Source organism: Prosthecobacter fusiformis, from assembly GCF_004364345.1.
GTDB lineage: Bacteria > Verrucomicrobiota > Verrucomicrobiia > Verrucomicrobiales > Verrucomicrobiaceae > Prosthecobacter > Prosthecobacter fusiformis.
Map to the genome: position 1 here is coordinate 171,984 of NZ_SOCA01000007.1, position 57,671 is coordinate 229,654.

Sequence of the window (57,671 nt, forward strand, 5' to 3'; positions counted from 1 at the left end):
CAAGAATGACAAGGACCGCAGCCGCAAGGAAAGCCTGGGCAAAAAGAAGGGTGAGGAGAAAGAAGAAGAACTGCCTGAGGGTGAGCTGCAAGCTGCCAACAAGGGAGAACCCAAGGAGGAAGAGGGCGAGCAGGCCCAAGAGGCTGAGGGCTCTGAAAATGAAACGGATGATGCCACCGGCTTCAGCCCCAATGAAGCGCGGGCCTTTCTGCGCACCTATGCGGATGATCAGAAGAAAGCGCAGATCGTGCGCCCGCGGGACCCGGCGGCCAACGGGAAGGACTGGTAACTGGAAATGAACATGATGGGATCCAAGACAAAACTGACATGCCTCCCGGCTCCGCTCCTCTGGCTTCAGGCCATGGCCATGCTGGTCATCGCAGGTGCGGCAGAAGCCGCCACGATCCGTGCCTACGTGCAGCCTGAAAAGGTGCGGCCTAACCAAGTGGTGTCGTATGTCATCACGGTGCAGGACGGGAGTGTGGAGCGCATGTCTGAACTGCGGCTGCCGTTGCAGCTCATCCAGAACACGGCGGTTTCCACCTCCCAGCAGTTCAGCATCACCAATGGCCGGCAGACTTCCTCCGTGCGTTTAACCTGGGGCATCTCCGCCAGTGAGCCGGGGGATTTTGTCATCCCGGCCCAGAGCCTCAAGGTCAACGGCCAGATGATGACGACCAATGAGGTGAAGCTGACCGTGGCCCAAGGCGGCGGAGATGAGGCCGTGGCGGCCGCCGATGATGCGAACAAACCCATCCTGCAACTGGAGCTGGGCAAGACGGAAATTTATCAGGGGGAGGTGATGCCGCTGAACTGCACCCTGTACATTCCACGCCAGACGCCTCTGCGGCGCATCGGGCTCGTTGACATTGAAAAGAGTGATTTTGCCATCGCCCGCTTTCCCCAGCAGAATGACCAGACGACGACAACCATCGACGGCGTGGGCTACGTTGTTTTGACTTTCCGCAGCACGCTCTCCTCCCTGCGGACGGGGGAACTGAAGGTCGGCCCTGCTTCCATGGAGCTTCTGGTGGAAGTGCCGGTGGAAGACAGCCCGCGCCAGAACATGTTTCCGCCCAATTTCCCGCCGGGCTTTTTCCCTCAGATGACGGAGCCGCGCAAGGTGGTGGTCCAAAGCCAGCCGGTGACTTTGCGTGTGCTGCCCATGCCTGCGGAAGGCAAGCCTGCGAACTTTAGCGGAGCGGTGGGAGATTTCATCCTCAGCGCCAGCGCCAGCCCTACAGAGCTGACGGTGGGAGATCCGGTGGCCGTGGAACTGATGGTGGAAGGGACGGGCAATTTCGATGCGTTGAACGCTCCTGCATTAACGGAGGAAAGCGGTTGGAAATCCTATCCGGCGAAGCGGTACAACATCGAAGGTCAGCTTGATCAAAACCAGGTGCCGACCTTGGATCGCAAGGTGGGCTACTCGCAGGTCTTCATCCCGGAAGCGGTGCATAAGGAGCTGCCGCCCTTTGAAATCAATTTCTTTAGCCCGACCAAAAAGCAGTATGTGACGCTGAAGACGGAGGCCATCCCGCTGAACATGAAACCTGCCCCGGTGACTGCGGCCAGTGAGTCGGCAGCCGGTGCAGCCGGGGAGGCTGTGCCACTGCCGCCGCTGCTGGTGCCGGACCCGCAGCCGGACATTACGGATATTTTGATCAATCCACCTGCCACCTCGCGCTGGCTGGTGCCCACGGGGAATCTGCTGCTGCGCAGCCCGACTTTCTGGACGGTGCAGGCAGTGCCTGTGGGGCTGCTTTTCCTGGCCAGTTTCCTGGCGATGGCGCGCAGGCGTCGTGAGGCCCTCATGGCTGGCCGTGCGGGTCAGCTGCGTGCAGCCTGGGCAGGGCTGGATCAAGGGTCTGTGGCGGACGGTGAATTCCTGCGTCGTGCGGCCCAGTTCATTCACACGGCCAAGGCGGGTGAGCCTGTGCAGGAGCCGGAACTGAAGACCATCCTGGACCGGTATGAGGGCAGCAACTTTGCGGCGGTGGCATCTGCCCCAGTGACGCCGGAGGAGCGCCGCCAGATCACCCAGACACTGAGCGGACTGTTTAACAAGGCTCTTTCAAAAGTAACCGCGCTAGTGATGCTGGGACTGCTCTGCTGTGGCACCCTGGGTGCGCAGGAGGCTAAGCCGGAAGTGGCGACGGCGGATGCTGTTTATCAGGAAGCGCTGGAGGAAATGACCAAGGGCAACTATGCCCGTGCTCAGTATCTGGCTGAATCTCTGACGAAAAAGAAACCGCCGCAGCTCAGCTCTGAGGTGTTTCAGCTCATCGGCCATGCGCGTTATCGGCAGGAAGATCCAGGCCGTGCGGTGCTGTGGTATCAGCGGGCGCAGCTCTTTGATCCCCGTGCACCGGAGCTGAGGCAGAACCTGCGGCATCTGTATGAAAAACTACGTTTTGTTTCCTATCCCTTCGAGTCTCCGCTGAGCCAGTGGAGCCTTTGGCTGACGCCGAATGAATGGCTGATCCTTGCCAGTGCGGGTTTTTGGCTAGTGTTGCTTTCTGCTGCCTGGCGCATCCTGGTGGGGCGCAAGGGGCTGCCGTGGGCGGTGGCTATGTCCCTCATTGGGATCTTTATCGCGGTGCCTGCCACGGCCTTTGCCTCCATCCGCCCGCTGGGTGCGGAGAGGGTGCGGGACATCTCCATCGTGACGATGCCAGAGGCGCGTGCCTATACAGGGGCGACGGTGACCTCGGGCACCGTGATGGATCTGCCAGCTGGGTCTCAGGTGCGGATTCTGGAAAAACGCGGTGCGTGGAATTATGTGGAAATCCCCAACCGGCCTGAGAATCTGCGCGGCTGGGTGGAAGGCGCGGCCATTACGCCCCTGTGGATTTGGGATGAGAAAATGGTGCCCTGAGATTTTTCAAAAGGTAAGGAATAACTTTGCGAATTTAGCGTCGTAATGTTGGAGCCGCGCCCCCATTGGGCGTAGCCCGCACCACCCTACCCATACCCACCCGTTCATGAAAGCCCTCCTCATCCTCTCCCTCGCCGCTGTCAGCCTTGGCCTTTCGAGCTGCGCCAACTGCTGCAAATCCAAGTCCGCTGCTTGCTGCAAGCCGGGCGACAGCAAGTGCGCGACCTGCGACAGCAAGAAGAAAATGTAATTTGAAAGCTGGCGCGTGTTTTGCGCCGCCTTGTCTTAGGAAACCGTCGTCGCCTCATGGAGTTCGAGCACCTCGTCCAGGAGCATTACCAGGGGCTTTACCGCTTCGCGCTGAGCCTTGCCCAGCGGGAAGCGGACGCGGCGGACCTGACTCAGCAGACGTTTTTACGCTGGGCGACCCGGGGCTTCCAGCTTCGGGACCGCAGCAAGGCGAAGACCTGGCTCTTCACCACTCTTTACCGTGAATTTTTAACTGGGAACCGACGGGCAGTCCGTTATCCGCATGTGGAACTGGCAGATGCGGAGCCTGAACTGCCGGTGGTGCAGGATCGCATGACGGAGGTGATGGACGGCCAGTCCGCCCTGAATGCCCTGAACCAACTGGATGAAACGTACCGTGTCCCGCTCATGCTTTTTTACCTCCAGCAGCACAGTTACCAGGAGATCGCCAGCATCCTGGATGTGCCCATCGGCACGGTGATGTCTCGCCTCTCGCGAGGGAAAGCCCAGTTACGCGAAAAACTTTCTGACCAGAGCCACGGAGAGACCCTCCCGTCCGAATCCCCCAAAGTGATCCCCTTCGAACCCGCCCAATCCAGCCGCCATGGATGACACCGAACTCCATTTACGACTGAGCGCCTGCCGCCCCAACGGCCAGGACAATGATGACCCGCTGATGCGCGAGGCCATGGAGAAACTGCCCCAGAGACCAGCGGTGATGGAGTGGTTTGCCCAGGAGCAGAGCTTTGACCTGGCCATGTGCAAATGCGTGGCGGAAGTGCCGGTGCCTGAGCATTTGCGCTCAGAGATTTTAGCTGCCTCGAAGATCCATACCCCGGTGCCGCGCTGGCAGCGCATGCCGTGGCTGGCGGCTGCTGCGATGGCAGCCCTGGCCGGGCTTATCGTTATCATTGCGGAGCCTGCGGCAGGCAGTGACCCCACGCTGGCTCAGTTCGAAACAGAAATCGTGGACCTCTTTGATACGATGAAGACTCAGGGTTTCGGCCTGGATCATGTGACGGGGGAGATTTCCAACGTCAGTGCGTGGCTGGGCACCCAGGGCGCACCGAAGCCGTATGTGGTGAAGCCTTGCACGAAAGAAGCGCGTCCTTTTGGCTGCCGCACGGTGACTTGGCGCGGCCAAAAGGTGGCCATGGTGTGCTTTGGCCGTGGGGACCAGGAGGCGCATCTGTTCGTAGTGCTGCGGGAATCCCTGAAGGATTTGCCAGAGGAAACTCCGAAGAAGGTGGAATGGGTGGACGGCTACCCGGTGGCCTCTTGGTCCTGCCGGAAGTATGTTTATGTGATGATGGGGGACTCCCCGGAGACCAATTTGGACGAGTTTCTGGTGGCCAGTTCAAATCTCGAATGACATGAGCTGGCGGGCTTTTTCCCGCTCCAGCACATCTGCCAGGGTGGTGCGTGTCAGCCAGGCATTGACGTCATCGCGCAGGCCGCCAAAGACCTGCCCCAGGCCGCAGCCGCCGGGGATGCCGCATTCACAGGTGCCGCCTGGGCGGTCCGTCAGGGCAGTGCAGGGCAGGGGTTCAAAAGGGCCATCAATGAGCTGGACGATCTCCCCCAGGCTGATGCGCAGAGGGGCTTTTTGAAACTGGTAGCCGCCGCCCACGCCGCGCTTGCTGCGCAGCATACCGCCATTTTTCAGCACCAGGAGGATCTGCTCCAGGAATTTGAGGGGGATGCGCTCACGGGTGGCGATATCCTGAATGGAAAAGGTGGATGTCTCAGGCGAGCGGGCCATCGCCAGCAAGGCGCGCATGGCATACTCGGCTTTGCGGGAGAGCTTCATGCGGGATGCGTTAGGAGGGCTTTGATTTTCAGGCAACCAGCAATGGCAGCAATTACGAAATTTTTTTTGACAACACGCCGCATTTCTGGCCAAACTCACGCTGTTCCTATGAAATGGATTTTACCCCTCCTCACTCTCGCCGCATTATCCTCCTGCACCACGAAGCCCTACATGGTAGGCAGCGTGAATGAGCAGTTCTATACCCGCTACCGTACGCCAGGTGCCGGGTATAAGAACAAGCGGGATGAACGCCGTGAATACGACTATACCCACCAGCAGCACTTCATCGGCACTGCCCGCCTGCCGATCTTCCCGCGCCGTACGAAGCATGTCGTGGTGCAGGAACAGATCTATGTGCCGCCTGCAGCTCCCTACACCAGCAGCAAGTAAGCTGGGCTGAGTCGATCCTTTTGGAAAACGGTCTCCTAAAATGGGGGCCGTTTTTCTCTTTATGCGCTTGGAGTGAAGATTTGACGGGGTGATTAGGTCGCACCCCCCGTTGCGGAACATGCAAAAACTCAAAAATACATGTTGATTTCCCCGCCACAGCCAGCAAGCTCCACCTCCCGAAAGTCCGAACTTTATATTTGATCTCATGGCAGTAGCAATCCGTCTCCGTCAAGAAGGCTCCAAAGGCCATCTGTTTTATCGTGTCGTCGCCGCTGACCAGCGCTTCAAGCGCGATGGTCGTTTCCTTGAAATCCTGGGCACGTATGACCCACACATGAAAGGTGCCAACACCAACATCGATCTCGACAAGGTGAATTCCTGGATCGCTAAAGGTGCACAGCCTTCTGAGACCGTGCGCAGCCTGATCAAGCGCGCTGGCAAAGCTGCTGCCAAGTAATTGGCTTAACATTTCGTTTCCGTTGTTGATCGGGCTGACGGAAACAGCTAATTGCCTGTCATGGACGCCCCCGAAGCACTTCGCGAATTCCTGACCTATGTGGTGGCCAATCTGATTGACCACCCGCAACAAGCTTCCATCGCCATTGGCCACAACGCCAATGGCGTTTTGGTGTTTCGGGTTCAGCTCGCCCAGGAGGATGTAAAACATGTCCTGGGGAAAAACGGCATGACCGCCAGCTCCATCCGCTCCCTGCTCAATACGGCTGCTGAAAAGCACGGCCTGCGCGTCAGCCTGAAAATCGGCGCAGCGCGGGATCTGGAGGATGAGGAGACGCCGGAGCAGGAGCAGCAGCGGGAAGAAGCCGCTGCGGCGGACTGTTGACCGGGCCGCTGTCCCGGACGGGAATCCCGTTTCCCCGCTCACTGGCGGTTGCAGACTGCGCCGCTTCATCGTATCCCACGCGCCCCCATTCATGCCGCTGACCCTTCACGACACACTTTCCCGCTCGCCGCGCCTCATCACGCCCCTGGATGGCAAGACGCTACGCTTTTACTGCTGCGGCCCCACGGTTTACGGCCCGGCGCACATTGGTAATTTCCGCACCTTTGTGGCCCAGGATGTTTTCCGCCGCGTCATCGAGCAGGGCGGTCTGGCGACGCTGCATGTGCGCAACCTGACGGACGTGGATGACAAGACCATCCGGGATTCCCAGAAGGCGGGGCAGTCGCTGACGGATTTCACCCAGTTTTGGACGGAGAAATTTCATGCCGACTGCGCTGCGCTGAATCTGCTGCCGCCACATGTGGAGCCGAGCGCCGTGGCGCACATCCCACATCAGATCCGGATGATCGAGACGCTCATTGAGCGCGGTCATGCCTATGCCACGCCGGATGGCAGTGTGTATTTCAAGGTGGCCTCCTTTGCAGACTACGGCCGCCTTTCCCACCTGGAAGACCGGGAGCTGAAGCTGGGTGCCTCCTCCGCAGCCACGGCGACGGACAGTGATGAATATACCAAGGATTCACTGGCGGACTTTGCCCTGTGGAAGGGGAAGAAGGCAGAAGACGGCCCCAACTACTGGTCCAGCCCCTGGGGAGATGGGCGGCCTGGCTGGCACCTGGAATGCAGCGCGATGTCGCTGGAATACCTGGGCGAGGATTTCGATGTCCATGGCGGCGGGGTGGACCTGATTTTCCCGCATCATGAAAATGAGATCGCGCAGAGCTGCTGCGCCACGCATGGCCAGTTTGCGCGTCATTGGTTCCATGTCACCCACCTGATGGTGGATGGCGGGAAGATGAGCAAGAGCCTGGGAAATCTCTATACGCTGGAGGATCTGAAGGGCCGTGGGTATACGCCAATGGACGTCCGTTACGTGCTCATCAGCGGGCATTACCGTACGCCGTTGAACTTTACCCTGCATTCATTGGATGCGGCCCGTCAGGCCTTGCAGAAACTGGCCAAGTTTGACAAGGCTGTTCGTGAGGTGGCGGGCGTGGCTGTTGAGGTGGCTGGCACGATGCCTGGGCCTTTCGCTGCGGCGTGGGACACGCTGAATGACGACCTGAATGTACCTGGCGCACTCGGGGATATTTTTGGAACGATCAACAAGACCAAAGCCGCGACTCTTTCCAAGGAGGAGGCCGTGGTGGCCCTGGAGGGGCTTCATTTTCTGCTGCGTGCCCTGGGCCTGCAATTGCCCGCCGGGAGTGATGAAGCGGACACCGAAGTGCCTGCGGACATTGCCGAACTGGCGGAAAAACGCTGGCAGGCGAAGCAGTCCAAGGACTGGGGGACCGCCGATGTCCTGCGCAAGGAACTGGATGCTGCCGGCTGGGTCATCAAAGACAGCAAAGAAGGCTATCAAGTGCTGCGGAAGTGATTTGTGAAGGAGCTTTCTCCTGGCTTCGAGACCTTCCCAAACCCCCACGCCCTGGCGGGCGCAGCTACCTGTGGCTGCTCGCGCCAGCGAGTGGGCGAGCTTTCTCACGGCTTCGACACCTCCCAAACCCCCACGCCCTGGTGGGCGCAGCTACGTGTGGCTGCTCGCGCCAGCGAGTGGGCGGGGGTTCTCGTGGTTTCGAAGCTTCCAATGCATGCTGGGGGCGGACGGGGCTTTATTGGGGCGGACGACGCGGGCAAGAGTGCCCACGGTACTTGGGGCGCTTCAAAAACAACTGATCTGCTCGGGCGTCAGACCACGGGTGGCTTCGGAGGCTTGGTAGGCCTGATACTTCGGTCGTGGGCGGTTATTGAATCCGTTGCTGTTTCCGCTGTAACCACTGCCGTTTCCTGCGTTTCCGTTGCCGCTGTTGCGCGGGGTGCTGGTGCGCTCCCAGACGAGGCTTTGCCAGCCGTTGGCGATGGAGGCGCGGATGGCTTGGGTGGCGAGGGGTTCGCCGTTGCGCTCGCATTCGGCCAAGGTGTTGCGGGCGGCGATGGCGGTCCATTGCTTCTGCGGATTCAACCGGGCCAGGGCGCTGCGATGCTGGCACCACTGGTCCCAGGCTTCGAGAAAGTCCGGGGTGCTCAAGGCGGTGGGAACGGCCACAGAGTCGGCTTCACGGAGGTTTTCCTCGGTGTGCTGACGCCTCGCCGACCTGGGTCGGGCCTCACGCGCGGGAGGAGGCACGGGTGTAAGGGCGGGTGGGGAGGATAGGGGAACGGGGAAAGGAGGGGCGGGAGGGAAAGAGGGGGCTAAATCGGCTGAAACGCGTTTCACTGTTTCATGCGTTACATGCGTTTCATCGGTTGCAGGCAGGATGGGGGAAAGAAGTGCTTCATCAGGTAATGATGTTTTGCATTGTTCGACTTCAGCTGAAGGAGGAGCCTCTGAAGGAGAGGCCTGGCGTTTCGCCTCGCGGTGCTTGCGCACGCGCTCGGTGGAGGAGGATGTGGAGGTGCGACGGTCCAGGAGAGGGCGGACGAGGAAGCCGCCGTTTTTGGAGAGGCGCACCTCGCACCCGTATTCAGCCGCGACCTGGGCGGCGACCTTCAGCAGGGCTGGGAGGTCGAGGGGAAGAGTCAGCATGGGGGAAGCTATTCGCCTCTTTTTTCGGACGCAAGGGAGTGCCACCCCGACTTGGGCTAAGTGGCGAAAAAAGTTTTGGGAGAGATCGGTCGTCATGCGGCCAAGGCAGGACGGAAGCCCGTTGGGGTTAGGTGCCCTGCCCTTTTGCGGATGCATTCCACATTTGGCGGAAAAATCCAGGGGCGGCGGCGTAGATGTCTATTCGTATTCTTCGGCCTCTATTCTCATGCATCGTACTTTTTACATCCTGGCAGCTCTGGCTTTTTCCATTTTTCATTCGCAGGTGGCGGCGGTGCCGGTGCAAGCGGTGGATGTGTGCATTTATGCGGGGACGCCGGCGGGGATCAATGCGGCGATTGCGGCGCGGCAGGAGGGGCGAAGTGTGCTGCTGGTGGAGCCTTCTCGCTGGGTAGGGGGGATCCTGGGGGCGGGTATTAAACCGAAGCAGGATTGCCCGATCATCCGTGCGGTGGGCGGATTGACGCAGAGCAAGGTATTCAATTTTAGCCTGTCGCCGGAGACGCTACGCACGGACTTTCAGCAATGGCTGAAGGATGAGCAGGTGCCGGTGATTTATGGCCACCGGCTGCAGAGTCTTGAGCGGGAGGGGGGCCGCATCGTGCGCCTGCACCTGGAGGATGCGCCGCCGGATGAAACGGGTATCCCGCAGGCGGCGGGCAAGCATGAGGTTTCGCAGATTATTGAGGCGAAGGTTTTCATCGATGCCAGCTATGAGGGGGATGTGATGGCCGCGGCGGGCGTGGCTTATTCGGTGGGGCGGGAGGCGCATGAAACGTATGGTGAAGCACCTGCTGGGGTGGGCCTGCCGACGAACTGGACGCCGCTGGATCCGTATATCCGCCCGGGGGATCCGGCCAGTGGTCTGCTGCCACTGGTGGATGCAGATCATGGCCGCGCCAAGGGGGCGGGGGATGAGTATACGCAGGCTTATAATTACCGCTTTTATGTGACGGATGATCCGGCGAAGCGTGTGCCGCTGACGCCGCCTGCGGACTATGAGGCGGCGCAGTATGAGGTGGTGGGCCGTTTTGTGGAATACCTGGTGAAGACGCACGCGCAGGATGCGAAAAAGCTCCAGGCGAGCCTGAGCATGATTTTCCCGGGCTGGAGAAACCAGGGGGAATACAATTACCAACGCCAGTCTTTGATCACGATGGCTCCGCTGGGCCTGAGCCGGTATTATCAGGATGGGGATTACACGGCACGGGCGCGGGTGTGGAAACAGCATCAGGATTACCTGCGGGGCCTGCATCATTTCATGAGCACGGATGCTCGGGTGCCGGAGAAATTCCGCGCGTACACGGCGTCCCTGGGGCTGGACAAGACGAAGCATGAGGAGACCAACGGTTGGCCTAACCAGCTATACGTCCGCCTGACCCGGCGGATGGACGGGCCCTACAGGCTGACGCATGCGGATGTGCTGAATACGACTCAGGTTTCAGACAGTGTGGGCCTGGCTCTTTATGGGGTGGATATTTATCCGGTGCGCCGGTATGCGGCAAAGAATCCTGAAACGGGAGAGCTAGGCATCGCGACGGAAGGGAATATGTTCATCGGCGGGGCGAAGGGGACGGGCCACCCGTATGCGATCCCGTACCGGGCCATCACGCCGAAGGTGGAGCAATGCAGCAACCTGCTGGTGCCGGTTTGCATCTCGGCCAGCTACATCGCGTATGCCTCGGCCCGGATGGAGCCGGTGTTTTGTATCCTGGGGGAATCGGCTGGGGTGGCGGCTGCGCAGGCGATCGATGCGGGGGAGACGGTGCAGGCGATTGATGTGGCGAAGCTGCAAAAGCGGCTGCTGGAGCGCGGGCAGATCCTGGAGTGGACGGCGGAGAAGTGAGGGTGGAGTGGCTGGAGGGCTTTCGCACACCCGCTGGGGCGGGCGGCCACATGGGGAGGCTCACATGGGGGATGATTGAAAATCCAAATTCGTTTTGCCCATTGGCGGGTTTCGTGGCATGACACTGGAAGCCTCCACTGCATGAACTACGCTGATCTCCACCGCATCTACCACCAGCCCTTCTTTGACCTCATCAAGCAGGCACGTGCCATTCATGAGGAGCATTGGACGAATAATGAGGTGCAGCTTTGCACGCTGCTGAGCATCAAGACGGGCGGTTGCAGTGAGGACTGCGGTTACTGTGCGCAGAGCGCGCGCTATACGACGGGTGTACAGGCGGAAAAGCTGATGGAAAAGGACGAGGTGATGGAGCGTGCACGTGCGGCGCGGGCCAATGGCTCCACCCGGTTTTGCATGGGCGCGGCCTGGAAGGGTGTGCGCGTGGGCACGCAGAAATTTAACCAGGTGGTGGACATCGTGAAGGATGTGTCCACGCTGGGCATGGAGGTGTGTGTGACGCTGGGCCAACTGGGCGCAGAGGAGGCGGCCATCCTGAAGGAAGCGGGCGTGACGGCTTACAATCACAACATTGATACCAGCCCTGAGCATTACCCAAACATCGTCAGCACGCATACGTATGATGACCGCCTGAGCACCATCCGCCACGCGCAGGATGCCGGCATGTCCGTCTGCTGCGGGGGCATCCTGGGCCTCGGTGAGACGATTGAGGATCGCCTAAAGATGCTGGAAGTGCTGAGCAATTTCAATCCGCATCCAGAGAGTGTGCCGATCAATGCGCTGATGCCGATGAAGGGCACGCCGATGAGCGAAAACGTGCAGGTGGATAGCTTCTCGCTGGTGCGCATGATCGCCGTGACCCGCATCGCCATTCCGCGTGCGAAGGTGCGCTTGAGCGCCGGGCGCACGAACCTGAGCCGCGAAGCCCAGGCCCTGGCCTTCTTTGCAGGCGCGAATTCGATTTTCTACGGGGACAAGTTGCTGACGGCGGCGAATCCACGCGCCAATGAAGACCTGGCGCTGCTGGCGGAGCTGGGGCTTTCTGCGCAGCAACCGAATCCGGATATGAGTGCGCCGGTGGCGGATGAAGTCCGCGAGCTGGCTCCTGCGTGCCAGGTGGGCTGCGGGGTGTGATTCTCGAGGAGTGAGCCAGCAAGAGGTTGGCAAAAAGATGGTTGGTGAAAGATGGCTGAAATTTTTTACCAACCATTTTTTTGCCATGAATTTCTGCCAACTAGCTCATACCTCTTAAAGCCCTGTTTGATTGACTTTTAGGTGGGCAAAGATTCGCGTAGACGGAGCTTATGAGGGGCGGACAAGTCGGGGCGGGACGCCCCAACTCCTTGGGTTGGGGCGGCGGGGGTGTGTGCAAGGGGGGAGCTGGCAAGATGCTGGCAAAAAGATGGGTGGTAAAAGATGGCTGAAATCTTTTACCAGACCCTCTTTTGCCAATGGATTTCTGTGGGCGAAGATTCGCGTGGATGGCGCATCTGAGGGGCGACAAGTCGGAGCGGGACGCTCCAACTCCTTGGGTTGGGGCTGCGGGGTGTGCAAGGAGTGGGGGCGTCTCGCCCGCAAATAATGAGGCCAGGAGGGCCTCACTCCTTGGGACTGTGACAGAGGTTTTCGCTTCATAGTGGCCGAAGTCGTTGGAGGGGACTTTGACAAAATCCACAGGGGGGGACGCCTTTGCTCCATGGGTGAAAACCTCTTTTCACGAAACTCTCTTCTGGCCTTTGAGATCAGATTGTGACACATGGCGGGCCGCATGAACATCGCCCTTTCTGAATTGGCTGAACTGTTGGAAGGCCAGCTTCTCTCTGGCAGTCCTGAAACCCGTGTCACTGGCTTTGCATCGCTGAGGGAGGCGCTGGCGGGCGACCTGAGCTTTTATTATGATGCGCGGTATAAGGACCGGCTGATGGAGACCAAGGCGACGGCGGTGCTGGTGCCGGAAGGGCTGGAAAAATGCCCTGACAAAGTGGCGTGCATCGCGGTGAAAAATCCTTCTCACGCTTTTGAAAAGGTGGTGGATACGTATGGCTATCAGGCCACGGCTTTTGAGCCGGTTATTCATCCACGGGCCTGCATCGCGGAGGATGTGAAGGCGGACCTTTCCAAGATCTCAGTCGCGGCTTGTGCGGTGATCGAGAGCGGGGCACAGATCGGCGATGGGACGGAAATCGGGGCGGGATGTTTTGTGGGCCGCAATGCGGTGATCGGGGCGGGGTGCAAGCTCTTCGCGAACGTCACGGTGTATGAGGCCTGTGAGCTGGGAGACCGGGTGATCCTGCATTCAGGTACGGTCATCGGGGCGGACGGGTTTGGGTATGAATTTGATAAAGGCCGTCATCGCAAGGTCCGCCAGGCCGGGATTGTGCAGATCGACAATGATGTGGAGATCGGCGCGGGGACGATGGTGGACCGGGCGCGCTTTGGCCGCACGTGGATCGGTGAAGGGACGAAGATCGATAACTTGGTGCAGATCGGTCACAATGTGATCATCGGGAAGCATTGCATCATCGTGGCGGCGTGTGCCATCGCGGGGAGTGCGGTGATCGGGGATTACGTGGTCATCGCGGCACAGAGCGGGGTGGCGGGGCATGTGAATGTCGGGTCGTTTGTGACGCTGGGGGCGCGCAGCGGGGTGACGAAGGACATCCCTACGGGCAAGGCAACTTACATGGGCTTCCCTGCGATGCCGGTGATGGATGAGCGCCGCCGCTGGGCGAGCATCAACCGTCTTCCGCATCTGTCTGCACGGGTGAAGGCTCTGGAAAAAGGCCAGCCTGCTGCGGAGGATGAGTGATATGAGGGCGGATCATTCGCCCGAACGCTAGGTTGTAATACCCATCGTTGGGCGGATGTGTCTGGCGAAGACGGATGGGCCGCCCAACGATCCGCCTTCTGGGGAAGTGGCGTTGACTCCGTACGTTCAGGAACTAGCCGGATAGTTTTGCGAAGGGAGCAGCAGACGTGGACGAGGCGGTTTGCGCAAAACACATCCAGCCTACGGCCCAGCAGCCAGCGGGTCGTGATGCGCTATCATGCGTCTGATTTTAAGACGGCTGGCCGGGTGGGGCGAAGCTGCAGGTAGAGGCCGAGGAGGAGGAGGGCGGCATCCCGCAGGATCAGGTCGAGATAGTTGGAACTGGCCTGGCTGCTGCCGAAGCAGCCACACTGGATATCGATGCCGCGATGCCAGGAGATGCCGATGGCGATGAGGAAGGCGAGCAGGCTGGTATTGAGGATGAGGAGGCCGCCTTTTCTAAAGAGGCTGGTGATGACGGCGAGGCCGCTGAAGACCTCCAACCAAGGAAGGAACATGGCGACCCAGGCGGCGTAGGGGTCCGGCACGAGGTCAAAGCTGCGGACATCCATGACGAAAGAGGCGGGGTCCCAGGCCTTGAGCAGACCTGCATAAACAAAGACGCCGCCGAAGAGGAGGTGCAGGAAGAGGTGAAAGAGACGGGACATGGCTGCAAGAGGATACGGGGCGGAGTAGGGATCTGCATCTACTCATTGCGGATCAAGAGGGTTGGATGATGGACGGAACCCCGATGGGATGGTGGCTTGACCCAGGCTTGTGTAGCCAGAAAGCTATTGCTCCTTCTTAACGCCGCCCTCAAAAACGACAACATTCCTTTGCTTACACCCACAGTTGCTGGGCTTAATTGCGCAGGCCGGGGGACAGCCAAATGTAGTGCTTGCGCTGGGGGCGACGGCAAAATGCGGGTTCACTCAGGCTGGACCAGGAAGAAACCGTGGAAGGGTTTCAGCAGGTCTTCATCGGTCAGGTCCTGGCCGGAAGGGTCCCCTTCCCGCAGCCATTGGGAGGCAGGAGAGGAGAGGCGCAGATACAGGTTATCGTAACCGGTTTCGTCGGTTCCCTGGTCGACTTTCCAAAGGCGCAGGCGGGTAGCGCTGGCAGGCTCTGCACCGGCGGGGAAACCAGCGGCAGTCGTCAAATTCAGATCCGCAGGTGACCTCTCCAGGACCTGCTGCGAAGCGATGAAACGTGTGCCGGATTGTGGCAGCAGAGGCGCGGTGAATTGGGGCACCTGGCCGGCCTGCAGCACAGTCACTTCCTGCGTGCGCGCCTGCACCAGCACGGCCTGACCCGGGAGAAGGAGCGGCGATTTTTTATCCGTCCCGATCCAGCCGGAGGCACTGAGCCAGGCGGTGACAAAGCCATTGGAGGCGGAGTCATAATAAAGCACGCGGTCTGCCGTCTCCGCAGTGGCTCCGCTCACAAAAAGATCCGCAGGCAGGAGCTGGTCCAGGGTCCAGGCGGAGCGCAGAGCCACGCGCTCACCTGCCAGTTCCGCAGGCAGGGCCTCAGCAGTGGTGACGAGGCTGCCATCCAGGGCGGTCACAGTCAGGCGTTGGCCAGCTTGCTTGCCATCGAGGATCTCAAGGATCATGGGCGCATCCAGGCTGATGCCGGAAAGGCCGGTCAAACTCAGTGACTGGTCCCCCTCGCGACGGGCGACGATGCCGACATAAAGTTCAGGTTGCTCCAGGGGCATGGAGAAACTGCGGGTGCCGGGTGGGAAAGCCTCGCGGCTGAACATCCAGGCTGGCGTCACGGCGGTGGCTTCGGGGCTGCCGTTGAGGTCGGCATCCAGGGCCACTTTCAGCCTCACGAGGCCGCGTGCCGCTCCGGCGAAGACGGTGCTGTCCACTCCGGCATAACGTTGAATCGGTTCACCCTGCTTGTCGTAACTGGTCTGGGCGGTGACACGAGAGGTCGTCCACTCTCGCGCATCCAGGCTGGTTTCCAAAGTCACCACAATGTCCGGGCGACCACTCGCTGCAAGGTTCACGACCACATCGGTGGCACCCGTCGCAGGCTGGAGTTCAATGCGGAAACGGCCCGCACCGCTGCTGCCATCCGCAGGGTCTGTGCCCAATGCATATTCGAGCAGGTTCGGATAAAAATCCGCATCTGGATTGTCCAGTGGCGCATTGGCACCGGACAGGTCATTTTCCGACTGCCAGCCTGCAAAAGTGGTGGAAGGCTCCTCCGGCGGTGCAGACATGCTGCGGCCTACCATGGAGAAAGAATTGCCGTCGCTCATCGTGGAGGCAAAGCTGGAGCAGTCCAGACAGACCAGCCCCAGGTCATACGTGAGATCCGTATTGGCATCCACGCCCTCATCATCCGCCATGCCTTCGGAGCCGGACTCCGCCGTGCCTGCGGCGAGCTGGCCTGGGATCAAGGTAAAGACAGCGGTGCTGGCCCCATTGACAATCGGGTTGTCATTGAACAGGAGATTTTGACCCACGTCATCATCGCCCGGCACCACATTGGCCAGAGGCTTGGCCCACTGAAGCACGCCGCCGCTTTCGAACTGGATGGAAGCCAGGTGCAGGAAGTAGGAGCCAGGATTGAGGCCCGTGATGAGGTAGCGGCCATTTTCATCCGTGATGGCAGCGCTCACCGCTTCATCATTGTTCACATCCGCACCGGCATTGAAGATCTGTACAAAGGCGTATTCGATGCCTTCGTTGGGGTTCATCACATCATCCCCATTGATGTCCATGAAGATTCGGTTGCCGACCGCCAGGGGAGCCCAGAGGCCGAAGTCCACGGTCAGGTTGCTGTCTGCATCCGCATCGCCATCGGTGATGGATTCCGCACCTGGTTGTAGGGAGATGATGGGGCTAAATAAAGGCGTGCCGATGCCTCCGGGCTGGGAGCCATCATTGTTGCCATCCACATTGTTATCCGTCGTGGCTGGTGTGCCGCCAGAATGGGTATAACCTGCGGGGGCAGTCACCCGCACATAATAATTGCCCGGCAGCAGATTGGTGAACAGATACACACCCGTGGAGGAGGTGACAACGCTGGCCCCCACCTGGGTATCCGCCGCACCGCCGGAGCCGCCGATGGCATTGTCCGTGCCAGGGGTAAAGAGCTGCACGGTGGCCCCCGCGACGCCGGTTTCATCCGTTTCCTTGAGGCCGTTATTGTTGCTGTCCAGCCACACCAGATTGCCCAAGGACATGGATTTAACCGTCAGCGTCAAGGAACGCGTGGTGGCGCAGCCATTAGCATCTGCCACACGGACCGTGACGGTGCGGCTGCCCAGGGTAATGGGAGTGCCGGAGATGACACCCGCAGTGCTCAGGGTCAGGCCATTGTGCAGGGTGCCAGAGCTGAGGGTCCACGTATAAGGAGCCACGCCAGATGAAGCCGCGAGCGTGGTGGTATAGGCGCTGTTCAGGTAACCAAAAGGCAGGGTGGCCGTGGTGATGCTGACAGCGGCACAGCCCGGCGTGAGCACATAGGCCCGGGTGCCTGCGCAGCCATTGGCATCCTGCGCTCTCACCACAAAGGAGGCCTGCGTGGTGCTCGTCGGCGTGCCGGTGACGGAGCCGCCGGTGCTCAGGGAAAGGCCCGCAGGCAGGCTGCCGCTGCTGATGCTGTAAGTATAAGGAGCCGTGCCACCGGAAGCCGTGACCGTCTGGCTATAACTGCTGCCCACCGTCGCTGCCGGGAAGCTGCTGGGAGTAATGGTGACTGTGGTGCAACTGGCGCTGATGGAATACGCACGCGAGATGGTGCAGCCATAAGCATCCGTGACCAGCAGGGTGAAGCTGAATGTGCCCGCCTGGGTCACCGCACCGGAGATATTTCCAGAGCTGCTATTGAGCGTGAGCCCCGGTGGCAGGCTGCCCGAGCTGATGCTGAAGGTATAAGGCTGGTTACCATTGGTGGCGGAAATGGTCTGATTATAAGAAGCCCCGACCGTGGTGGAAGTCAGCGTGCTGGGGTTGAGGCTGATGACACGGCAGGTGACTGACTGCGTGTATGCCTGTGTGACAGAGCAGCCATACGCATCCGTGACTGCCACGGTGAAGTTAAATGTGCCAGCCTGGGTAGGGTTTCCCGTGATGGCTCCCGAGCTGCTGTTCAGTGTCAGTCCTGGAGTCAGCGTGCCAGAACTGACGCTGAAGGTATATGGCTGGTTGCCATTGGACGCGGAAATGGTCTGACTATAAGAAGTGCCAACGTTGGTGTCCGAAAGCGTACCGGGGTTCACGCTGATGGTGCGGCAGGTGACCAAATGTGAATATGCTCGCGTGACGGAGCAGCCATAGGTATCCGTGACCTGAAGGGAGAAATTAAAGGTGCCAGGCTGGGTGGGGATACCGGTGATGGCCCCTGTGCTGCTATTGATTTGAAGGCCTGTGGGCAGGGCACCGTTGATGACGGTGAAAGTATAAGGCTGAGTGCCATTGGAGGCCGAAATGGTCTGACTATAAGAAGTGCCAACGTTCGTCTCAGACAGGGTGCCGGGGTTCAGGCTGATGGTGGGACAGGTAGGCGTCACTGAATAAGCGCGCGTGCCGATACAGCCATTCGCATCCGTGGCGCGGATGATGAAATTCGCAGCCGCACTGCTGGTGGGAATGCCGGAGATCTGACCCGAGCTGGCATTCAGACTCAATCCCGCAGGCAGGCTCCCTGAAGAGACATCCAGGGTAGAAGGAGACGCCCCGCCAGAGCCGGAAACCGTCGCGCTATAATTCGTGCCCACGATGGGGTTCGTCAGAGTGCTCGGGCTGACTGTCACGATGGGGCAGATTTTCACCGTGTAGCTGCGTGAAACTGTACAACCGAAGGTATCCGTGACGGTGACGGTAAAGGTGGAGCCTGCGCCATTGCCGGAGGAAGGCGTGCCGGTGATGACTCCAGAGCTGGTGAGAGTCAGCCCATTTGGCAAGCTGCCGCTGGAGATGGACCAGGCATACGGGGTGCTGCCCCCGGTGGCCGTCAGCGATTGCGAATAGGCACTGCCCGCCGAGCCTGCGGGCAGGGTCGTGGGTGTCAGCGTCATGGCCGGGCAAGTGGGTGCCAGAGTATAACTGCGAGTACCGATGCAGGCATTGGCATCCGAGACACTCACCACAAAGCTGGCGGAGGTGGTATTGGAGGGAGTGCCGCTGATGACACCCGTGCTGGCATTCAGGCTGAGGCCGGTAGGCAGGCTGCCGCTGGAAAGGCTGAAGGTATAAGCTGTAGCACCACCGGAGGCGGTGATGGTCTGGCTGTAGCTGGTGCCGACCGTCGCAGCCGCGAGAGTCGTGGGCGAGAGCGCGATGACCGGACAGATCTTCATGGTATAAGCCCGTGTGCCCGCACAACCGCGGGAATCCGCTGCGCGCACCACAAAACCGACACCTGCGCCGTTCGAGGTTGTCGGCGTGCCGGTAATGGCCCCGGAGCTGCTATTCAGCGCCAGCCCAGCGGGTAAGGTGCCGGAGCTGATCGTATAGGTATAAGGCCCGACCCCGCCGGAAGCTGTCAGCGTCTGGCTATACGCGGTGCCCACAGCCCCGGCTGGCACCGAGGTGGGAGTGAGGCTGATGGTCGGGCAGGTCGGTGTGTAAGAGTAACTTTGCGTGGCGATGCACCCATAGAAATCGGTGACCCGCAGGACAAAGGACACCGCGCCCGCCTGGCTGACCGTGCCGCTGATATTGCCGTTGCTGCTATTCAGCGTTAGCCCCTGAGGCAGAGATCCTGCACTGATGGTATAAGTGTAAGGAGCTGAGCCACCCGATCCCGTCAGGGTCTGGTTATAGGGCGTGCCGACAGCCGGGATAGGCACGGAAGAGGGACTGATGGCAATGACCGGGCAGACGGGACTGACGGAATACGAATTGGTGATGGAGCAACCATTCACATCCACAACCGTGATGTTGAAATTCACGGCGGTGGTATTCGTCGGCGTGCCGTTCAGTAATCCACCGCTGCTGAGGCTCAGGCCCGCGGGCAGACTGCCGCTGGAGACGGTGAAGGTATAAGGAGAGGTGCCTCCATTGGCCGTGAAAGTCTGGCTATAGGCGCTGCCCACCACCGGCGTGGTCAGGGTGGCGGGGCTGAGAGAGAGAATAGGGCAATTTATTGTCACCACATAGTCTTCCACTTCCCCCGTACCCGAAGCACCTGTCGCCCCTGGATTTTGCCCACTGGTCAGGCGCACACGCGCACCGCGCACGCCCGGCTTGGCCGTATTCGGAGTGGTGAAGCTCAGGCTGCGCACGACGGCGTTTGAGCCGGTAGTGACCGAGCTATTCGTCACGATCTGCTCGCCAGAATCCGTGAAGCTGCCATTGCCATTGAAGTCCACCCAGGCATTCACATAAGCCGTGGATCCAGAGTTGTTGGTGATGGTGGCAGAAACATTGGCCGAGGCTCCCAGATTCAAGCTGGCGGGGAGGGTCACGCCATCCTCATCGTCACTGCCCGTGTTGTCATCCCCCGTGGCGGTGGCATTGCGGGTGGAGGAAAATTCAGTATCCACCGTTGCCCCCAAGCGCAGGTTATTGCTGGCCGTGCTGGAGGCATCCGCCGCACCATCCCAGTCTCCAAAGTCCATCGCAGGAGCCTGGATTTCCACGATGTAATCCTCCACTTCCCCCAGTGATGCCACACCTGTCGCCAGGGTGGATGCACTGTTGCTGAGGCGGAAACGCACCCCGCGCCCAGTGCCCACGCTGGCATTCAAGGGCACGGTGAAAGTGACGTCCTGGCTGGCCAGGAAAGCCCCGTCAGCCGTCCATGGAGCGAGGTAACTGCCATCAATGATTACCGGCCCGGAACCTGTGCCCGGGATCTCCCATGCCACCGCCAGGCTGTCCCCGCCGCCGCCTTCTTTCATCAGTCCCTCAATGTAATAAGGTGTCCCCGCTTGCAGCGTGATGGTCACGGACTTCTGCTGCGTGTATGTGGTCCATGCACGGGAGGAGGTCCAGCCCGGCACATTGGCAATGAGCGTGGCATTGGCCGGGGTGGAATCTGTGCTGAGAAACAGCTTCGTTTCATCATCCCCAGCTACCCAGAAAGTATAGCTGCCGGTGACCGGCGGATAGACCCAGCCACGCATCCGCTGGCCCATGTTATCTGCCCAGTCCACCGGCGCTTCAAAGCTGGTCCGCTGGTCGGATCCCGTCGGGCTGTTCGGATAGGTCGCGTGGTTGGTCAGGTCGGTAATGATGGTGCCATTGATGCCCAGCCACCACTCCCGGAGGATGGAGCCTCTATTCGCCCCCGTGATGGCCCGTGCTGGTTCCAGACGCTCGCCTCCGCTGCTCACCACAGCATCATTGAGCACGCCATCATTGTTGAAATCGATCCAGCTATGCAGATAAGCAGCCGCGCCGGTGGTATTCACTACTGATACTGGAATCGTCACCGTTTTCCCCACTTCAATCCCCGCAGGCATGGTGACGCCATCTTCATCATCGCTGCCAGTGATGTCATCCCCTGTAGCGGCGGCATTCGTGGTGGCGCTGCTTTCAGCATCCACCAGTGTTCCCATCCGCAGGGTGGTGCTGGCCGTGGTGGAAGCACTGCCAAACCCTGAAAAGTCCCCGAAGTCCAAGAACGGCACAATGATGGTGGTGCCATGATCCTCCACCTCCCCCGTTCCATCCACACCATCAGGCCCTGGACTGCTCACACTGGTGAGGCGCGCCCTCACCGCCGTAGTGCCCAGCGATGCATTGGCTGGAATATTGAAGTTAACCGTTCTGGCAGAATTGGACGAGCCATTGGCCACAACCACATTGGAAGCGACCTGCTCTCCCGAGTCCGCCAAACTGCCGTTGCGATTGAAGTCGATCCACACATTCAGATAGGCTGTGGAGCCGAGGGCATTCGTCACCGTGACGGTTAGGCTGCTGGCGGTGCCCTGTTCCAGACCGGCAGGCACCACCACACCATCCTCATCGTCACTGCCCGTGTTGTCATCCCCCGTGGCGGAGGTATTGGTCGTCGCGGACGCTTCTGCATCCACCAGCGCACCGATGCGCAGATTGCTATTCACTGTGCTGGAGGCACTGGGGAAAGACGAATAGTCCCCGAAATCCGAGATGGCCTGCACCACAATCGTCCTGGCCGCACTGGCTTGGCAGCCGAAGGCATCCGTGGCCCGGAGAGTCACAGAGACGCCTGCTCCATTGACTGCTGTCGGGGTGCCGCTCAGAACGCCTGCGCTGCTGAGGCTAAGCCCGGCTGGCAGCGTACCGCTGACCAATGACCAAGTATAAGGGCTGCTGCCGCCGCTGGCCGTAAAAGTATGGCTATAGGCCGTATTGATGATCGCATTCGGCTGAGAAGAACTGAGGGATATCGTGGGACAGGCAAGGAAACCGAAGTCAATCGTCAGGTTGGTATTGCTGTCGCTATCACCATCATTGGTCGGCTCCGTCCCGGCTCCGAGGGAGATAAGAGGACTGCGTACTGGCTGCCCCTGGGTGGTCTGGGTGCCGTTGTCATCATTGTCATCCGTATTGTCCGCCGTATCCGTGGTCGTGCTGCTCAGCGGAAATGACGCGGGCGGTGTGGGGATATAAACGAAGTACTGTCCGGGAGAGAGATCATTGAAGGAATAGACACCACCGCCAGCGCTGGTGGTCGTAGCAACCGGTGTGGCCGTCAGCGGATTTTCACCCCCTAAAAAGAGCCGCAACTGGACGCCATCGATTCCTGGCTCGCCACTGTCTTTCAGGCCGTTGTTATTTGTATCCTGCCAAACTGCGTTGCCGATCTTCATGGAAGGCGCAGCCCCAGGGCAGGCAGCACCGTCAGAGTTGGTCACCGTGGGCCCGGTGCCGACGGTGGTCACCGTGCCGTTCAGCACACCGTTGGTTCGGTTAAATAGATAAAGGGTATCCTGGGCCGTGGAGCTGCTCTGGCTACCGTAGCCGTAGGCCAGGCCGTTGGCATCAATGGTCAGGGAACCAAAGGTGGATAAAAAGGAGGAAGCCACCCGTGTACAAACACCTGTGACCGGATTGATCTCAAAGAGCCCCAGGTTGCTGGAGTCATTCGTATTGTAACCGTAAATTTTATCCGTCAGCGGATCCCAAACGATGTCCCCAAAGTTCCCCGTCGTATTCGCTCCCGTGTTGGAGTATTTGGTGACGACCGGACTGCCGACCAGGGAGGCGGAGCCGAGATCAATCGTATAGAGTGTCGTCCTGGAATTGCTGAAGGTAAAACGGTTGATGATCATCTGGCCCGAGGTCAAAGCCGTGCCACCGCCCCACTGGCCATCCGTGGGAGAATTCGGCAGCCCCTCGATCCCGCCCATGTCCACAAGCACGCCTAACGCATTGATGCGGTAAAGATTGCCACCGTTCTGGTCCACACAATAAAGGTAACCGCCGTAAGCCACCAGACCGTTGAGCTTCTTTCCATTGAAGACGAAAATGGGCACCAATGACTGGTCCGAATCAATGTAATTGAGCGTGGTGTCCCAGTTCCCTGATCCAGGGCTGGTCTCCACGTTCTGCATGATGTAAAAGCGATTATCGCAAACAAACGGTGCGCCCACGTTGGCCACGAAACCAAAGTCGATGGTGTTGTCCGCATTGCCCGTGCCGGTGGACCCAGGCTCCGTGCCCGCTGCCAGTTGGAAAACGCCGCTATACGCCGCCGTCCCGGACCCGCCCGGCTGAGACGCATCATTGTCTAGATCTTGACCATTGTCCGAGGAATCCACCACCAAGCTGGTCCTGGACAAAGGCGGAGTCGGCACTTTCACAAAGTAGCGCCCTGCCGTCAGATTCGTGAAGGTATAGGCACCACCATTGGCCGTGGTGGTGGTGGCGACTTTCGTATCCGCATTGTTCCCTGACCCGCCAATGGCATTATCCCCCCCAGGTGACCATAGCTCGATCAGTACGTTGTTGATGCCGCTTTCTCCAGAGTCAAAGAGGCCGTTGTCGTTGACATCATTCCAGACCAGATTGCCGACGCTCAGATTCGTCGTCACATTGATCAGGTAATCCTCCACCTCCCCAGAGCCAGAGCTGCCTGTGGATGTGGTGCTGGAACTGGACGTGAGGCGGACACGCAACCCGACAGTGCCCAATGTGGCGGTTTGAGGAACAGTAAAGCTGATCGTTTTAGTGGAGTTCGACGTGCCGTTGCTGATTGTCGTCCGCGCCCCGACCTGCTCACCGGAATCCGTGAGTGATCCATTGTTATTCCAATCGATCCAGGCATACAGGTAAGACGTGCTGCCGCGCGTATTCGTCACCACCACTTGAATGGAACCCGTCTGGCCGCGCTGCACACTGACAGGCAAGGTCACGCCATCTTCATCGTCAGAGCCATTGTTATCATCTCCCGTAGCCGTGGAATTTGTCTGCGCAGATGATTCAGCATCGACCGTAGCGCCGATCCTCAAGTTCGAATTGCGAGTGCTGCTGGCACTGCTGAAGCCGTTGTAGTCACCAAAATCAGATGTCTGCGCCGCCATCTCACCCGCCATCAACATAATAAATCCGAAGGCCAGCACCCCCATCCAAGACGAAAGCCGCATCCGTCCAAAACGGCTGCGGCGGTCATCTGTGAAACGGATGCTTTGACTCATGTGCGGTCGGAAATTTTCGATCAATGGGCAGGCGCGCTATGGCGCGGGCGGCGGCGGCTCAGCAGCACGCCCAGGCCGGTCATCGCCACTAGCAGGAAGGATCCAGGCTCAGGCACAGGCACCAGGCTGGTCTGGAGAGTATAGGCCTGGCCACCGCCAGTGGTGCCATTTAGGCTGCCATGGAGAGCCACATCCGCATCGTCCAACTGCCAGGTATAAGAAACATCGACCGGATCTGCGGGATCTGGAAACACCCAGTTGTCCGCATCTTCCACCACATTGTCTCCATCCGTCACCAAAGCCCACTCCGTTGTCGTGATGCGGTCCTTGGTGTTATACACCCACAGGTAAACGGTTTCCCCTTGCTGAAAGGTATCCGCCGGGTCCGCATAGGGTGAGCTGGAGCCTTCGTCGGCAGTATGCTCCACCGTGCGGGTGAAAAAGCCATTGCCTGCGCTCCATCCATCCGGATCTCCATCATCGGGATCATTCGGGGTCGCATCGAAGGCCCGGTCAAAGACTTTCCAGTTGGCCGCCCAGTCATTGAGGTTTTCAGCCGTCGGCACGAAGCCGTTGTCAAAGGAGCCAATTTCAAAAGAAAACTCTCCGCCCAGGGGCTGCCCAGCCGCATCGTAAAGAAGGAAATCTCCATCGACGAAACCGCTCTCCCAAAAGATGGTGCTGGCATCCGCTCGTGGGATGGCCACCCAGGCGGCCATCGCAGCCAGGGGAAGAACAAGACGATGAAGGAGGGGGCGTTTCATAACAGGGAAGTGCATAGACAGCCGCTCATGCCTGGTCCTTTTGGAAGGCTTCAGGCAGTCGCAAAGCAGGTGTTAAACGAGCTGATAAATCTAGAGACATCTTTTCAATATGGAAATTATATCCCAATTGAGTAATTATCAAAACGTAAATCGCGATTTTTAACTCTTCAGAACTATTGGGCAGAGATTTCCGGGTGACAGGCAGGTCGATATTCGATTCCCATGAACCTGGTTTCCCAACCCAACCGTCCGATTCTCATGCATGCAGTTCTCCTCCCCTTTGGCAGTGCGGGTGATGTCTTCCCCTTTCTCTGGCTGGGCCGTCACCTCAAGGCGCAGGGCCATCAGGTGACGATGATCGTGGCCTGTGTGTTTGAGGAAATCGCCCGCAAAGCCGGACTGGATGTCATCCCAATGGGCACCCCGGAGGAATTTCAGCAATTCATCGCCGACCCACGTGTGTGGAAGCTCTATCAAGGCACCAAATTGGTCTTTGAATACGCTGGCGAAAGCACAGAACGCATCCTGACGCTCATCGAATCCCTCATCCAAGGGAGCCAAAAACCGGATCTGCTCATCGCTCCCTGCACCGTTTTTGGTGCCCGTCTGGCCCGGGAAAAGCATGGGATCCCGCTCATCACCGTGCATGTGCAGCCCGCCGTGATGATCAGCGCCTACGAGATTCCCATCCTGCTGCCAGGCATGCAACACCTGGGCAAGCTGCCGTTGTGGTTTCGCAAATGGCTGGTGCGCCTGCCAAATCCGGCGGATCGCTTCGCCGCCCCGCAGATCCAGGCCGCCTGTGCCAACCACGGCGTGCCGCCGCCCCGCAGCGTCTGGTGGGACTGGGCCCACTCCCCAGATGGCGTACTGGCCCTCTTCCCAGCCTGGCTGTCCAGACCACAGCCGGACTGGCCCGCCAAGACCCTGCAATGGGATTTCCCGCTGGAGGACATCGCCCAGGAGCGCCCACTGAGCGCAGAAGTACTCCAATTCTTGGCTGCGGGAGATAAACCCATCGTCTTCACCCCCGGCAGCGCCAATATCCAGGCCCGCCACTTTTTTGAGGTCGCCCTGGCCGCCGTCACGGCCTTAGGCAGACGGGCCATCTTCGCCACTCGTGATTTGAGCCAACTGCCAGCCAATCTCCCCGCCAGCATTCTGGCCGTGGAATATGCCCCCTTTTCCACCCTCATCCCGCATGCCGCCGCCTTCGTGTACCATGGCGGTATCGGCACTCTTTCCCAGGGTTTCGCTGCCGGAGTGCCGCAGCTCATCATGGCCATGGCCCATGACCAGCCGGATAATGCCTACCGTCTGGAGAAACTGGGGGCCGGGCTGGGCCTCACACCCCGCACCTTCACGCCCGCACGTGTCCAGGCTGCCCTTCATCGGCTGCTCACCGAGGCCGCTTTTCTAAACGCCGCGCGCCATTGTCAGGAGAAAATCCGCCAACGTGCGCCGGTGACCCAGCTCATGGACTGGCTGGAGGCGCATCAAAGACACCACTTCTAAAAGACATGGTGCCCAAGGGGCCAAAGCAAAAAAGCACAGCCCCATCGAGGCTGTGCTTTTCCAAAAAATAATCGGACTTGTCCGGCAGAAACCTTATTCGCCGTCGCGGCCGATGGCCTCCACGGGGCAGCCAGCCAGGGCTTCTTCAGCCAGCTCGCGCTCTTCGTCAGTCTCAGGCTGCTTGAAGACAAAGGAGTGACCGCCATCGTCGTCACGTTTGAAGTTAGCAGGCGCTGTCTCGCGGCACAGATCGCAGTCGATGCACTGATCGTCCACGTAGTATGCGCCTGAGGTGTTTTGAGGATATTTGTTTTCTGCGTCTGCCATGTTGAAGGTCTCCTGATCTTGGATTTAGCGGCGGGATAAATAATTCTCACAGCAGGGGTTTCAATCACTTTTTGCTTTTCCCTGCGCCTGCCCATTGAGCAGGAGCCATTCCAGCGTATGAAGAGATGTGGTGTGACCCTGCTGCATCTTCATTTACCGCCCGGATCACCCCCGTCAACCCATTCGCAAATTTAACCATGTCCCCCATCATCCCTCAGGAAGGCTGGATCGTACAGCACCTCTTTTATCACATCGACCACGGCTTCTGGGCCGCGCTGACTCCTGAGGAGCAGGCAGAACGCCACGAGCGCTTCGCCACCACTGTGGCCGCCATTCGTGCGCATCCGAAGACCCAGCTCCTGACCTTCAGCATGGTAAGCCCCAAAGCAGATCTGGGAATCATGCTGCTAACGCCAGACCTCCAGGATGCCAACCGCTTCGAAAAAGAACTCGGCCAGGCCTTCGGCCCCGAAGTCCTCAACGCCACCTACAGCTACCTCTCCATGACCGAATGGACGGAATATAGCGAAAAAGAAGAAGTCGCCTCCGCCCGCATCGCCAGCACAGAAGGGCTGGAAATCGGCTCCGAAGCCCACATCGCCCGCATGGCCGAATGGAAAGGCCACATGGACAAATACTTCAATGACCGCCTGTACCCCAACATGCCGGACTGGCAGGTCATGTGCTTTTACCCGATGAGCAAGCGCCGCAATGTGGGTGCCAACTGGTATGCGCAGGAATACGAAAAACGCCGCGAGCTGATGGGTGGCCACGCCAAAACCGGCCGCAAATTCTCCGGCAAGGTGCGCCAGCTCATCACCGGCTCCACCGGCCTGGACAGCCACGAATGGGGCGTCACCCTCTTTGCCCACGACATTTTCCAGATCAAAACCATCGTGTATGAAATGCGCTGGGACGAAGTGACCACGCAATATGGGGAATTCGGCGATTTCTACATCGGCATCCAGCTCAATGGCGAGGAGCTCTTCCAGCGCCTGCTGCTGGCTTGATTTTTCGCCACCTAGAACGATATTAACGCCATGAGCGCTAGCAGCCCCTCGCTTTCTCCTCCGGCTGAGGCCGTGATGGCAGCCATCGCGCATCTCAGCAGAGAGGACAAAGTCGTTGTGGCCAGCCTGCTCCACCGCGAGGTGGAATCAGATGATTTCCCAGACTGGGAAATGCGCATCGTCCATGACCGGCTGGACCAGTTAGATGAAGGCAAAACAAAAGCCATTCCTTTGGAAGAAGCCTTGGCATCTTTAGACATCAAATGGGCGCGCAAGTCCTGATCCTGCCCCTTGCCCTGGCTGATCTGGAGGAAGCGGCTGAGTTTTACGACGAACAAGAGCCCGGCCTGGGCATTGAAGTGTATGCCTTTTTGAAACAGTGCTTGCTGAGTTTGCGGCAGACCGCCGGATTGCATCGTCAAAAGCGGGGCATCTACCGTTATGTTGTGCTGGGCCGATTCCCATATTACAGCGTTTATTACCGGCTCGAAGCAGGTATCGCCCTCATTGCTGCCGTCATAGACAACCGCCGTGATCCCCAATTTAACGAAGACCTCTTAAAAAGCCGATTTTGACCCCCTGTCCCAGCCCCATGCTCAACCAGCCCCTCACCATCGCCGATCGCACCTTTCAATCCCGCCTCATGATGGGCACGGGAAAGTTTGCCTCCGGTGAACTCATGCGCCAGGCCATCATCGCCTCCGGCACGGAGATCGTCACCGTGGCCCTGCGGCGTGCGGATCTTTCTGGCCAAGGTGACCCCTTCGCAAACATCCTCGATTTCATTCCTAAAGAAGTCCTGCTGCTGCCAAATACCAGCGGTGCCATGAATGCGGAGGAGGCCGTGCGCCTGGCGCGGCTGGCCGTCGCAGCTGGATTGCCAAACTGGGTGAAACTGGAGATCCATCCTGATCCGCGCTACCTGCTGCCGGACCCGATCGAGACGCTGAAGGCAGCAGAAATCCTTGTTAAAGAAGGTTTCATCGTCCTGCCTTACATCAATGCAGACCCGGTCCTGGCCCGTCGCCTTCAAGACGTGGGCACCGCCACGGTCATGCCCCTAGGCTCCCCCATCGGCTCCCATCAGGGAATCACCACCCGTCGGCAGATCGAGATCATTATCTCCCAGGCCACAGTCCCAGTCGTCGTGGATGCCGGCATCGGTGCCCCCAGCCACGCAGCGGAGGCATTCGAGATCGGTGCCGATGCCGTGCTGGTGAATACCGCCATCGCCATCGCCAACGACCCCTCTCGCATGGCCACCGCCTTTAAAGCCGCCGTCGAAGCTGGTCGCGCCGCTTATGAAATCGGGCTGGCAGAGAAAAACGAAGAAGCCAATCCCACCAGCCCGCTCACCACCTTTTTGTATTCCTAGCCGGACCCGCAGACTGAAAAAGTCTGCTGTGATTTCCCTTCCGGCATCCCGCCTATGCACGCCCTCACTGCCCTTTTTTACGCCCTGGAGACTCAGCCTGAGATCCCCGTGGCCACCGCCCAGCGCATCCTTTTCCTCCGCGCCCAGGCTCATCCCGACCTCGAAGCCCTAAAGGACCGCCTCACCTGTGAGCAGACCTGGAAGCCCCACGCCAGCGGCCTGGAAAATCAGGGCATCCGCCACACTCGTGAGGCCGAAGGGAAATACGATCTCATCCTACTGCTGCCCGACCGCCAGCGGGAAAGCATCATGTCTGACTTCGCGCAGGCTCACGAACTCCTGGCCGAAGGCGGCACGCTCGTCACCGCCCTGCACAATGACTGGGGTGCCAAGCGCATGGAGCAGCAGCTCGCCGAAGTGACTGGCGAAGTCCGCACTCTGTCCAAAAACCACAGCCGCGTCTTTTGGACCACCAAGACCGGCCCCTGGAAAACCGAAACCCTCAGCCAGTGGAAGGCCAACGGAGCCATGCAGCGCATCCTGGATGGCCGCTTCTGGTCCCAGCCCGGCTTGTTTAACTGGGATCAAATCGACGAAGGCTCCGCCCTGCTCATTGAGCACCTGCCCCACTCCCTCAGCGGGACAGTGGCCGATCTCGGCTCAAGCTGGGGTTTCCTCAGCGACCACGTTCTGCGCAAGTGCCCTAACATCCGCAGCCTGGACATGTATGAAGCCGATGCCCGCGCCCTGGAATGTGCTCGTCGTAACACCGGACTCATCCCCGTGCCCGTGCGTCCACGCATCCTCTGGAAAGATGTCACCCAGGGAGTAGGCAATGCCTGTTATGACTCCATCGTCATGAACCCGCCCTTCCATGATGGGCGCGAGGCCAATGCCATGCTCGGCCTCAAATTCATCACCGTCGCCGCCCAGGCCCTGCGCACCAGTGGCCACCTTTGGCTCGTTGCGAACAAACACCTCCCTTATGAGAACCTCATGAAGGAGGCCTTTGAGCATCAGAGCACCGTCGCGGAAACCCGCAGTTTCAAGATTCTCCACGGCACTCACCCCACGCTGGTCACCCGCCAAGTGCGCAAAAAACCCCGCCGTTAATTTTTCCGTCATGAAAACGCAAAACTCTCTTGCAAACATCGTCAGGAAGTCTTAACTCCACGCCCGCACGAAAGTGAATGGGTAGGTGCCCGAGTGGTTAAAGGGGGAAGACTGTAAATCTTCTGGCTTACGCCTACGCTGGTTCGAACCCAGCCCTGCCCACCATTTCATTTTCAACGGATTACAAGAAAAAGCCCGGCCTCACCAGCCGGGCTTCTTTTTTGTCTGAAGGCTGTCTTTTTCGCCCCTCAATGACCGCATGATGATGCTCGAAAGCAGTCTGAAGGGGAGAGCATAGGCGGCTCCAGCAGCCCTCGTCAAAAACGGGTGATATTCACTGCTTGCGCGGCCTCTTCTTCATGGGTTTCTTCTGATAGTGTCATTGGCTTCCCTTCCCCTTGATCCAAGTGAGCTGCCGTCCGTGCAGGCACTCCGCTCGACTGACCCTGGGATCAGCCGCCGGTCCTGGGCGCAGGCTTATCCGCTGCTTTGGGAGGCTGCTCAGCGTCTGGCCCGCAGGCTGTTGGCCGGGGATTCCCATGAGCATGACCGCGAGGATCTATGCGCCACGGCGATGCAGCAATTTGTGACAGGGCTTGTGCAGTCCTCATCCGAAAGCTTCAATCAAATCTCCACCTGGGACGATTGCCTGAGCATGATGAGACACATTTTACGGCTTCGCGTGCTCGATTTCTTTCGGGCGCAGGGCCGCAACCGGGAGGATGCCATGGAGGCGGTGCCGGACATCCCCACACCCCCAAGGACAGATGCGGCCAGCCTCAGCGAACTCCTCGCCCTGGTGGATGAGCTTGACCCGCCCAAACCGGATCTTTTACGCGACCGCTTCGTGGATGGCTATTCGACGGACGAGATCGCGCAGCGCCGCCAGATGAACCGCAACACCGTGGTCAGCCACTTTGCCCAGGGACTGCGTTATCTGCGCAGCCGGTTGGAAAAGCTCGAGCAGCCAGGAGGACTCCAGCCATGAAAGATGCCCACGATCCAGATACCCACATCGCCCGTGCTGCCCTGGGCGAGATCCCGCTGGAGCAGCTCCGCCAGCAGGATGCTTCAGCAGCCGCTTTGATCAGCAAGCTCACGCAAGGGCTGGATGACGACGCCCCCGTCACTGCCCTGCCTGCGCATGTTTTGGATCAGTTAGAAAAAACACGGTCTCAGGCCCTGGCCACACGCGCACCTCAGCGCGTGAGCTCAGGTATGTGGCGCAATTCGCTGCTGCGTATGGCTGCTGTGCTGGCCCTCTTGCTCACCGGCATCTGGCTGTTGCGACCACCGGCAGTGCCTACTGCCCAAATTGTACTCCGTACCCCCACGACGGAAACGCGGAGCGTCCGGCCCACCATCGCCTGGGATTCTGCGGACAAACCGGGACAAAAATACGATGTCTGGATCCTGCCTGCGGAGGGGGACCACCTCACCGCACCCGTGCTTTTCGTGGCCAAAGATGTCGAGTCACCCGTACGATTTGGAGATCTGAAACCCGGCCCGGATGTCGCTGTAGAACAACTCGAAAAAGGCAAGGATTACCGCGTCCTCGTCTGCCTGGCCAGCATAGGCCGCCACGCGGGTGTCCCTGTCACCTTCCACGTCACTCCTGCCCCTGCTCCGTAAGATGAGGCTTCTCCCATTCCTCGCAGCCTTTGGCTTCATGTTGCCCACTCAGGCGGCGGATATCGTCGCTCTTCCTCCCACGACATCAGAACCTACGGAAGTAAAAGGTATCACCCCATCCACAGCGACGAGGGAAGGCCCCTATGTCAATGAATTGGGGATGAAATTCGTGCCGGTGATGAACGAACCGGGCGGGAAGAACGTGCTCTTCAGCGTGTGGGAAACACGCCGTCAGGACTATGCAGCCTATGCCCGCAGCAGAAGCGGAGTAAACGCCGAATGGGAGGCCAAGGAGTATAACCGCCTGCCAGTCGGGCAAGGCGATGACCACCCGGTGGTGAGTGTGAGCTGGGAGGATGCAACGGCGTTTTGCCAGTGGTTGACGAGGCATGAGCGGTCAGCAGGGAGAATTGGAGCCGACGATGAATACCGGCTGCCAATGGATGCCGAGTGGAGCTATGCAGTGGAGATCGGTGAGAAGGAGGATGCCGCCGCGACTCCAGAGGAGAAGAATGGCAAGCTGAAAGATGTCTATCCCTGGGGCACCGGCTTCCCGCCGCCAGTGAACAGTGGCAATTACGCTGACAGTGTGTCCAAGGAAAAAGACACAGGGTATGGATATATTGAAGGTTACCACGACGGTTATGCGACCACAGCCCCAGTTGGAAAATATCAGAGCAACCGCTATGGGGTGCATGACCTGGGAGGCAATGTGTGGGAGTGGTGCCAGGACAAATATGAGCCGTCGGGGGAGAACCGTTCGGTGCGCGGTGGTTCCTGGTTCGATGGCCTTCCCGAGTATCTGCTGGCGTCTTTCCGTAGCAACGGCGCGCCTGCGGATCGTTGCGACGACGTTGGTTTCCGTTGTGTGCTGGTGCTGTCTGGGGAGTAGGGCTATAAAAAAATGATTTGATCTGCGCATTTCATCCACCTCCAAATGCCCCCTGCCTACTGTCCCATCTGCTGCGATGATGGGCAGATTTAACACTCGCATGTCTTTCTGTTCAATCACTGTGCACAGTCCGGCGATTGACATGGATGATGCCTGGTTTTTCTTTCCACTTCTGCCTTATGAAGTCCCTTCTTCTCTTCCTCGGCCTGCTCTCCTTTAGTGCCCTCCAGGCGGCGGATATTGTGGCCCTTTGCATCGGTAACAACGATTATGTCCGGGAGGAAGACCAGCTCGATACTCCCATCAATGATGCCCAGCTCATGAAACAGACGCTGGAGCGCCTACCCGGCGGAGCGGATGTGAAGTTGCTCACCAATGCTAGCAAGGAAGACATCGAGCTGGCTTTGAATGCCCTCAAAGTCCGCGCCCAAGGGGCCAAGCTGGCGCTGGTCTTTTACTCCGGTCACGGCATGGACGGCCAGCCGGATGGTTATGCCACCGAGGATACTTTTCTGCTGCCTGTCGAGGCCACCATCCCGGATGTGAATTACCTGCACTCCCGTGCCGTCCCGGTGAAAACTGTCCTGGATGCGCTGAAGGCTGCACCCGTCACTGCCCGCGCCGTCATCCTGGATTGCTGCCGCAGCGGAGCGCCCAAGGCCACCGCCGCGCTGACAGGCTCCACCAAGAATTTTGGAGATCTGGATGAGCGCGTCAAATCCGCCCTGGGCAAGGCCGTCGTGCCGGATGCCACCCTCATCGCCTTCGCTGCCGGCCCTGGGCGCAAGGCTGCCGCATTCCTGACGGAGGCTGATGAAAACAGCCCGTTTACCAAGTTCCTGACGGATCAATTCACCACCGGCAGCGGCAATCTTCGGGACCTAGTGGAAGCCGCCGCCGAAAATACCGAGACCGCAACGGGTCGCCGTCAGGTGCCCTATGTCAGCTATACCGGTGCAGCCAGCGCCATCCGCCAGATCGTCTTTCGCAGCAGCCCGGCCCCCACGCCCCCTCCTGGTACACCATCACCTTTAGCCCGCATGACGCCCCCGGTCTTACCCCCCTTGCCAGCACCAAACCTCTTCAAAGGCCACCCTCCGTTTTCCGCCACCAAGGCGCTCCCATATGTGAATGAGCTGGGCATGAAATTTGTGCCTGTGATGCGTTACGAAGTCGGTAAAAAAGTGCTCTTCTGCATCTGGGAAACCCGGCGGCAGGACTATGCAGCCTATGCCCGCAGCGTCAGCGGCGTGGACCGCAGCTGGGAGGCGCAGGAAGAAAAAGGAGTCCCCTGCGGCCACGAAGACGACCATCCCGTGGTCGGCGTGAACTGGACGGATGCCAAGGCCTTCTGCTCCTGGCTGACCCTCCGGGAGCGCGCCGCCGGGCGCATCGGGGCCAAGGATGAATACCGCCTGCCGAGTGACCAGGAATGGAGCTACGCCGTCGGGATCGGCACGCAAGAAACCTCCGATCTGACCCCAAGGCAAAAGTCCGGTAAGCAAGACGTTTACCCCTGGGGCACCGGTTTCCCGCCGCCAGCCAACAATGGCAATTACGCGGACAGTGCGGCCAAGGAAAAACAAACTGCCGTTGATAAAAGCATCAAAGATTATCACGATGGCTACGCAACCACCTCCCCGGTCGGCAAATTTGCCAGCAACACCCTCGGTCTCCACGATCTAGGAGGCAACGTTGTGGAGTGGTGCCTGGACTGGCATGATGCCGAGCAAAAACTCCGCGTACTGCGCGGCGGCTCCTGGGAAAATGCCTTCTATACCATTCTTCAGTCCTCCTGGCGCTACAGCTTTCCTCCCGAATTTCGCGGCAACTCCACCGGCTTCCGTTGTGTGCTGGTGTTGTCGAACTAATCGTTAGGCATTGAGAGGGGTAATGTGCACAGCCCCAAAGGGGCGAGACAACAAAGCCCAGGGCAAGCGAGCCTCAGCGAGCACCGCCCTGGGTTCCAGAGCCTCGAACCCCACCTAACCAAAAGCCCTGCAAGGGCGGGACAATACGCCACCGAGGCAGGGAAAACTCCCGGCCTATAAGGTAGCCGCTCCCAGGACTTCACAGAGCCTTCTCGATGAACGGAAATTCATCCCATCTCGCTTGCCCATGGGGCATACTAAACCGACGAATAGCGAGTCAAATTTTGAGCGGGGTTTTAGCGAGCTAAAGCTCTGGACTACTTTGCTCCGCTCGTCTCGCATGCCCTCTATTTCACCAAGAGTGTCTTCCTTCGGTATTCACTTACCCACACCTTTTTGATGAGCCGGAAATTATTTCCGAATTTCCTCAATCAACTTTGCCACTCCGGCGATTGGCCGTGTGAAAGCAGCGTGGACGCGCTGCTCAAACTCAAAACACAAACACCACATCGCCTTATGAAAAACTTCGCTCTTCTGATCATTGCCATTGTTTGTTATCTTGCTGCCAGCCGGGCAGAAGCGGGTCAGTGCCGCCCTTATACGCCACCGGTGAAAAGGGTGGTGTGCCAACCGGTGTATAGCCACACCAAGGTCATCGCCTGCCGCACGGAATGCCGCTGGGCGCTGGACCACTGCGGCCGCCGCTACAGCTATGAAGTGAAAGTGGTGACCTATGCGGATGTGTATACGGACGGCACTCTGCGCACCTATACTCAGGAGGTGCAGGCCTGAGAGGTCACTCCAGACAAGTGAGGCGGTGACGCCGCCGCCTCACTTGCCAGCTTGCCAAACCGACTCCTCTACCTAAGGTCCGACCCCATGAAGTACACCTTCCTGTTGCTGCTAACGGCACTCTTTCCCCTCACCGTGGTCCAGGCTCAAACGGCCGCTCCGCTGGATGAAGAACTGGCCCGCAAAAGCCTTTCCGCCCGCCCTCCACGCAATCCGGTGAAGAGCTCCGCCCCGGTGGTGAAGCGCACGCATGAGCGCCGGGCGGATAAGGGGCTGAGTGTGGAGGTCCTGCATCGTGCGGATGGCTCCACGGAAGAGCACACCTTCGTTCCCCTGCCCATCCTGTTCGTGGTCAATTCCGACCAGATCTTGGATGATGTTTCCCGCAACAATGTCAGTAAACTGGCAGCGGTGATGCAGGAGATCACGGCCGGTTCCAAGGCCAGCTTCAGTATCCAGGGCCATACGAGTGCCGAGGGAGATGCTGCGGCTAACCAACAGCTTAGCGAGCGCCGTGCCGCCCGCATCCTGGCACTGCTACAGGCCCAGGGCGTGCCCGCCCAAACCCTGAATGCCATCGGCCTGGGAGAAGACGTGGCCAGTTTCCCTGAAAGTGCCCCTGAGGCCCAGCTCCAGCAGGACAGGCGCGTGCTGGTGGTGCGCATGCGCTGACCACGTGAGGCAGAGCCAAAGTAGTCCACAGCTTTAACTCAGCAAAACCCCGCTTCGGATTCGACCGGTTATTCGTCGAGGCACCCATCACTTCTTTGCCACAACCAAGACGCACCGGAAGCCATTGAAATCATGACTAAAGGTGGGGTCCACCGGGAAACGGGAGGCGGAGCGCAGATAGACCGGGGCGGCATCATACCAGCTCCCACCACGAAGAACGCGCGTGTTTTTTTCCGCGTTATACCAGTCCTGGCACCATTCCCAGACATTGCCGCCGAGGTCATATAAACCCAAGGCATTCGGCGGATAGCTGCCTGCCGGAGAGGTGGTGGCGAATCCATCTGAGTAACCCTCCAGGTATTCATAACCACTCTCCTTAGCCTTGGCTTTGATGTCTGCATAGTTCCCGGTATTGGCAGGCGGCGGGAAGCTTTTACCCCATGGATAAACACCATCCAGCAAACTGTCCTTCACATCCGGGGTAGCAGTGGCCGTTTCCTGATCGCCTATCCCTACGGCATAACTCCACTCCAGATCTGTGGGCAGGCGGTATTCATCCTGAAGGCCGATGCAGCCGCCCTGGCGCTCCACTTGGGTCAGCCAGGCGCAAAAGGCGGCGGCTTCTTCCCAGCTCACACTGGAGGCTGGATGCAGGCTCTCATCATCCTCAAGCTGGAGCTTTTTCCAGGTATCCCCGGCGTCGCGGTTTTTATACGCGGCATAGTCCTTGCGGCGCGTTTCCCAGATGCTGAAGAGCACTTTTTCACCTCCTTGATAAGTCAGCACAGGCACAAACTTCATTCCCAAAGTGTTCAAGAACGGCTTTTCAATGGAGGCGGATCCGGGCGCAGTGGCCAGCAAATCCGAGAGCCTGGGCAGCGTGGGTTTTTTGGCGAATGCGGCATTCATCACAGTATGAATTTTGCCGAAGGTGATCCGGCGTTGCGCCTCCTCACGAGCCTTGCGTTCCTGATCCGTTTCATTCGCGGGAGGAGTGGTGGGCGGGGTTGTCAGACCAGCAAGGGGCTGGGAGGCGGGGATGACAAAATCCGTAATGATGGAGGCATCGCCCCGCAGTTCCACATGCGGCACCTGGCGCATTTCTGTGCGCTGCTTGGTGGTGCGGCTGGCAGCATTGACAATGGAGAAAAGATCCCCGCCTTGCGTGCGCATCTGATCCGTCAAAAATAGAGTGAAGGGGCTGTTCGAATCGGCCTCCGTCAGAAAGGCGGCTGCCTTGCGTCCTGGGCTGGCCGCAAAGGCGATGAGCGTGCCATCTGGCAGGATGGCGCTGCCGAGAGCGCGCTTCACATCTTCATCAATCCCACCCAGATTTTTCGTGGAGCCAGCTAGAGCTTTTGTTGCCGCCCGGGCACCACTACGGCAGCAATCCAGGATCACCGCACGCGCAGCACCGCGTGTGCCTTCCAGCGCACTGAGCACATCCCGCAGAGGAATGGCGCTATCCGGCAGGTCATCCACACTGGTGATGTGTGCATCCACCGGCAGTAGGAAAGTCTCCGCACGATCATAACCCGTCGGGGTGTCCTCCACTCCGTGACCGGAGTAAAAGACCAGTGCCAGCTTGGCGGATGCGGCGCGGGAGCGAAACTGGCGCAGAGCCAGGCTCATCTGGTTTCGCTGCGCATTCTTCAGCAGCACGATGTCCTCCGGCAGTACCCCTGGCACACGGCGCAGCGTGTCATGCATCAACTGCGCATCATTCCCTGGGGTATCCAATTGGTCCTCCGGATTCACATACTCATCATTGCCAATACAAAGGGCGACGATGTCCCCTGCCTGAACAGAGAGGCAGGACAGGCCAAGGGCCAGCACGGGGAGGAACCACGTTTTCATAGAAAGAAAGGGCCAGGATTCAGGCCTGAGATCAAGCTAAACTATCGTTTTTGAAACGCTCCTTTTGGCCATAAGAGGCATTTGTTAAACATCCATGCTTCGCTCCATATATAGAGAGCAAAAAGGCACCCTGTACTTGCAATAAAATTCAGCAGTATTCCAAGCATTTACGGAAAATTCCAGCGCGTCAACTTGCCATCTTCTATATCTGTTGCATCCTCGACGCTAGTCATGAAATATTCTTTCTTACTGGCGTCGACCGCCTTCTTTTTCACGTTGACTGTGAATGCTGAACGGGTGGCGCTGGTCATTGGGAATAATCAATACAGCGAGCTGCCAGAGCGCATGCAGCTCAGCAGTCCTGTTGCTGATGCCATGGATGTTGCTACTGCATTGAGCGGGCTCGGATACACGATTGTTACAGGAGCTGCGGTCACCGATGCCAGCCGCGACGTCATCACAAGTGCTACTGAGAAATTTGCCCAGGCCGCCCGGAATGCCGAGGCCGCTGTGTTTTACTACTCTGGACACGGAGTTCAGGTCGGGGAAGACAATTATATTCTGCCCACCGACACACCGAAACTCACTGGTATTTCCATGCTCAAGGGACGTGGTGTGCTGCTTCGCGACAGCGTGATGGTGGCCCTGGAAGAAGCCGGAGCGAAGACCAAAATCATCATCCTGGATTGCTGCCGTGACAATCCGTTCTCCGCACAGCTTGAGAGCGCCCTCTCAGGAATCGGCAAGAGTGTTAAAACCAAAAGCGTGGGAGAGATCACTGGCTACGGCCCAGGCTTCTACCTCGCATTTGCCACCAGTCCGGGCACCACGGCCGAGGACGGCAACGGCGCAAGGAACAGCCCCTTCACTGCCGCCATGCTCAAGGTTTTTCCGACATGTGCCACCAAGGACATTGACTTCTTCTTCCGTGACGTGAAGTCGAATCTCGGCCTGGAACAGGTGAGCTGGACCAATCACAGCCTGACAAACAGTTTCACGCTCGCATCTTCCATCCAGCCGGTGGCAATGCCCTCCAGCATTCTGGTGCCATCCGCTCCGGGCGCATCAGAGCTAGAAAAACTGCAACGTGAGATCGCGGAGCTGAAACGCCTTCAGTTGCAGATGGCGGAAGCGCCGCCCCAGGCACCCTCTACCCCCTCCGCAGCAGACGCGCCCCCCGCACCGCTCAAGCCACTGGACCTCCCTGAGAGCGGCTTTTTTGAACGCTCAGACCTGTTCGCTCCAAGTCCCTATGCGGACTACAACAGTTACAGCCAGATGTTCATCCTGAAGCAAGTTCAGGAGAAGCTCAAAAAGCTAGGTCACTATACAGGTGCGACGGACGGAGCCCGCGGCCCTGGCACGCAAAAGGCGCTCAATGCCTGGCAGCATGAACATGGACTGCCGGTTTCAGGCCGTCTCGACATCTCAACACTTGAAAAGCTCGACCTTGCCAAGATCAAAGAAATGTCCCGCCCCACGCCGCCCATGCAAAAAAAGGCTGTCAGTAAGCCCAAGGAGATGCCTACGCCCCCCCCTGCGCCCAAGTCCATTCCTGCAGTGGATGATTTTTTCAAAGACGTCTAGCATCGTTCATTCTAAGAAATGATGATACCATTCTTCAAGCCCCTCGGGCTACTTTTGACGGCCTCGACCTGGGCGACTTCGTTCATGCTCGTGGGATGTGCAATGCCGCCTGCTGCCAGCACAATCAAGGACCTTCCTCCTGCCACCAAAGAAGCACCCTTTGTGAACAGTCTCGGCATGAAATTTGTGCCCGTGCCTGGAACCAACATTTTGATGTGCACGACGGAGACAACGGTTGAGCAGTATAGATCAAGCCAAATGACTGCATCAGGGATTCCGCCATTTCCACAAACGGGCGATCACCCGATAGTTGGTGTGAACTGGCAGCAGGCTAAAGCATGGTGTGAGTGGTTGTCTAAAAGAGAAGGGCGTCGATATCGTCTTCCTAGCGATCGTGAGTGGACTGAGGCAGCAGGTGTGGAAACTTATCCTTGGGGAAATACATGGCCACCTCCCACCAATACAGGCAACTTCGCCGGACAAGAATTGCGCAACTGTTCCGAACAAGATAGGCAAACCCTTTTAAAATCGCGAGGAATGGTGAACAAGGGCTTCATGCTCATTAATAATTTTTCAGACCGGCATATTTTCACTGCTCCAGTTGGAAGTTACCCTCCTAACCGACTGGGGATCCATGACTTGGGCGGTAACGTTTCGGAATGGGGCCGAGACAACAACCCAAACAAGCACCCCTTCGGACATCCAGGCAAGTTTCCATCCATTCGCGGCGGCACCTGGAATTCGGCTTTGACCGCTGAACTCACAACAGCAAGTCATACTACGTATATCCCATTCGATCGATGGTCCTATTTTACAGGTTTCCGTGTCGTACTTGCGCCTAACTAACACACTTGAACGTTCATTTCTCAGGGTAGGTGTCTCTCACTTCACCAACACGCAGCGGAAACCGTTGTCGAAGTCGTAAAGCGGGCGACTAGCCGCATATCTTGACTTCAGCACCTCGCGATCTCCGTCGACCCAAGATCCCCCCTTCAGTACCTGGGATTCACACCACTCCCACACATTGCCGCTCAGATGATGAAGCCCCAGGCCGTCAACCTGCCCGCTGGAGACCTCCGCCGTGTAAAGCTGGTAGTCATGGTAGTCTTTGATGAGACTCCACTGTCCACCTACCTTCGACTTCCATAATTCCTTCATCTGCTGTAAATCCACGGCAGGAGCCGTGCGCCACTCCTGCCCGGCAAAGTTTCCCGCCTTGTAGGCAGGAGGCCAGTTGTCTCCCCAAGTATAGCTAAAGGGTCCTGTCGCGGCATTCCACTCCTGCTCTGTAGGTAACCGGTAAGTGCGCCCTTCCTTCTTGCTCAACCAGGCGCACCAGTTCTTGGCTTCGGACCACTGAATATTCACGGCTGGATGATTGCCTCCTTGCGGATACCAAGGAGGATTATAGGTGAACCCAGCGGCCTGAAACTCAGCCACACGGGTCTCCGTGGTACACATCAAAATATGCGTGCCAGGAATAGGCACGAATTTCATGCCCAAAGAATTAATGTGCGGATTCTCGCGGGTTACCTCAGACAGCCTGCCGCCATCTGAAGGCTGCTGACATTGGGTCAGAGTGAGAGAGGCGCAGATCGCGCCGAGTAGTGTTACGTGAATCTTCCAGTACATGTTCATAATCGATAAAGAAGTGCAGCTTGACCTTCCATCTCTCCACCCAGAACCCTCACAATTCCACCACGATTCTGAACCCCCCCGTCAACACAACGGAGTTAGAAGACACTTCCCAACGATGGGCAGTTTCCAGTTCTGAACGCTCACTATTGATCCAGGAGGCTCCACGCAGGGCTGATGTGTCCTCCATCCACTCCCAGACATTGCCAAACAAGTCGTGGATGCCGAGCGCATTGGCTGGATAACTTCCCACCGGCGCCTCAAAAAATGAGGATCTTGAAACCCCTTGATCGCATTTAAAGAATCGAGACCCTGCGCATTGACATAGGCCCTCACTCTTTTCACCTTCGACTCCTGTCCCATGTAGTTTGCAAAGTTGGTTGGGGGAGGCCATGTGGCGCCCCATGGATAAAGAGAAGAAACGCCAGTTGCCGCATCCCACTCCGCGTTGGTAGGCATCCGATAGCGCCGCCCTTCGCGTTGGGAGAGCCGGGCGCACCACAAATGGGCCGTCGCACGATCAATACCGCTCACCGCATCCCTTCCGCCTGGAAACTTGCCCGAAATCGGGCTTTCAATCATGTCTTGCACCCATCCTCCCGCCTCCATCTGTTGCACGCTTGTTTCCGTGGTGCACATCAGGATGTTCGTTCCAGGTACGGGCACAAACTTCATTCCCAGACTATTGACGAAAGGTGCCTCCTTGGTGGTGGTCGCTAGGGGGTTGAGCGGCACCACAGCCTCCGTCGGCACTTGGCATTGGGTTAACAGCAGTGTTGCCATAAAAAGGCATAGGATCAGGGACATAGGGGACGGTATGTGGCGCATTTGACTCATTTACGTTTGTTATCTTTAACTAAATTTAAAGCGTTCAATAGTCCATGACGCGCAGACTCTTCGAACCGCGCCGTATAGGTTTTAACCTTTGGCGCATTTTTGCCGGTTAGTAACTGCACCTCCAAATCATTTTAGGGCTCAATCACGACACGAAACCCTGCATTCGAAGTGTCGTCTGGAATGTTAGGCACAATGTTCCGATGATAGAGCGACGTGAGAACGGTGTGATCGGTGGCATCCTGCATATAGCCTCCGCCGCGTAAGCTGGGGCTGCCATTGACCCATTCCCATACATTTCCGGCTAGGTCATGAATGCCAAGCTCATTTGCTGGATAACTTCCACAAGGTGCGGTAAATGGGTGTCGATCTCGGTATTCCTTGATTGTGGTCGCAGCGTTCACTCCGTGTAGCTCGCCTTTAATTTCATCTACAACAATCGCCGTTTTCATCTCCTGGCCATTGTAGTTGGCAAAGTTGTCCGGTGGCGGCCATGCGTCTCCCCAAGGATAGAGTCTGCCCGTCCCCACAGCCATGTCCCATTCCGCATGTGTCGGCAACCGGTAGCGACGCCCCTCGCGCTGTGACATTTTACCGCACCATTCTTTGGCCTGCTCCCATTCTATGCCAGCGCCGGGCCGTTCACCCTGGCTAGAATGTACGGAATAAATCCCCAGCGCCCCACATTGGGTGACATTTGTCTCCGTGGTGCACATCAGAATGTTCGTTCCAGGCACGGGCACAAACTTCATTCCCAGACTATTGACGAAAGGTGCCTCCTTGGTAGCTGGCGGCAGCGAAGTCTCAGCGGAAGCAGGTCCCGGGGTATTAGCGCAATTCGAAAACAAAGAGAGGCAGGCGGACAAGATAACGAATCGCACAATAGAATATCTCATGATGGATGTGAAAACGTCTGTGGATAGGTATTAAGGTAAGGCATCAGCGGACTAAAACGCACCGAAAGCCGATCTCGTCCTGCTTTGTGGTGCGATGAATGGCGGCCACATTGCGAGCCGCGCTGGTCATGTAGTCCCGGTCAAAGTCGGTGAACGATCCACCGTATCTCGATTCATAGCTCTCGGGGATCCAATGCATCGTCCATTCCCAGACATTACCTCCTAAATCATGGATGCCCAGCCCGTTGGCAGCATAGCTTCCGACAGGGGCGGTATACAAATGATTGTCGCTAAAGCCGCCGATAAGACTCATTTTGACCCCGCCACTCCATATTTTATAAAAGACTGGAAGATCGTCCTCGCTGCAGTTGCGCCATTCCTGCCCGCTGTAATTTCCCGAATAATTTGGCGGCGGCCACGAGTTCCCCCAAGGATACTTAGCCGAACCAATGGCCTTCTTCCATTCGGACTCGGTGGGAAGACGATATTTTCTGCCCTCTTTTTGCGAGAGCCAGTCACACCATGCCTTTGACTGATTCCAATCCACATTAACAACCGGGTGATTTCCATCCTGTGGAAATTCAGGTGGTGGCACGGATCCACCGCTTAACCGATACTGTGAGACAGTGGTTTCCGTCGTGCACATAAGAATCTGCGTGCCCGGCACAGGCACAAACTTCATGCCGAGACTGTTCACAAAAGGTGCCTCTTTGGTGGCGGCAAGTGAGTTAGGCTGTACCCTGCCCCCCGTTGGCACCTGGCATTGGGTTAACAGCAGTGCGGCCAGAAAAAGGCCTGGGACAATACGGAGAGTGAAAGGCTGCATCGACATTTGTCTGAATTTCATTTGTTATCGTAGGTCGAAATTAAATTACACAATAATGCACAGAGCGGGCTTGCTACAGCTTTCTGTAGATTTCCACACGACGGTTCACTGAACGCTCGCTCTCATCCAGGTTGGCGGTCACGGGCCTTTCCTCACCAAAGCCAAGGAACTGCAGGCGATAAGCGGGCACGCCCAGTCGGATCAATTCCGCCACCACCACCTCTGCACGCCGCTGAGAAAGGTCTTTATTGTCCGCATCCGGCCCAAGGTCGCAGGTATGCCCTTCAATCAAAAACGTTTCAGTCCCCGCCATCTGCATTGCCTTCGCGATCTCGGCCAGTTGCCGGAAGGATCTGCCATCCTGAATTTGGTCACTCCCCAGTTCAAACCGAACATTTTGAAAACGTTCCTGTGTATCCGCATCCACCTTCACTTCCACTTTTTGCACCTCCACCGTGAGGCCCTTCGTCACCTTCACCGTGGTTGTGCGGGTTTCCTCCACAGGGGTCGCCAGGGACTTGGTGCGTTTCCATTTTTTTGCCAGTTGCTCGGCAGAGATGACAGCCTGATCGCTGGCGTTGACGAAAGAAGCCAGCAGCAAAGAAAGGGTGAATGAAAGGAGGAGGACGTGTTTCATGGAGATAAGTGATTCAGCCAATCGGACAAGACTGAATTTTGATTGCAAAAAAGTCGCTCAGAAGCTCGCAGGGTGTAATGCTTAAGCTAAAATTTATCACGCTCAAGATAGTTTCATTTTCTCTCAATCACCGTTAGACGCTCCGCGATTGGCATGATGTCTCTGGACAACTACCACCTCCACCCATGAAACGATTTCTCAATTCCCTCCTGCTCCTCATCGCGTTTCCAGTCCTGGCGGATGAGGCCAAAGTCCTGCAGATTTTTGATCAAAAGTGTGCCGACTGCCACAGTGACGGCGATGAAGAGCCACCGCTGCATGGCGGCATCAACCTGACGAAACTGCAAGGTAACGAAGACGGCATCAAAAGCATCCTGGACCGAATCACCAGACCGGACGGTACCAAAGGCCGGATGCCCAAGAGCAAAGGCAATCCCGGAGATGCCTCCTATTTACCGCCGCTGTCCGCCGAAGAAATCGCCCTGGTGAAAGCATGGGCAGGAGGCACTGCACCCGCAGCCAGTACGCCTGCGACCAGCGCGCCAACTCCTGCGCCTGCGGATGCCCCGGCTGCAACCCCAGCCCCTGCGGCGGAGGAAAAACCTGCCGTCGCCGCTGCCCCACCGCGCCGGTTTATCCCCGTCACGGAAGAAGTGCGCAGGATCGCCGATGATGTGATGAAACTGTCCGAATCCGCACAGCCCTTTGCCCGTTATTTAACGCTGACCAATCTGGCCAATCTCCGTGACGCCAGCGGCCAGCCTGTGGAGGATGAGAAGCAGATGGAAACTTACCGCGCGGCCATCAGCAAGCTGCTCAACAGCCTCAGCCACGAAGGCCAGATCCGCGTGCCCACCGCGGTGGATGAGGATAAAACAATCTACCGATTTGACCTGCGCGACTACGGGTGGACGCAGCAGGAATGGGAGCAGCATGTGGTGTCTGGTTATCCCTATGCCCTGCGTGGATTTGATGCCCGACGGGAGACTGAAATCGCCGATGCCACGCACAGCGCTTCGGCCTGGGTTCGTGCCGACTGGTTTACTTTTGCTGCCGGACAGCCGCCTTTATACAACCAGCTCCTGCGCCTGCCTGACAATGACCGTGACCTGGAAAAGGAGCTGGGCATTGATGTGGTGGGAAATCTGCAAAACAAGCGCGCCATCCGCGCCGGCTTCCGCCTGAGCGGGGTCAGCCAGGGCAACCGGATGATCGAACGTCACGAGCTGGGCCGCTATCCCGGTGCCTACTGGAAAAGCTACGACTTCAGCCCCCTGGACCTGCATGGACAGCATGACCTTTTTCGCAGCCCACTCGGCCCCGTAGGTGCAGGCCTGACGCCTAACAAAGACCGTGAATTTGCCCATGATGGTGGCGAGATCATCTGGAACCTCCGCAATGGACTCCAGGCCTATTATCTCAGCACGGCAGCAGGCGCGAAACTGGACCGTGCACCCACTGAAATCGTCCAGGATAAAAAACGCCGGGATGGAGCCATCATCAACGGCATCTCCTGCATGGCCTGCCATGAATCCGGCATGAAGTATACCCTGGACAAGCCCTTGGAACAGTTCCGGGATGAGGTGGGCGTCATTGCCCTCAAAGCTGGACTGGACCGTTCGGAGCAAAGGATCGTGGAGGACCTCTACGCACCTCAAGAAAAACTGCATGAGGTGGTGAAGCAGGATGAGGAGCGGTTCAAAAAGGCCCTGGAAGCCGCCACCCCCGGCTATGACCAGCCGCTCGATCCCGTGGAGCGGCTCTACAAGCGCTTCAAAGCCGATATCAGGCTGGAAACCCTGGCGGCTGAATTTGGTGAAGAAGACCCCACCTTCATTGAAAAACTGAAAGACACCCGTGATGCCGATCTGGAAAGCATCGCCGCGCAGCTGGAGGCAGGCATGGAGTTTCCACGTGCCGGATTCCTGGATCAGTTCCGCACCATCGCCCACGCCTTGCGTTATCATCAGTTAGACTTCACTCCCATCGCCTACACAGAGTTCACCAGCGGAGCCTCCAAGGCAGGTGGAAACGTCGGCCAGGTAGTCTTGAGCGATGGTGGCAAACTCTCCATCAGCACGGACAAGCCCCACTATGTGAAAGGCGACCTGATGACCGTGAAGCTCAAATGCACGGAAGGTGTGTTCGTCCGCCTTTATCATTTCAGTGCCGATAAAAAGCTCACTCAAATCTTTCCTAATGCTGGCCAGAGCGACAATTTCATCCGGGGTGGCAAAGAGATTATTTTGCCTGAACCTGGCGCTGCTTTCCGCTTTCGCATGGGTTCCCCCTTCGGCACGGAAATCATCCTCGCCGTCGCCAGCCCGGTTCAATTCACGGATGATGGCAACCTCAGCTTTGCCCAGGGAGAAGTCTTCAAATCCTTCCCCGAAACCGACCTGCGTCAGGCAAAGAAACGCGGTGTGAAAGGGCTGACGGTCGAAGTCACCACTCCTACTGGCAAGGTCGTGGGCGAGCGCTCCGCCCCCACCTTCTCGGCCAGAGCGGTCTTTACGGTATCAGATCACTGAGCCGCTCCTGTCATTCCTTCCAAAGTGCAAAAAAAGCCCGGCTGATGAGGCCGGGCTTTCGTGTTTGCATCGAATGGATCGATGGGATGTTTAGCCAAGATCAAAGAGCAGCGCCTCCGTATCCGTGCCGTCTGAGGTGATGGTCAGCGTGCCTGCATCTTCGGTGCTCAAAGCATCGCCAGGTTGCAGGGTCTGTCCGTTGATGGTGGCCTGCCCTTTGATGAGCTGGAACCAAACACCACGGCCCGCCTTCACCTCATGATCCACACTGGCGGAGGAGCCCAGGCGGACACGATAGACATCCGCATCCTGATGGATGGTGGCGGAATCGTCCCGGCCATCGGGGGAGATGACCAGCACCTTGGTTTCCTTCTCCTTAGCGGGATCTGGATGCCATTCGGTGTAGCTGGGCACCAGCGCACGGGCCTGCGGCTGGATCCAGATTTGCAGGAAGTGGGCCGTCTCCGTGGGGGACGGATTGAACTCACTATGCAGCACACCTTTGCCAGCGCTCATCAGTTGCACCTGGCCGGGCTTCAGCTCGCGGCCGTTGCCCAGGCTGTCCTTATGGGCCAGGGTGCCTTCCAGCACATAGCTAAAGATTTCCATGTCCCGGTGCGGGTGCGTGGGGAAACCGCCGTTAGGGGCCACCCGGTCCTGATTGATCACACGAAGACTGCGGAAACCCATGTAGGAGGGGTCATAGTAATCGGCGAAACTGAAAGTGTGATGACTGTTTAACCAGCCGTGGTCAGCGTGGCCTCTTTCATTCGATCTGCGAAGTTTGGTTTTCATAGCAAGACGATACTGCTTCATGTGCCGCCATGATGCTAATGCGGCTCCGTTTGCCTGAGACTGCGGGAGGGGTATGCTGGCAGCCATGGAACTCCGTCCCCTGCGCTCCTTCATCGCCGCTGCCGAAGATGGCAATATCAGCCGTGCGGCGACACGGCTGCATCTTACCCAGCCGGCGCTCAGCCGACAGATCAAAGGTCTGGAGGATGAACTGGGGGTCACTCTGCTGGAGCGTGGTGCGCATTCCTTCAGCCTCACTCCGGCGGGCGAGCTGCTTTTGCGTGAGGGCCGGGTTCTGCTGGAGCGTGCCGATGCGCTGGAAAACCGGGTCCGCGCCACAGCCAAGGCACAGACCATCCGCGTGGGATACTCTCCCTCCCTCAGCGCGGGCATCCTTTCCCCTGCCATGGAGGCCTTCTCCCAGGTGCATCCGAAAGCCCGCGTGGAGCTTTCTGACATGACCAACCAGGAGATGATGGATGCCCTGGTCAAAGGCACGCTGGATGTCATCGTCACCGTGCAACCGCTCAAGGAAATGCCGGAGATCATCTGGACAAAGGTGCAGCAGCAGACCTGGCGGGTGGCCCTGCCACGCCAGCATCCGCTCCATGCCAAAAAGACACTCACGCCACAGGACCTGAACGAGCAGCGCCTCGTGGTGTATAGCCAGCGTGATTACCCGGACTACTGGGCCTTCATCGGTGGCTGGTTCAAAGAGCACCGCATCAATGCCCGCATCGCCAGCGAATGTGACGGCGTGACCAGTCTCATCTCTGCCGTGGAGGCCGGCATGGGCATCGCGCTCGTGGTGGAGCGCATCGCCTGCCTAATCCCGGAGCGAATCGTTTTGAAACCCATGTCCCCACAGCCCCAGCCCATCCACATTTCCGCCGGGGTGCTGGAAAGGCAGAGGAACGACAAAGTCTTCGCCGTGTTTGTGGAGGAACTGAAACGCGCGGGTGAAATGGATCTGGAGCGGCTGGCGGCGGTTTAAAAGTGACGCGCAGCCAGCCGACCAAACCTTTTTAAATCACCCGGTCATTACCACCATCGACCGGGATCTGAGCACCGGTGACTTTGGCGAATAATGGCGATGCCATCGCAGACACCATGTTGCCGATGTCCTTGCTCTTGATCTCCACCTTCATCAGGTTCTTCGTCTTGTATTCATCCACCGTCATGCCATAACGCTCAGCACTGCGCTGGAGAGCCTCTGGCGTCCACAGCTTGGTGTCAAAGACGGCATCCGGATGCACAATATTGACACGCACCCGGTTAGGCGCGAGCTCCAGTGCAGCCACGCGGCAGAGCTGGGTCAGAGCGGCCTTGCTGCAGGAATAGGCGGAAGCACCAGGGCCAGGAGCTTTGAAATTTCGGCTGCCCACAAAGATGATGCTGGCATCCAAGCCCAGCTTCACAAACGGGATCACTTTGTTCATCAGCTTCTGGTGGCTGGTGAGGTTGATGGAAATCGTACGGTCCCAGTCGTTCTGCTGCATCGTGTCCAGCGGCTCATTCTTGGGGAAGATCCCGGCATTAGACACCACGATGTCAATGCCGCCGAACTCGCGCACCACGAACTCGATGGCATCCTGCACAGGCTTGTCTTCTGTGAGGTTCACTACAATGCCGATGCCGCCGATCTTTTTCATGATCTCCGGGATGTCCTTGTCAATGTCCAGTCCCACGACCTGGGCACCTTGCTCCGCCAGGCTTTCAGCGATGGCGAAGCCAATGCCCGCCGCGCAACCCGTAACGATGGCCACCTTTCCCTGGTGCACCTTGCGGGCAGGCCCTTTGCGTAATTTGGCCTGCTCCAGCTCCCAATACTCGATTTCAAAAATGTCCTTCTCAGGCAGTGGCTCCCAGCCTCCGACACGCTCCGCAAGCTGCACGGTGGATGCGGTGGATTCAGAGATGTCGAAGACGATGTTCGCGTCCTTCAAAGTATCCCCAAAGCTGACCACTCCCTGGTTAGGCCAGATGGCAAACCGGGGTGCGGCATCCAGCATGGTGTGACCGCTGGCATTGCGCTCAAAGTAGGTCTTGTAATCCTCAGCAAACTTTTGCACCGAAGCCGCGATGTCCGCGCCAATGAAGGCCGGAGCGCGTTTGGTACGGATGCTATGATCTGGGGTCAAAGGTCCCCGTGTACCAAAGTCAGCCACTTGTTCCAGCCCTGCATAACCCGCAGCCTCAGCACTCGCATTCAGCCGTGCGATCTGGGGGAAACCACGCACTTTGGAAACCGCCTGCCGCAGGGTGGCCAGGGCCAGAAGATCTTCATTCGCCACTTGGCTTGCAGCCACGGCACCATCGCTCTTCTTAGCCAGGTATTCTTCCGCCATCGTGACCATCTCGATGTGCAGTTCATAGCTCTTGCGAGCATCGTCATCGAAGGTGAACAGACCATGCTTCAGCAGAACCATGCCCTGGATGCCCTCGGCCCGCAGGTCACGTCCAGCGATGAGGTCGGCCACCGTTTTGGCCAGGATGAAACCCGGCATCACGTAAGGGACGATGATCACCCGGTCACCAAAAACTTCTTTCACCCGTGCCTCGCCTTCCGCATTGCAGGTGAGGGCAGAGATGGCATTCGCATGACTATGATCCACGAAGCGGAAAGGCAGGATCGCATGCAGGATGGCCTCAATACTGGCCGCAGGCGCGTTCGGGTTCGTCATCGCCGCCCGCTGCTGCAGCACCATGTCCGCATCGCTCATCGTCGGCAGTTTCGACATCTTGATCAGTGCATCCTGACGCACTGGGGAGAAACCTTCACGCTCAATGGTGGCCAGATCCCATCCGCTGCCCTTCACATAGCAGAGGTCCACATCATCTCCGAAGAAATCCTTCTCCGTGACTTTGACGGAGGTATTGCCACCGCCATGCAACACCAGGGCAGGATTCCTCCCCAGCAGACGGCTGGTATAGACGCGCTGGCCCAGCAAGTCGGTTCCAAAGGTGGCGGCTTCTGTATCGTTCCAAAGGCTTTGCATGATTGGGAAAAGGAGAGGCCAGACTTCCGGTGGATGAGCCGGGGGCGCAAGGGGATTTTGGGCCTCACCGTGCCTCATGCACGATGAATCATGAATCACATGTAACGCCCTAGGCTTGGCACCTGCTTTTCCAGGGCCTGATACAGGATAACCCGTAACTGCTGCAAGGTACGACGCGCACTGAGACTGTCCTGACAGAGCGCCTTGATAGCAAAACCGCCCTGGCTCAGCGGCCCATGCCCCAGATAAACCTGCGGACTGTTCAGCGCCTCCAACGCTTCAAGAGGCAGTTCGTTTACCCCCAGGATAAAACATCCCAGATAATGCCCCTGCGGATGCACATTGCGCAGAGACTCCAGGCTGCTGTCATCCGGGGATAGCCGGTAGCGCTCACGCGCAGCCAGACGGCCAGCGCACCACACATCTAGATCCCAGTTGAGCTCAGCATACTGAAACACCTCCCCGCTGGCCACTCGGCCCGGAGTCAGCCAGTCAAAGTATAAAAGCTGTCCGCCTGCGGCCACGTGCAGTTCCGTATGCTGCTGATACCGCGCCCCTGCCTGGGGAATAAACGGCTCTGGGTAAAACTCCAGAAACCCGCCCTCCTGCACCCTGAATGTCTGCCGCACCTTTGCCGGGCCACCACTGCGCGAGCGATACACCCGGCTCGCGCTTGGTGTGGTGAGCACAAGCGAAGCGCCGGTCTCTGCCTCTGCCGTCAGCTCGATGGTATCGCCATCGAAGATGCCTGCCGTGGGATTCACAATGTTCACCACCAAAGCTCCCGCATCCTCGTGCGGCTTGCTCAGATGCAGGGGCGCACGAAACGATCTCTGGCGCAGATACGTCTGCCCGGAGTCATAACACGAACCAATGAGATAGAGGTGGCCGTTCAAACGAAAAGATAGTCCCGTTTCAGCCAGCCGATGAGTTCATCCTTCCCCTTTTCCGACTTCATATCGGCAAAGATAAAGGGCTTCTCCCCACGCATGAGTTTGGAATCCCGCGCCATGACATCCAGATCCGCGCCGACATAAGGAGCCAGGTCGATTTTATTGATGAGCAGGAGATCACTGTTGCGGATGGCAGGGCCGCCTTTGCGCGGGATTTTGTCCCCTTCCGCCACATCAATGACGAAGATAAAAACATCCGCCAGTTCAGGCGAATACGTCGCCGAAAGATTGTCACCACCGCTTTCAATCAGCAGCAGTTGCAAATCCGGATGCCGCTTTTCCAGTTCGATCACCGCTGCCATGTTCATGCTGATGTCATCGCGGATAGCTGTGTGCGGGCAGCCACCTGTTTCCACGCCCATCACCCGGTCAGCCGGCAGGATGTTCTGGCGCAGGAGGAACTCCGCATCCTCGCGTGTATAGATGTCATTGGTGATGACGGCCAGGGAGTATTCGTCCTTCAGCCACTCGCAGAGGCGCAGGACACACATGGTTTTACCAGAGCCCACAGGGCCGCCGATACCGATACGGAGAGGACGGGAATTGCTCATGAAATGAATAGACGTTCGTTCGCCCGCGCATGACGCATGGAGGCGATTTCGAGAAGAGGATTAAACCAGCCGATGCGTTCCGGCGTGGCAGAGATGACTCCTTCCAACTGGGGTGCCAGGGCCACCATCGCACCGCGAATGATGAGCTGGCAGCGCTCCTGCCCCAGGCGCAGCAGTTTCATCGCGCTGATGGCATAACCACTGATGCTTTGCAGGGAAAAAGCACACACCGCCGCCGCCACCGGCAGACGGCGAAGCTCCAATGCACAGGCGATGAGGTGATGACAGGGCGCACCGCTCTGCGCAAACGCAGCCAGGGATGGATCCGTGTCCAGTTTTTGCACCAGGGCCAACCTGCGCGAGCCAAGCTGACGACTCGCCTGCCTTAGCTCAGCCGCCAGTTTCCAGGCATCCAACTCATCATCCATCATGCGCAGCCCCTCATGATCATCCGCAGCCGCCAGCGCATGGGCTCTGACTAAAAACGGCAGCTCAAAAGCCAGCAGCCCTGGGAGAATCTGGCGATGCAGGAAGACCTCCAGATCGTCTGGCTTTTTCACCACTCCCCGCTGCACCAGCTCCTCCAGTCCCATTGAATGCGCGTAAGCTCCCGAGGGAAACTGGGAGTCATTCACCTGCAAAAGCCAGGGCAGCCATTCAGGGAGCATGAGCGGTGACACGTAAAGGGTTGAAGACGACACTGACTTCCTCATAGGCCCAGCCTTCGCGTTCAAAGAGCTGCAGCACGGCCACATCATGAGTGATGCGGATCACCCCGTCCACCACTTGCACACCCAGATGCAAATTTCCGATCTTCCAGCCCATCAGCGCGGCTTCATCCACTGATCCTGGCCGCACCTGATAGACGGTCTCTTCCTGCTGCCGCACCACATAGTCCAGATCATTCGTCTGATGGATCACGCAACCATGTTTCAAGCGTGCCGCGAGATCGAATCCAAACTCCGTCCCATCCGCCGCCAGCCCACGCCAGCGTCTTTTCAAAAACAGCCGCCGCTCAACCAAAAGCTCCACCTGCTCCGCGACCGGACGCAAGGAGGAATCGGAGAGCATGTGGGTGATGAGGATCATAGAAATGTATGGGGCGTGCGGATCCGGCTGATCGGGCAAATTTATTACTCAGCGCGTAACAAATTGCTGCCGGGGGAAATACTTACCCCTCGCCCTCAAAACAAAAAGTACCGTTGCGCCATCGGCAGCACACTGGCCGGTTCGCAGCGCAGTTCGCGGCCGTCGGCTTTCACGGTGTAGCTATCTGGATCCACCTCGATCTTCGGCAGGTAGTTGTTCCACAGCATGTCATGTTTGCTCACCGTGCGGCAGGTTTTCACAGCGCTCAGGCGTTTATTGACGCCAAGGTTTTTGACCACGCCGCTTTGCATCGCCGCCTGGCTGATGAATGTCACGCTGGTACTGTATTTGGCCCGGCCATGGGCGGCAAACTGGGGACGATACAGCATGGGCTGCGGCGTGGGGATGCTGGCGTTCGGATCGCCCATGTTAGCCATGGCGATCATGCCACCTTTCAGTACCACTTCAGGCTTCACACCAAAGAAGGCCGGTTTCCACACCACAAGGTCCGCCAGCTTTCCGACCTCAATGCTACCCACTTCATGGGAGATGCCGTGAGTGATGGCCGGATTGATCGTGTATTTGGCCACGTACCGCATAGCGCGGTAATTATCCGCCGCATTGTGCACAGGCCCGTCCAGCTTGCCAAATTGCACCTTCATCTTGTGCGCGGTCTGCCACGTGCGGGTGATCACCTCTCCCAGCCGTCCCATGGCCTGGCTGTCACTGGACATCATGGAAATGGCCCCGAGGTCATGCAACAAATCTTCCGCCGCGATGGTCTCCGGACGGATGCGGGATTCGGCAAAAGCCACATCTTCGGGAATCTTCGAATCCAGGTGATGGCAGACCATGAGCATGTCCAGATGCTCATCAATAGTATTGACGGTGAAGGGCCGCGTCGGGTTCGTGGAGGAAGGCAGCACATTCGCCTCACCACAGACTCGGATGATATCCGGCGCATGCCCTCCACCCGCTCCTTCAGAGTGATAGGTATGGATGGTGCGTCCCTTAAAAGCAGCCAGAGTACTCTCCACGAATCCGGCTTCATTTAAAGTATCCGTATGGATGGCCACCTGCACATCCAGTTCGTCCGCCACGCCCAGACAGGTATCAATGGCTGCCGGAGTCGTGCCCCAGTCTTCATGCAGCTTCAGGCCGATGGCACCGGCCAGCACCTGCTCACGCAGAGGCTCCGGTGTGGAGCAATTGCCCTTGCCAAGGAAGCCCAGATTCATCGGATACTCATCCGCTGCTTCCAGCATGCGGTGCATGTTCCAAATGCCTGGAGTACAAGTCGTCGCATACGTACCATGGGCGGGACCTGTTCCACCGCCAATCATGGTCGTGACACCGCTGGCCAGTGCATGGTCGATCTGCTGGGGGCAGATGAAATGAATGTGCGTGTCAATGCCGCCCGCCGTGATGATGCAGCCTTCACCCGCAATCACTTCGGTGCCTGCACCGATGACCATATCGATTCCGTCCTGCAACAGGGGATTCCCCGCATGGCCGATGCCGACAATGCGGCCATACTTGATGCCAATGTCCGCCTTGATGATGCCCTGCACGGCGTCAATGATCGTCGCATTCGTGATGACCAAATCCAGGCAATCGGCATCCAGCGCCAAACATGACTGTGCCATGCCATCGCGGATCACCTTGCCTCCGCCAAATTTCACTTCATTTCCATAGCCACCCTTTTCAGCGATGAGATCACGCTCCACCTCAATGAAAAGTTCCGTATCGGCCAGCCTCACTTGGTCGCCCACAGTGGGGCCGAACATGCTGGCGTGTTGTTTGCGGGTGATCTTCATGCGGGCAGGGGTCCGTTGACAAGATTGTTGAGGCCATAGACCTCGCGTTTTCCGGCGAAGGCGACCACTTCCACTTCGCGTGTATCACCAGGCTCAAAGCGCACCGCCGTCCCCGCTGGGATGTTTAGCCGAAAGCCGAGCGCAGCCGCCCGGTCAAAGTCCAGGGAGGTATTCACCTCATAGAAATGAAAGTGGCTGCCGACCTGCACGGGACGGTCTCCCGTATTCGCAACAGTCAGTTTCAGCGTGGCTAGGCCGACATTGGCTTCAAGGTCGCCAGCACCTTGGGGATGGATGATTTCGCCGGGAATGAGCATTCAATTTCCGACCCAAAGCAGGAAGCATGCAAGCCCTTCGATAAAACGCCGGGAATGTTGTGAAAGCACTGGGTGAATCGTATGAAGCGCGGGGATGCCGGGCAGGGCTTGGCATAAGGGGTGCTTTTGAATGATCTGCAATCGCATCTCACCTCCGCCTTCCCCATGAAACGAAAAGTTCTCGCCCTGCTCCTGCCCTTTCTCATGCCTTTGGCCAGCCTCTCGGCGGAGCCATTAAAAATTGGTTACTCGGACTGGCCCGGCTGGGTGGCCTGGGAAATTGGCATTAAAAAAGGCTGGTTCAAAGAAGAGGGCGTGGAGACTGAATTTGTGTGGATGGACTATGTGAAATCCATGGAAGCCTACGCCGCAGGCAAACTGGACGCGGTTTGCGTGACCAATGGCGATGCCCTCGTCACAGGTGCCACAGGCAAACCTTCCGTCGCCATCCTCCTCAACGACTTTTCGAACGGCAATGACATGATCGTGGCCAAGCCCGGCATCGATTCATTCAAAGCCATGAAGGGAAAAACCGTCGCTCTGGAGGAAGGTTTCGTGGAGCATCTGCTCCTACTGAAAGGCTTGGAAATGAATGGCATGGCTGAAGGTGACATCACCATCAAAAACACCCCCACCAACAACACCCCGCAGGTCTTTGCCTCCGGTGAGGTGGATGCCATCGCCGCCTGGCAGCCCAATTCCGGTCAAGCTCTGAAACTGGTGCCCGGATCCAAACCGGTCTTCTCCTCTAAAGACGCTCCCGGCCTGATCTATGACGGCCTCTTTTGCGACATGGCCAGTGTGAAATCCCGCCGTCCCGAATGGCTGAAAGTGGTGAAAGTCTGGTATCGCATCGTCGCCTACATGGAAGACGAAAAAAACCTGGACGAAGCCCTCGCCATCCTGGCCGAGCGTGTCGGCGTCAAGCCAGCCGAGTATGAACCACTGCTCGAAGGCACCAAGATTCTTTCTCCCGCCGCAGCACTGAAGGTCTGGGAAAAAGCGGACGGCCTCGGCTCCATCTATGGCTCCACCAAAGTGGTGGATGACTTCAATGTGAAGTTCGGTGTTTACAAGGAACCCCTGGACATCGCTGCCTACCTGGATCCCACACTGACTAAAGAAGTGCTGGCCAAATAATTTCGGCACCTCTTCATCCGCACTCCTTCTCATGGCTACTTCGTCAGGCAGACATTGGTTTGGAGTGCGGAAAGATCTGGAACAGTCACGGGCCACTTTGCTGATGGCCCTTTCTTTTATCCTGCCCCTGCTGATCTGGAGCATAGCTGCTTATGGGCCATGGTGGAAAGTGGCCCATCAAGTCATCCTTTCCGCCGAGAGTTCACGACTTCAAAGTGTCTATATCATCGGCGACAGACTGGATCCCACCACTTGGGGAAAATTTACCCAGGCCATCCAGCAGGACAATGAAGAGATCCTCAAAGCCCGCGAATCTGGCCAGCCGATCCCTTTAACGGCGAGGCAGAACAAAAAAATCCTGCGCCAGCTTCATTCACCTGCGGTGATCAACGGCTGGCTCACCCGAAGCCAGGAAACGGATGACGAAGCCATCCGCCAGGTCTGGCTGAAACTCGCAGCAGGTGAACTAAAGGCAACCCGACGGGAGCTTTCTGACGACAACATAGAGATCATTGAAGCCAATGCCGAGATGCTCAAAAAATCAGGTGCCGTATGGCCCACCGAATCCCTGTTAAAACTTCTGCCGGAATCTTCTGAAGAAGTCTCGCGTCCCGTTTACCTCGTGCCACCGGATGTGGTGGCCACTTCCTTTTGGGAAGGTATCACGGCCGACCGGCCCGTGAGTGCGGAAAGCAGCGAGCAAGGCGCTGAGCGCAAAACACTCCTGCAGCGTTATGGAGAATCCTGGCGCACCATCGTTCTCGGCTTCCTGCTCGCCATCATCGTCGCTGTACCACTGGGGGTCATCGCTGGCACCTTTGATTTTTTCTCGAAGCTCATTGAGCCTTTCGCCAACTTCTTCAGCTACATGCCCGCACCTGCTTTTGGGGTGGTTCTAATGGCCATCTTCGGGCTCGACCTGGGGCCGAAGATCATGCTCGTTTTTCTCGGCACCCTGCCCTGCGCCGTGCTCACCATCGCCAAGACCACCCGGCGGCTGGATGGCTCCCTCCTCGAAGCTGCCCAGACCCTGGGAGCCAACCAGAGACAGCTTTTGCTAAATGTCGTCGTCCCAGGCATCCTTCCAAATCTTTACAACGATCTCCGCCTCCTCTTCGGCACTGCCTGGACCTGGCTTGTGATTGCC

50 protein-coding genes and 1 tRNA gene (2 of these 51 cut by a window edge) are annotated in these 57,671 nt (G+C 58.2%); 31 read left to right on the plus strand and 20 right to left on the minus strand.

The genetic code is table 11. The features are described from left to right. The 5 genes from EI77_RS23610 to EI77_RS16985 form a co-directional block, all read left to right on the plus strand. A protein-coding gene (locus EI77_RS23610; RefSeq protein ID WP_208300391.1) for a VWA domain-containing protein crosses the window boundary here: on the plus strand, positions 1-289 show its 3' end. Its footprint begins 1,649 nt before the window's first position; the window shows 289 of its 1,938 coding nt (coding positions 1,650-1,938); the start codon falls outside the window, past its left edge; the stop codon is at positions 287-289. A gap of 12 nt (positions 290-301) precedes the next feature. Further along, the gene (locus EI77_RS16975; protein ID WP_166647312.1) at positions 302-2,878 is read left to right on the plus strand and encodes a BatD family protein; all 2,577 of its coding nucleotides are present in this window, start codon (positions 302-304) and stop codon (positions 2,876-2,878) included. Between the two features lie 106 nt (positions 2,879-2,984). After that, positions 2,985-3,128 (plus strand): hypothetical protein, encoded by a 144-nt coding sequence (locus tag EI77_RS23425; RefSeq protein ID WP_166647313.1) that lies wholly within the window; start codon positions 2,985-2,987, stop codon positions 3,126-3,128. Between the two features lie 20 nt (positions 3,129-3,148). Beyond that, on the plus strand, positions 3,149-3,739 hold the full coding sequence (locus tag EI77_RS16980; RefSeq protein ID WP_243838908.1) for an RNA polymerase sigma factor: 591 nt from the start codon (positions 3,149-3,151) through the stop codon (positions 3,737-3,739). Beyond that, positions 3,732-4,499, plus strand: a complete 768-nt coding sequence (locus EI77_RS16985) for a hypothetical protein (protein ID WP_133796491.1) — start codon at positions 3,732-3,734, stop codon at positions 4,497-4,499. The genes EI77_RS16980 and EI77_RS16985 overlap by 8 nt, the downstream gene beginning before the upstream one ends. On the opposite strand, the gene EI77_RS16990 is transcribed toward EI77_RS16985, so the two are convergent. After that, positions 4,485-4,937 (minus strand): RrF2 family transcriptional regulator, encoded by a 453-nt coding sequence (locus tag EI77_RS16990; protein WP_133796492.1) that lies wholly within the window; start codon positions 4,935-4,937, stop codon positions 4,485-4,487. The genes EI77_RS16985 and EI77_RS16990 overlap by 15 nt on opposite strands. 108 nt (positions 4,938-5,045) lie before the next feature. On the opposite strand from EI77_RS16990, the gene EI77_RS16995 reads away from it, so the two are divergent. The 4 genes from EI77_RS16995 (at position 5,046) to cysS (ending at position 7,669) form a co-directional block, all read left to right on the plus strand. Further along, entirely contained in the window at positions 5,046-5,327 is a 282-nt protein-coding gene (locus EI77_RS16995) for a hypothetical protein (RefSeq protein WP_133796493.1), read from the plus strand. A 205-nt stretch (positions 5,328-5,532) separates the two neighbouring features. Continuing rightward, a complete protein-coding gene (gene rpsP, locus EI77_RS17000) occupies positions 5,533-5,784 on the plus strand; it encodes a 30S ribosomal protein S16 (protein ID WP_133796494.1) in 252 nt (83 codons plus the stop codon). Positions 5,785-5,844: 60 nt separating this feature from the next. Beyond that, entirely contained in the window at positions 5,845-6,168 is a 324-nt protein-coding gene (locus EI77_RS17005) for a KH domain-containing protein (RefSeq protein WP_133796495.1), read from the plus strand. 91 nt (positions 6,169-6,259) lie between these two features. Beyond that, positions 6,260-7,669 (plus strand): cysteine--tRNA ligase, encoded by a 1,410-nt coding sequence (cysS, locus tag EI77_RS17010; RefSeq protein WP_133796496.1) that lies wholly within the window; start codon positions 6,260-6,262, stop codon positions 7,667-7,669. A gap of 285 nt (positions 7,670-7,954) precedes the next feature. On the opposite strand, the gene EI77_RS23430 is transcribed toward cysS, so the two are convergent. After that, positions 7,955-8,818 carry a hypothetical protein gene (locus EI77_RS23430; protein WP_166647314.1) on the minus strand — a complete coding sequence of 288 codons (864 nt, stop codon included), beginning with the start codon at positions 8,816-8,818 and terminating at the stop codon, positions 7,955-7,957. A gap of 226 nt (positions 8,819-9,044) precedes the next feature. Between EI77_RS23430 and EI77_RS17020 the strand changes: the two genes are divergently transcribed. The 3 genes from EI77_RS17020 to lpxD all read left to right on the plus strand — a co-directional run bounded on the left by EI77_RS17020 (position 9,045) and on the right by lpxD (position 13,509). Next, a complete protein-coding gene (locus tag EI77_RS17020) occupies positions 9,045-10,682 on the plus strand; it encodes an FAD-dependent oxidoreductase (RefSeq protein WP_166647315.1) in 1,638 nt (545 codons plus the stop codon). A gap of 141 nt (positions 10,683-10,823) precedes the next feature. Continuing rightward, positions 10,824-11,834: a biotin synthase BioB gene (gene bioB / locus EI77_RS17025; protein ID WP_133796499.1), complete on the plus strand. Its 1,011-nt coding sequence runs from the start codon at positions 10,824-10,826 to the stop codon at positions 11,832-11,834. Positions 11,835-12,468: 634 nt separating this feature from the next. Continuing rightward, complete coding sequence (lpxD, locus tag EI77_RS17030) at positions 12,469-13,509, plus strand: UDP-3-O-(3-hydroxymyristoyl)glucosamine N-acyltransferase (RefSeq protein WP_133796500.1); 1,041 nt, start codon at positions 12,469-12,471, stop codon at positions 13,507-13,509. Positions 13,510-13,745: 236 nt separating this feature from the next. Here lpxD and EI77_RS17035 read toward each other — a convergent pair whose 3' ends face one another. From EI77_RS17035 to EI77_RS17045, 3 genes are all read right to left on the minus strand, one after another. Further along, the gene (locus EI77_RS17035) at positions 13,746-14,177 is read right to left on the minus strand and encodes a MauE/DoxX family redox-associated membrane protein (protein ID WP_133796501.1); all 432 of its coding nucleotides are present in this window, start codon (positions 14,175-14,177) and stop codon (positions 13,746-13,748) included. Positions 14,178-14,437: 260 nt separating this feature from the next. Beyond that, on the minus strand, positions 14,438-24,097 hold the full coding sequence (locus EI77_RS17040) for a putative Ig domain-containing protein (protein ID WP_133796502.1): 9,660 nt from the start codon (positions 24,095-24,097) through the stop codon (positions 14,438-14,440). A gap of 20 nt (positions 24,098-24,117) precedes the next feature. Then, a complete protein-coding gene (locus tag EI77_RS17045) occupies positions 24,118-24,861 on the minus strand; it encodes a PEP-CTERM sorting domain-containing protein (protein WP_166647316.1) in 744 nt (247 codons plus the stop codon). 222 nt (positions 24,862-25,083) lie between these two features. Here EI77_RS17045 and EI77_RS17050 point away from each other — a divergent pair, with 222 nt between their 5' ends. Continuing rightward, positions 25,084-26,376, plus strand: a complete 1,293-nt coding sequence (locus tag EI77_RS17050; protein ID WP_133796504.1) for a glycosyltransferase — start codon at positions 25,084-25,086, stop codon at positions 26,374-26,376. A 93-nt stretch (positions 26,377-26,469) separates the two neighbouring features. Here EI77_RS17050 and EI77_RS17055 read toward each other — a convergent pair whose 3' ends face one another. Next, positions 26,470-26,703: a ferredoxin gene (locus tag EI77_RS17055; protein ID WP_133796505.1), complete on the minus strand. Its 234-nt coding sequence runs from the start codon at positions 26,701-26,703 to the stop codon at positions 26,470-26,472. Between the two features lie 197 nt (positions 26,704-26,900). Here EI77_RS17055 and hemQ point away from each other — a divergent pair, with 197 nt between their 5' ends. The 12 genes from hemQ (at position 26,901) to EI77_RS17115 (ending at position 36,060) form a co-directional block, all read left to right on the plus strand. Further along, positions 26,901-27,713 carry a hydrogen peroxide-dependent heme synthase gene (hemQ, locus tag EI77_RS17060; protein ID WP_243838910.1) on the plus strand — a complete coding sequence of 271 codons (813 nt, stop codon included), beginning with the start codon at positions 26,901-26,903 and terminating at the stop codon, positions 27,711-27,713. 30 nt (positions 27,714-27,743) lie between these two features. After that, positions 27,744-27,995 (plus strand): addiction module protein, encoded by a 252-nt coding sequence (locus EI77_RS17065; protein WP_133796507.1) that lies wholly within the window; start codon positions 27,744-27,746, stop codon positions 27,993-27,995. Beyond that, a complete protein-coding gene (locus EI77_RS17070; protein WP_133796508.1) occupies positions 27,977-28,288 on the plus strand; it encodes a type II toxin-antitoxin system RelE/ParE family toxin in 312 nt (103 codons plus the stop codon). The genes EI77_RS17065 and EI77_RS17070 overlap by 19 nt, the downstream gene beginning before the upstream one ends. A 17-nt stretch (positions 28,289-28,305) precedes the next feature. Beyond that, on the plus strand, positions 28,306-29,088 hold the full coding sequence (locus EI77_RS17075) for a thiazole synthase (RefSeq protein WP_133796509.1): 783 nt from the start codon (positions 28,306-28,308) through the stop codon (positions 29,086-29,088). A gap of 54 nt (positions 29,089-29,142) precedes the next feature. After that, positions 29,143-30,201, plus strand: coding sequence for a class I SAM-dependent methyltransferase (locus EI77_RS17080; protein WP_133796510.1), 1,059 nt, complete (start codon positions 29,143-29,145; stop codon positions 30,199-30,201). A gap of 79 nt (positions 30,202-30,280) precedes the next feature. Then, a tRNA-Tyr gene (locus EI77_RS17085) sits at positions 30,281-30,366 on the plus strand. 256 nt (positions 30,367-30,622) lie between these two features. Then, positions 30,623-31,189, plus strand: a complete 567-nt coding sequence (locus EI77_RS17090; protein WP_208300392.1) for an RNA polymerase sigma factor — start codon at positions 30,623-30,625, stop codon at positions 31,187-31,189. Continuing rightward, positions 31,186-31,833 (plus strand): hypothetical protein, encoded by a 648-nt coding sequence (locus EI77_RS17095; protein ID WP_133796512.1) that lies wholly within the window; start codon positions 31,186-31,188, stop codon positions 31,831-31,833. The genes EI77_RS17090 and EI77_RS17095 overlap by 4 nt, the downstream gene beginning before the upstream one ends. 1 nt (position 31,834) lies before the next feature. Further along, positions 31,835-32,725: a formylglycine-generating enzyme family protein gene (locus EI77_RS17100; protein ID WP_133796513.1), complete on the plus strand. Its 891-nt coding sequence runs from the start codon at positions 31,835-31,837 to the stop codon at positions 32,723-32,725. A gap of 179 nt (positions 32,726-32,904) precedes the next feature. Beyond that, on the plus strand, positions 32,905-34,596 hold the full coding sequence (locus EI77_RS17105; protein ID WP_166647318.1) for an SUMF1/EgtB/PvdO family nonheme iron enzyme: 1,692 nt from the start codon (positions 32,905-32,907) through the stop codon (positions 34,594-34,596). Positions 34,597-35,112: 516 nt separating this feature from the next. Further along, entirely contained in the window at positions 35,113-35,388 is a 276-nt protein-coding gene (locus EI77_RS17110; protein WP_133796515.1) for a hypothetical protein, read from the plus strand. 87 nt (positions 35,389-35,475) lie between these two features. After that, positions 35,476-36,060 carry an OmpA family protein gene (locus EI77_RS17115; RefSeq protein ID WP_133796516.1) on the plus strand — a complete coding sequence of 195 codons (585 nt, stop codon included), beginning with the start codon at positions 35,476-35,478 and terminating at the stop codon, positions 36,058-36,060. Positions 36,061-36,147: 87 nt separating this feature from the next. On the opposite strand, the gene EI77_RS17120 is transcribed toward EI77_RS17115, so the two are convergent. Next, on the minus strand, positions 36,148-37,917 hold the full coding sequence (locus EI77_RS17120; protein WP_133796517.1) for an SUMF1/EgtB/PvdO family nonheme iron enzyme: 1,770 nt from the start codon (positions 37,915-37,917) through the stop codon (positions 36,148-36,150). 231 nt (positions 37,918-38,148) lie between these two features. Between EI77_RS17120 and EI77_RS17125 the strand changes: the two genes are divergently transcribed. Together EI77_RS17125 and EI77_RS17130 are read left to right on the plus strand one after the other, a co-directional pair. Beyond that, on the plus strand, positions 38,149-39,504 hold the full coding sequence (locus EI77_RS17125) for a caspase family protein (RefSeq protein WP_133796518.1): 1,356 nt from the start codon (positions 38,149-38,151) through the stop codon (positions 39,502-39,504). A 102-nt stretch (positions 39,505-39,606) separates the two neighbouring features. Then, positions 39,607-40,350, plus strand: a complete 744-nt coding sequence (locus EI77_RS17130; protein WP_166647319.1) for a formylglycine-generating enzyme family protein — start codon at positions 39,607-39,609, stop codon at positions 40,348-40,350. 36 nt (positions 40,351-40,386) lie between these two features. On the opposite strand, the gene EI77_RS17135 is transcribed toward EI77_RS17130, so the two are convergent. The 5 genes from EI77_RS17135 to EI77_RS17155 all read right to left on the minus strand — a co-directional run bounded on the left by EI77_RS17135 (position 40,387) and on the right by EI77_RS17155 (position 44,332). Beyond that, positions 40,387-41,001, minus strand: a complete 615-nt coding sequence (locus EI77_RS17135; protein WP_166647320.1) for a formylglycine-generating enzyme family protein — start codon at positions 40,999-41,001, stop codon at positions 40,387-40,389. 190 nt (positions 41,002-41,191) lie between these two features. Continuing rightward, positions 41,192-41,545 carry an SUMF1/EgtB/PvdO family nonheme iron enzyme gene (locus tag EI77_RS24115; RefSeq protein WP_166647329.1) on the minus strand — a complete coding sequence of 118 codons (354 nt, stop codon included), beginning with the start codon at positions 41,543-41,545 and terminating at the stop codon, positions 41,192-41,194. Between the two features lie 562 nt (positions 41,546-42,107). Continuing rightward, positions 42,108-42,869: a formylglycine-generating enzyme family protein gene (locus EI77_RS17145; RefSeq protein WP_133796522.1), complete on the minus strand. Its 762-nt coding sequence runs from the start codon at positions 42,867-42,869 to the stop codon at positions 42,108-42,110. 43 nt (positions 42,870-42,912) lie between these two features. Beyond that, positions 42,913-43,716, minus strand: coding sequence for a formylglycine-generating enzyme family protein (locus tag EI77_RS17150; protein ID WP_133796523.1), 804 nt, complete (start codon positions 43,714-43,716; stop codon positions 42,913-42,915). Between the two features lie 52 nt (positions 43,717-43,768). Further along, entirely contained in the window at positions 43,769-44,332 is a 564-nt protein-coding gene (locus EI77_RS17155; RefSeq protein WP_133796524.1) for an OmpA family protein, read from the minus strand. A 185-nt stretch (positions 44,333-44,517) separates the two neighbouring features. On the opposite strand from EI77_RS17155, the gene EI77_RS17165 reads away from it, so the two are divergent. Continuing rightward, positions 44,518-46,863 (plus strand): DUF4384 domain-containing protein, encoded by a 2,346-nt coding sequence (locus tag EI77_RS17165; RefSeq protein WP_166647321.1) that lies wholly within the window; start codon positions 44,518-44,520, stop codon positions 46,861-46,863. Positions 46,864-46,953: 90 nt separating this feature from the next. Here EI77_RS17165 and EI77_RS17170 read toward each other — a convergent pair whose 3' ends face one another. After that, positions 46,954-47,658 (minus strand): pirin family protein, encoded by a 705-nt coding sequence (locus EI77_RS17170; RefSeq protein ID WP_133796527.1) that lies wholly within the window; start codon positions 47,656-47,658, stop codon positions 46,954-46,956. Between the two features lie 85 nt (positions 47,659-47,743). Here EI77_RS17170 and EI77_RS17175 point away from each other — a divergent pair, with 85 nt between their 5' ends. Continuing rightward, entirely contained in the window at positions 47,744-48,652 is a 909-nt protein-coding gene (locus tag EI77_RS17175) for a LysR family transcriptional regulator (protein ID WP_166647322.1), read from the plus strand. Between the two features lie 31 nt (positions 48,653-48,683). On the opposite strand, the gene EI77_RS17180 is transcribed toward EI77_RS17175, so the two are convergent. The 7 genes from EI77_RS17180 to EI77_RS17210 form a co-directional block, all read right to left on the minus strand. Beyond that, on the minus strand, positions 48,684-50,657 hold the full coding sequence (locus tag EI77_RS17180; RefSeq protein ID WP_133796529.1) for a bifunctional aldolase/short-chain dehydrogenase: 1,974 nt from the start codon (positions 50,655-50,657) through the stop codon (positions 48,684-48,686). Between the two features lie 95 nt (positions 50,658-50,752). Continuing rightward, on the minus strand, positions 50,753-51,553 hold the full coding sequence (locus EI77_RS17185; protein WP_166647323.1) for an urease accessory protein UreD: 801 nt from the start codon (positions 51,551-51,553) through the stop codon (positions 50,753-50,755). Continuing rightward, positions 51,550-52,161 (minus strand): urease accessory protein UreG, encoded by a 612-nt coding sequence (ureG, locus tag EI77_RS17190; protein ID WP_133796531.1) that lies wholly within the window; start codon positions 52,159-52,161, stop codon positions 51,550-51,552. The genes EI77_RS17185 and ureG overlap by 4 nt, the downstream gene beginning before the upstream one ends. Continuing rightward, positions 52,158-52,829: an urease accessory protein UreF gene (locus EI77_RS17195; protein WP_166647324.1), complete on the minus strand. Its 672-nt coding sequence runs from the start codon at positions 52,827-52,829 to the stop codon at positions 52,158-52,160. The genes ureG and EI77_RS17195 overlap by 4 nt, the downstream gene beginning before the upstream one ends. Next, positions 52,819-53,250: an urease accessory protein UreE gene (locus tag EI77_RS17200; protein WP_133796533.1), complete on the minus strand. Its 432-nt coding sequence runs from the start codon at positions 53,248-53,250 to the stop codon at positions 52,819-52,821. Before EI77_RS17200 ends, EI77_RS17195 begins: the two co-directional genes overlap by 11 nt. A gap of 95 nt (positions 53,251-53,345) precedes the next feature. Beyond that, positions 53,346-55,067 (minus strand): urease subunit alpha, encoded by a 1,722-nt coding sequence (ureC, locus tag EI77_RS17205; RefSeq protein ID WP_133796534.1) that lies wholly within the window; start codon positions 55,065-55,067, stop codon positions 53,346-53,348. Further along, on the minus strand, positions 55,064-55,384 hold the full coding sequence (locus EI77_RS17210; protein ID WP_133796535.1) for an urease subunit beta: 321 nt from the start codon (positions 55,382-55,384) through the stop codon (positions 55,064-55,066). The genes ureC and EI77_RS17210 overlap by 4 nt, the downstream gene beginning before the upstream one ends. Before the next feature lie 165 nt (positions 55,385-55,549). Here EI77_RS17210 and EI77_RS17215 point away from each other — a divergent pair, with 165 nt between their 5' ends. Both EI77_RS17215 and EI77_RS17220 read left to right on the plus strand, forming a co-directional pair. After that, positions 55,550-56,524: an ABC transporter substrate-binding protein gene (locus EI77_RS17215; RefSeq protein WP_133796536.1), complete on the plus strand. Its 975-nt coding sequence runs from the start codon at positions 55,550-55,552 to the stop codon at positions 56,522-56,524. A 103-nt stretch (positions 56,525-56,627) separates the two neighbouring features. Further along, positions 56,628-57,671: the 5' portion of an ABC transporter permease gene (locus EI77_RS17220; protein ID WP_166647325.1), read on the plus strand. Its footprint extends 279 nt past the window's final position; the window shows 1,044 of its 1,323 coding nt (coding positions 1-1,044); it begins with the start codon at positions 56,628-56,630; its stop codon lies off the right edge, out of view.

What these genes read in the sequence shown, in the direction of transcription:
- EI77_RS17170 (WP_133796527.1), bottom strand. Translation starts at nt 47,658, where the DNA reads ATGAAAACCAAACTTCGCAGATCGAATGAAAGAGGCCACGCTGACCAC.
- EI77_RS17070 (WP_133796508.1), top strand. Translation starts at nt 27,977, where the DNA reads ATGGGCGCGCAAGTCCTGATCCTGCCCCTTGCCCTGGCTGATCTGGAG.
- ureC (WP_133796534.1), bottom strand. Translation starts at nt 55,067, where the DNA reads ATGAAGATCACCCGCAAACAACACGCCAGCATGTTCGGCCCCACTGTG.
- EI77_RS17175 (WP_166647322.1), top strand. Translation starts at nt 47,744, where the DNA reads ATGGAACTCCGTCCCCTGCGCTCCTTCATCGCCGCTGCCGAAGATGGC.
- EI77_RS17115 (WP_133796516.1), top strand. Translation starts at nt 35,476, where the DNA reads ATGAAGTACACCTTCCTGTTGCTGCTAACGGCACTCTTTCCCCTCACC.
- EI77_RS17150 (WP_133796523.1), bottom strand. Translation starts at nt 43,716, where the DNA reads ATGAAATTCAGACAAATGTCGATGCAGCCTTTCACTCTCCGTATTGTC.
- ureG (WP_133796531.1), bottom strand. Translation starts at nt 52,161, where the DNA reads ATGAGCAATTCCCGTCCTCTCCGTATCGGTATCGGCGGCCCTGTGGGC.
- EI77_RS17065 (WP_133796507.1), top strand. Translation starts at nt 27,744, where the DNA reads ATGAGCGCTAGCAGCCCCTCGCTTTCTCCTCCGGCTGAGGCCGTGATG.
- EI77_RS17210 (WP_133796535.1), bottom strand. Translation starts at nt 55,384, where the DNA reads ATGCTCATTCCCGGCGAAATCATCCATCCCCAAGGTGCTGGCGACCTT.
- EI77_RS17200 (WP_133796533.1), bottom strand. Translation starts at nt 53,250, where the DNA reads ATGATCCTCATCACCCACATGCTCTCCGATTCCTCCTTGCGTCCGGTC.
- rpsP (WP_133796494.1), top strand. Translation starts at nt 5,533, where the DNA reads ATGGCAGTAGCAATCCGTCTCCGTCAAGAAGGCTCCAAAGGCCATCTG.
- EI77_RS16995 (WP_133796493.1), top strand. Translation starts at nt 5,046, where the DNA reads ATGAAATGGATTTTACCCCTCCTCACTCTCGCCGCATTATCCTCCTGC.
- EI77_RS17035 (WP_133796501.1), bottom strand. Translation starts at nt 14,177, where the DNA reads ATGTCCCGTCTCTTTCACCTCTTCCTGCACCTCCTCTTCGGCGGCGTC.
- EI77_RS17180 (WP_133796529.1), bottom strand. Translation starts at nt 50,657, where the DNA reads ATGCAAAGCCTTTGGAACGATACAGAAGCCGCCACCTTTGGAACCGAC.
- EI77_RS17135 (WP_166647320.1), bottom strand. Translation starts at nt 41,001, where the DNA reads ATGAAATTCGTGCCTATTCCTGGCACGCATATTTTGATGTGTACCACG.
- EI77_RS24115 (WP_166647329.1), bottom strand. Translation starts at nt 41,545, where the DNA reads ATGGGGCGCCACATGGCCTCCCCCAACCAACTTTGCAAACTACATGGG.
- EI77_RS17040 (WP_133796502.1), bottom strand. Translation starts at nt 24,097, where the DNA reads ATGAGTCAAAGCATCCGTTTCACAGATGACCGCCGCAGCCGTTTTGGA.
- EI77_RS17195 (WP_166647324.1), bottom strand. Translation starts at nt 52,829, where the DNA reads ATGCTCCCTGAATGGCTGCCCTGGCTTTTGCAGGTGAATGACTCCCAG.
- EI77_RS17045 (WP_166647316.1), bottom strand. Translation starts at nt 24,861, where the DNA reads ATGAAACGCCCCCTCCTTCATCGTCTTGTTCTTCCCCTGGCTGCGATG.
- EI77_RS17050 (WP_133796504.1), top strand. Translation starts at nt 25,084, where the DNA reads ATGAACCTGGTTTCCCAACCCAACCGTCCGATTCTCATGCATGCAGTT.
- EI77_RS17120 (WP_133796517.1), bottom strand. Translation starts at nt 37,917, where the DNA reads ATGAAAACGTGGTTCCTCCCCGTGCTGGCCCTTGGCCTGTCCTGCCTC.
- cysS (WP_133796496.1), top strand. Translation starts at nt 6,260, where the DNA reads ATGCCGCTGACCCTTCACGACACACTTTCCCGCTCGCCGCGCCTCATC.
- EI77_RS17130 (WP_166647319.1), top strand. Translation starts at nt 39,607, where the DNA reads ATGCCGCCTGCTGCCAGCACAATCAAGGACCTTCCTCCTGCCACCAAA.
- EI77_RS16985 (WP_133796491.1), top strand. Translation starts at nt 3,732, where the DNA reads ATGGATGACACCGAACTCCATTTACGACTGAGCGCCTGCCGCCCCAAC.
- EI77_RS17005 (WP_133796495.1), top strand. Translation starts at nt 5,845, where the DNA reads ATGGACGCCCCCGAAGCACTTCGCGAATTCCTGACCTATGTGGTGGCC.
- EI77_RS17165 (WP_166647321.1), top strand. Translation starts at nt 44,518, where the DNA reads ATGAAACGATTTCTCAATTCCCTCCTGCTCCTCATCGCGTTTCCAGTC.
- EI77_RS16975 (WP_166647312.1), top strand. Translation starts at nt 302, where the DNA reads ATGATGGGATCCAAGACAAAACTGACATGCCTCCCGGCTCCGCTCCTC.
- lpxD (WP_133796500.1), top strand. Translation starts at nt 12,469, where the DNA reads ATGAACATCGCCCTTTCTGAATTGGCTGAACTGTTGGAAGGCCAGCTT.
- EI77_RS17105 (WP_166647318.1), top strand. Translation starts at nt 32,905, where the DNA reads ATGAAGTCCCTTCTTCTCTTCCTCGGCCTGCTCTCCTTTAGTGCCCTC.
- EI77_RS17075 (WP_133796509.1), top strand. Translation starts at nt 28,306, where the DNA reads ATGCTCAACCAGCCCCTCACCATCGCCGATCGCACCTTTCAATCCCGC.
- EI77_RS23425 (WP_166647313.1), top strand. Translation starts at nt 2,985, where the DNA reads ATGAAAGCCCTCCTCATCCTCTCCCTCGCCGCTGTCAGCCTTGGCCTT.
- EI77_RS17125 (WP_133796518.1), top strand. Translation starts at nt 38,149, where the DNA reads ATGAAATATTCTTTCTTACTGGCGTCGACCGCCTTCTTTTTCACGTTG.
- EI77_RS17095 (WP_133796512.1), top strand. Translation starts at nt 31,186, where the DNA reads ATGAAAGATGCCCACGATCCAGATACCCACATCGCCCGTGCTGCCCTG.
- EI77_RS17215 (WP_133796536.1), top strand. Translation starts at nt 55,550, where the DNA reads ATGAAACGAAAAGTTCTCGCCCTGCTCCTGCCCTTTCTCATGCCTTTG.
- EI77_RS16990 (WP_133796492.1), bottom strand. Translation starts at nt 4,937, where the DNA reads ATGAAGCTCTCCCGCAAAGCCGAGTATGCCATGCGCGCCTTGCTGGCG.
- EI77_RS17100 (WP_133796513.1), top strand. Translation starts at nt 31,835, where the DNA reads ATGAGGCTTCTCCCATTCCTCGCAGCCTTTGGCTTCATGTTGCCCACT.
- EI77_RS17055 (WP_133796505.1), bottom strand. Translation starts at nt 26,703, where the DNA reads ATGGCAGACGCAGAAAACAAATATCCTCAAAACACCTCAGGCGCATAC.
- EI77_RS17020 (WP_166647315.1), top strand. Translation starts at nt 9,045, where the DNA reads ATGCATCGTACTTTTTACATCCTGGCAGCTCTGGCTTTTTCCATTTTT.
- EI77_RS17155 (WP_133796524.1), bottom strand. Translation starts at nt 44,332, where the DNA reads ATGAAACACGTCCTCCTCCTTTCATTCACCCTTTCTTTGCTGCTGGCT.
- EI77_RS17080 (WP_133796510.1), top strand. Translation starts at nt 29,143, where the DNA reads ATGCACGCCCTCACTGCCCTTTTTTACGCCCTGGAGACTCAGCCTGAG.
- EI77_RS23430 (WP_166647314.1), bottom strand. Translation starts at nt 8,818, where the DNA reads ATGCTGACTCTTCCCCTCGACCTCCCAGCCCTGCTGAAGGTCGCCGCC.
- EI77_RS17110 (WP_133796515.1), top strand. Translation starts at nt 35,113, where the DNA reads ATGAAAAACTTCGCTCTTCTGATCATTGCCATTGTTTGTTATCTTGCT.
- hemQ (WP_243838910.1), top strand. Translation starts at nt 26,901, where the DNA reads ATGTCCCCCATCATCCCTCAGGAAGGCTGGATCGTACAGCACCTCTTT.
- EI77_RS17145 (WP_133796522.1), bottom strand. Translation starts at nt 42,869, where the DNA reads ATGAGATATTCTATTGTGCGATTCGTTATCTTGTCCGCCTGCCTCTCT.
- bioB (WP_133796499.1), top strand. Translation starts at nt 10,824, where the DNA reads ATGAACTACGCTGATCTCCACCGCATCTACCACCAGCCCTTCTTTGAC.